This window comes from Bacillus sp. P4_E1 (genome assembly GCF_056401715.1).
In genome coordinates this window covers 345,683-402,480 of the sequence record NZ_JBFUIV010000004.1, presented here as the reverse complement: position 1 = coordinate 402,480, position 56,798 = coordinate 345,683, and the positions used below count along the sequence as shown (strand labels likewise).

The 56,798-nt window shown below is 34.6% G+C and carries 66 protein-coding genes and 2 pseudogenes (2 of these 68 running past the window's edge); 48 read left to right on the top strand and 20 right to left on the bottom strand.

Translation table 11 applies throughout. The annotated features are described in order from the left end of the window. From AC1DS7_RS08390 to AC1DS7_RS08310, 17 genes are all read left to right on the top strand, one after another. Positions 1-409 carry the 3' portion of a lytic transglycosylase domain-containing protein gene (locus AC1DS7_RS08390; RefSeq protein ID WP_476998913.1) on the top strand. 377 nt of this gene lie to the left of the window's left edge, so 409 of the gene's 786 nt are visible here — the last part of the coding sequence; the start codon falls outside the window, past its left edge; its stop codon occupies positions 407-409. 65 nt (positions 410-474) lie between these two features. After that, the gene (locus tag AC1DS7_RS08385; protein ID WP_000775712.1) at positions 475-699 is read left to right on the top strand and encodes a flagellar motor switch protein FliN; all 225 of its coding nucleotides are present in this window, start codon (positions 475-477) and stop codon (positions 697-699) included. 14 nt (positions 700-713) lie between these two features. Next, the gene (gene fliM, locus AC1DS7_RS08380; protein ID WP_002011997.1) at positions 714-1,700 is read left to right on the top strand and encodes a flagellar motor switch protein FliM; all 987 of its coding nucleotides are present in this window, start codon (positions 714-716) and stop codon (positions 1,698-1,700) included. A 10-nt stretch (positions 1,701-1,710) separates the two neighbouring features. After that, positions 1,711-2,070, top strand: coding sequence for a flagellar motor switch protein FliN (fliN, locus tag AC1DS7_RS08375; protein ID WP_002011996.1), 360 nt, complete (start codon positions 1,711-1,713; stop codon positions 2,068-2,070). A gap of 12 nt (positions 2,071-2,082) precedes the next feature. After that, positions 2,083-2,403 (top strand): hypothetical protein, encoded by a 321-nt coding sequence (locus tag AC1DS7_RS08370; protein ID WP_000121176.1) that lies wholly within the window; start codon positions 2,083-2,085, stop codon positions 2,401-2,403. Next, complete coding sequence (locus AC1DS7_RS08365; RefSeq protein ID WP_002126633.1) at positions 2,400-3,158, top strand: flagellar type III secretion system pore protein FliP; 759 nt, start codon at positions 2,400-2,402, stop codon at positions 3,156-3,158. The genes AC1DS7_RS08370 and AC1DS7_RS08365 overlap by 4 nt, the downstream gene beginning before the upstream one ends. 33 nt (positions 3,159-3,191) lie before the next feature. Next, positions 3,192-3,467, top strand: a complete 276-nt coding sequence (locus AC1DS7_RS08360; protein WP_002011993.1) for a flagellar biosynthetic protein FliQ — start codon at positions 3,192-3,194, stop codon at positions 3,465-3,467. Between the two features lie 15 nt (positions 3,468-3,482). Beyond that, positions 3,483-4,244 (top strand): flagellar biosynthetic protein FliR, encoded by a 762-nt coding sequence (locus AC1DS7_RS08355; RefSeq protein WP_001055697.1) that lies wholly within the window; start codon positions 3,483-3,485, stop codon positions 4,242-4,244. Between the two features lie 10 nt (positions 4,245-4,254). After that, complete coding sequence (gene flhB, locus AC1DS7_RS08350; RefSeq protein WP_476998912.1) at positions 4,255-5,301, top strand: flagellar type III secretion system protein FlhB; 1,047 nt, start codon at positions 4,255-4,257, stop codon at positions 5,299-5,301. Between the two features lie 23 nt (positions 5,302-5,324). Then, positions 5,325-7,391, top strand: a complete 2,067-nt coding sequence (flhA, locus tag AC1DS7_RS08345) for a flagellar biosynthesis protein FlhA (protein ID WP_215588907.1) — start codon at positions 5,325-5,327, stop codon at positions 7,389-7,391. Between the two features lie 14 nt (positions 7,392-7,405). Continuing rightward, complete coding sequence (flhF, locus tag AC1DS7_RS08340; RefSeq protein WP_016103082.1) at positions 7,406-8,716, top strand: flagellar biosynthesis GTPase FlhF; 1,311 nt, start codon at positions 7,406-7,408, stop codon at positions 8,714-8,716. Between the two features lie 43 nt (positions 8,717-8,759). Then, positions 8,760-9,533, top strand: coding sequence for a flagellar basal-body rod protein FlgG (locus AC1DS7_RS08335; RefSeq protein WP_215588908.1), 774 nt, complete (start codon positions 8,760-8,762; stop codon positions 9,531-9,533). A gap of 166 nt (positions 9,534-9,699) precedes the next feature. Next, entirely contained in the window at positions 9,700-10,998 is a 1,299-nt protein-coding gene (locus tag AC1DS7_RS08330; RefSeq protein WP_476998911.1) for an NtaA/DmoA family FMN-dependent monooxygenase, read from the top strand. Between the two features lie 177 nt (positions 10,999-11,175). After that, on the top strand, positions 11,176-12,012 hold the full coding sequence (locus tag AC1DS7_RS08325; protein ID WP_016103087.1) for a TrmB family transcriptional regulator: 837 nt from the start codon (positions 11,176-11,178) through the stop codon (positions 12,010-12,012). Further along, positions 12,002-12,730 carry an AzlC family ABC transporter permease gene (locus AC1DS7_RS08320; protein ID WP_002126646.1) on the top strand — a complete coding sequence of 243 codons (729 nt, stop codon included), beginning with the start codon at positions 12,002-12,004 and terminating at the stop codon, positions 12,728-12,730. The genes AC1DS7_RS08325 and AC1DS7_RS08320 overlap by 11 nt, the downstream gene beginning before the upstream one ends. After that, positions 12,721-13,032, top strand: a complete 312-nt coding sequence (locus AC1DS7_RS08315) for an AzlD domain-containing protein (protein ID WP_002086437.1) — start codon at positions 12,721-12,723, stop codon at positions 13,030-13,032. The genes AC1DS7_RS08320 and AC1DS7_RS08315 overlap by 10 nt, the downstream gene beginning before the upstream one ends. 62 nt (positions 13,033-13,094) lie before the next feature. Next, positions 13,095-13,265, top strand: coding sequence for a DUF3951 domain-containing protein (locus AC1DS7_RS08310; protein ID WP_002011981.1), 171 nt, complete (start codon positions 13,095-13,097; stop codon positions 13,263-13,265). Between the two features lie 82 nt (positions 13,266-13,347). Here the strand turns inward: AC1DS7_RS08310 and AC1DS7_RS08305 are convergent, their stop codons facing one another. From AC1DS7_RS08305 to AC1DS7_RS08275, 7 genes and pseudogenes are all read right to left on the bottom strand, one after another. Continuing rightward, positions 13,348-13,935 carry a VanZ family protein gene (locus AC1DS7_RS08305; RefSeq protein ID WP_002189089.1) on the bottom strand — a complete coding sequence of 196 codons (588 nt, stop codon included), beginning with the start codon at positions 13,933-13,935 and terminating at the stop codon, positions 13,348-13,350. 74 nt (positions 13,936-14,009) lie between these two features. Beyond that, positions 14,010-14,420 (bottom strand): hypothetical protein, encoded by a 411-nt coding sequence (locus AC1DS7_RS08300; protein ID WP_002011979.1) that lies wholly within the window; start codon positions 14,418-14,420, stop codon positions 14,010-14,012. 638 nt (positions 14,421-15,058) lie between these two features. Further along, a pseudogene (locus AC1DS7_RS08295) lies at positions 15,059-15,382 on the bottom strand (hypothetical protein). Positions 15,383-15,396: 14 nt separating this feature from the next. Further along, complete coding sequence (locus tag AC1DS7_RS08290) at positions 15,397-15,987, bottom strand: dienelactone hydrolase family protein (RefSeq protein ID WP_002086433.1); 591 nt, start codon at positions 15,985-15,987, stop codon at positions 15,397-15,399. Between the two features lie 2 nt (positions 15,988-15,989). Further along, positions 15,990-16,325, bottom strand: coding sequence for an antibiotic biosynthesis monooxygenase family protein (locus tag AC1DS7_RS08285; RefSeq protein WP_215588911.1), 336 nt, complete (start codon positions 16,323-16,325; stop codon positions 15,990-15,992). Positions 16,326-16,505: 180 nt separating this feature from the next. After that, on the bottom strand, positions 16,506-16,685 hold the full coding sequence (locus tag AC1DS7_RS08280; protein ID WP_001025736.1) for an H-type small acid-soluble spore protein: 180 nt from the start codon (positions 16,683-16,685) through the stop codon (positions 16,506-16,508). Positions 16,686-16,751: 66 nt separating this feature from the next. Next, positions 16,752-17,966: a helix-turn-helix domain-containing protein gene (locus AC1DS7_RS08275; protein WP_016092904.1), complete on the bottom strand. Its 1,215-nt coding sequence runs from the start codon at positions 17,964-17,966 to the stop codon at positions 16,752-16,754. Positions 17,967-18,083: 117 nt separating this feature from the next. Between AC1DS7_RS08275 and AC1DS7_RS08270 the strand changes: the two genes are divergently transcribed. Next, positions 18,084-19,352: an MFS transporter gene (locus AC1DS7_RS08270; protein WP_002031019.1), complete on the top strand. Its 1,269-nt coding sequence runs from the start codon at positions 18,084-18,086 to the stop codon at positions 19,350-19,352. 109 nt (positions 19,353-19,461) lie between these two features. Next, positions 19,462-19,986, top strand: coding sequence for an outer membrane protein assembly factor BamD (locus AC1DS7_RS08265; RefSeq protein WP_002086429.1), 525 nt, complete (start codon positions 19,462-19,464; stop codon positions 19,984-19,986). A 40-nt stretch (positions 19,987-20,026) separates the two neighbouring features. On the opposite strand, the gene AC1DS7_RS08260 is transcribed toward AC1DS7_RS08265, so the two are convergent. Then, positions 20,027-20,920: a LysR family transcriptional regulator gene (locus AC1DS7_RS08260; RefSeq protein WP_016092902.1), complete on the bottom strand. Its 894-nt coding sequence runs from the start codon at positions 20,918-20,920 to the stop codon at positions 20,027-20,029. 161 nt (positions 20,921-21,081) lie between these two features. Between AC1DS7_RS08260 and AC1DS7_RS08255 the strand changes: the two genes are divergently transcribed. The 5 genes from AC1DS7_RS08255 to AC1DS7_RS08235 are packed head-to-tail and all read left to right on the top strand — an operon-like array spanning position 21,082 to position 26,873. Further along, positions 21,082-22,074, top strand: a complete 993-nt coding sequence (locus AC1DS7_RS08255) for an ABC transporter ATP-binding protein (protein ID WP_002011954.1) — start codon at positions 21,082-21,084, stop codon at positions 22,072-22,074. Then, positions 22,052-23,077, top strand: a complete 1,026-nt coding sequence (locus tag AC1DS7_RS08250) for an ABC transporter substrate-binding protein (protein ID WP_002086426.1) — start codon at positions 22,052-22,054, stop codon at positions 23,075-23,077. Before AC1DS7_RS08255 ends, AC1DS7_RS08250 begins: the two co-directional genes overlap by 23 nt. A gap of 12 nt (positions 23,078-23,089) precedes the next feature. Further along, positions 23,090-24,760, top strand: coding sequence for an ABC transporter permease (locus AC1DS7_RS08245; protein ID WP_002031009.1), 1,671 nt, complete (start codon positions 23,090-23,092; stop codon positions 24,758-24,760). Beyond that, positions 24,757-26,019, top strand: coding sequence for an MBL fold metallo-hydrolase (locus tag AC1DS7_RS08240; protein ID WP_476998910.1), 1,263 nt, complete (start codon positions 24,757-24,759; stop codon positions 26,017-26,019). The genes AC1DS7_RS08245 and AC1DS7_RS08240 overlap by 4 nt, the downstream gene beginning before the upstream one ends. Positions 26,020-26,039: 20 nt before the next feature. Next, entirely contained in the window at positions 26,040-26,873 is an 834-nt protein-coding gene (locus AC1DS7_RS08235; protein WP_063217875.1) for a hypothetical protein, read from the top strand. A 53-nt stretch (positions 26,874-26,926) separates the two neighbouring features. On the opposite strand, the gene AC1DS7_RS08230 is transcribed toward AC1DS7_RS08235, so the two are convergent. Further along, positions 26,927-27,349, bottom strand: coding sequence for a YfmQ family protein (locus AC1DS7_RS08230; protein ID WP_044441519.1), 423 nt, complete (start codon positions 27,347-27,349; stop codon positions 26,927-26,929). A 131-nt stretch (positions 27,350-27,480) separates the two neighbouring features. On the opposite strand from AC1DS7_RS08230, the gene AC1DS7_RS08225 reads away from it, so the two are divergent. The 6 genes from AC1DS7_RS08225 to AC1DS7_RS08200 all read left to right on the top strand — a co-directional run bounded on the left by AC1DS7_RS08225 (position 27,481) and on the right by AC1DS7_RS08200 (position 30,972). Continuing rightward, positions 27,481-27,597, top strand: coding sequence for a hypothetical protein (locus AC1DS7_RS08225; protein ID WP_002031004.1), 117 nt, complete (start codon positions 27,481-27,483; stop codon positions 27,595-27,597). A 65-nt stretch (positions 27,598-27,662) separates the two neighbouring features. Then, positions 27,663-27,824, top strand: a complete 162-nt coding sequence (locus AC1DS7_RS08220) for a hypothetical protein (protein ID WP_000109008.1) — start codon at positions 27,663-27,665, stop codon at positions 27,822-27,824. Positions 27,825-27,985: 161 nt separating this feature from the next. Beyond that, on the top strand, positions 27,986-28,621 hold the full coding sequence (locus AC1DS7_RS08215) for a cupin domain-containing protein (RefSeq protein ID WP_061675762.1): 636 nt from the start codon (positions 27,986-27,988) through the stop codon (positions 28,619-28,621). Between the two features lie 99 nt (positions 28,622-28,720). After that, complete coding sequence (locus AC1DS7_RS08210; protein ID WP_476998909.1) at positions 28,721-29,812, top strand: serine hydrolase; 1,092 nt, start codon at positions 28,721-28,723, stop codon at positions 29,810-29,812. Between the two features lie 123 nt (positions 29,813-29,935). After that, entirely contained in the window at positions 29,936-30,511 is a 576-nt protein-coding gene (locus tag AC1DS7_RS08205; RefSeq protein WP_476998908.1) for a histidine phosphatase family protein, read from the top strand. A gap of 89 nt (positions 30,512-30,600) precedes the next feature. Continuing rightward, positions 30,601-30,972 carry a hypothetical protein gene (locus AC1DS7_RS08200; RefSeq protein ID WP_000461762.1) on the top strand — a complete coding sequence of 124 codons (372 nt, stop codon included), beginning with the start codon at positions 30,601-30,603 and terminating at the stop codon, positions 30,970-30,972. A 39-nt stretch (positions 30,973-31,011) separates the two neighbouring features. On the opposite strand, the gene AC1DS7_RS08195 is transcribed toward AC1DS7_RS08200, so the two are convergent. Genes AC1DS7_RS08195 through AC1DS7_RS08185 form a run of 3 tightly spaced genes read right to left on the bottom strand, consistent with a single transcriptional unit; the run spans position 31,012 to position 32,607 of the window. After that, positions 31,012-31,932 carry an alpha/beta fold hydrolase gene (locus AC1DS7_RS08195; RefSeq protein ID WP_016103092.1) on the bottom strand — a complete coding sequence of 307 codons (921 nt, stop codon included), beginning with the start codon at positions 31,930-31,932 and terminating at the stop codon, positions 31,012-31,014. Continuing rightward, entirely contained in the window at positions 31,884-32,213 is a 330-nt protein-coding gene (locus AC1DS7_RS08190) for a DUF3147 family protein (RefSeq protein ID WP_002086410.1), read from the bottom strand. The genes AC1DS7_RS08195 and AC1DS7_RS08190 overlap by 49 nt, the downstream gene beginning before the upstream one ends. Continuing rightward, on the bottom strand, positions 32,197-32,607 hold the full coding sequence (locus AC1DS7_RS08185; protein ID WP_002030991.1) for a MarR family winged helix-turn-helix transcriptional regulator: 411 nt from the start codon (positions 32,605-32,607) through the stop codon (positions 32,197-32,199). The genes AC1DS7_RS08190 and AC1DS7_RS08185 overlap by 17 nt, the downstream gene beginning before the upstream one ends. A 124-nt stretch (positions 32,608-32,731) precedes the next feature. Between AC1DS7_RS08185 and AC1DS7_RS08180 the strand changes: the two genes are divergently transcribed. After that, positions 32,732-33,559, top strand: a complete 828-nt coding sequence (locus tag AC1DS7_RS08180) for a PP2C family serine/threonine-protein phosphatase (protein WP_002012083.1) — start codon at positions 32,732-32,734, stop codon at positions 33,557-33,559. A gap of 46 nt (positions 33,560-33,605) precedes the next feature. On the opposite strand, the gene asnB is transcribed toward AC1DS7_RS08180, so the two are convergent. After that, positions 33,606-35,429: an asparagine synthase (glutamine-hydrolyzing) gene (gene asnB, locus AC1DS7_RS08175; protein WP_476998907.1), complete on the bottom strand. Its 1,824-nt coding sequence runs from the start codon at positions 35,427-35,429 to the stop codon at positions 33,606-33,608. Positions 35,430-35,697: 268 nt separating this feature from the next. On the opposite strand from asnB, the gene AC1DS7_RS08170 reads away from it, so the two are divergent. Beyond that, positions 35,698-36,264 carry a sigma-70 family RNA polymerase sigma factor gene (locus tag AC1DS7_RS08170; RefSeq protein WP_149190329.1) on the top strand — a complete coding sequence of 189 codons (567 nt, stop codon included), beginning with the start codon at positions 35,698-35,700 and terminating at the stop codon, positions 36,262-36,264. After that, positions 36,261-37,358 carry a DUF4179 domain-containing protein gene (locus AC1DS7_RS08165; RefSeq protein WP_476998906.1) on the top strand — a complete coding sequence of 366 codons (1,098 nt, stop codon included), beginning with the start codon at positions 36,261-36,263 and terminating at the stop codon, positions 37,356-37,358. Before AC1DS7_RS08170 ends, AC1DS7_RS08165 begins: the two co-directional genes overlap by 4 nt. A 38-nt stretch (positions 37,359-37,396) precedes the next feature. Here AC1DS7_RS08165 and AC1DS7_RS08160 read toward each other — a convergent pair whose 3' ends face one another. Then, positions 37,397-38,470 (bottom strand): WD40/YVTN/BNR-like repeat-containing protein, encoded by a 1,074-nt coding sequence (locus AC1DS7_RS08160; RefSeq protein ID WP_012260700.1) that lies wholly within the window; start codon positions 38,468-38,470, stop codon positions 37,397-37,399. A gap of 268 nt (positions 38,471-38,738) precedes the next feature. Here AC1DS7_RS08160 and AC1DS7_RS08155 point away from each other — a divergent pair, with 268 nt between their 5' ends. Next, positions 38,739-39,638 carry a cation diffusion facilitator family transporter gene (locus AC1DS7_RS08155; protein WP_002186194.1) on the top strand — a complete coding sequence of 300 codons (900 nt, stop codon included), beginning with the start codon at positions 38,739-38,741 and terminating at the stop codon, positions 39,636-39,638. 193 nt (positions 39,639-39,831) lie between these two features. Beyond that, positions 39,832-40,002 carry a Fur-regulated basic protein FbpA gene (gene fbpA, locus AC1DS7_RS08150; protein ID WP_002012091.1) on the top strand — a complete coding sequence of 57 codons (171 nt, stop codon included), beginning with the start codon at positions 39,832-39,834 and terminating at the stop codon, positions 40,000-40,002. A gap of 52 nt (positions 40,003-40,054) precedes the next feature. Here the strand turns inward: fbpA and AC1DS7_RS08145 are convergent, their stop codons facing one another. Then, a complete protein-coding gene (locus AC1DS7_RS08145) occupies positions 40,055-40,726 on the bottom strand; it encodes a GntR family transcriptional regulator (RefSeq protein ID WP_002030983.1) in 672 nt (223 codons plus the stop codon). A gap of 16 nt (positions 40,727-40,742) precedes the next feature. Then, on the bottom strand, positions 40,743-41,708 hold the full coding sequence (locus tag AC1DS7_RS08140; RefSeq protein ID WP_016103098.1) for a DMT family transporter: 966 nt from the start codon (positions 41,706-41,708) through the stop codon (positions 40,743-40,745). A gap of 164 nt (positions 41,709-41,872) precedes the next feature. On the opposite strand from AC1DS7_RS08140, the gene AC1DS7_RS08135 reads away from it, so the two are divergent. Then, a complete protein-coding gene (locus AC1DS7_RS08135) occupies positions 41,873-42,184 on the top strand; it encodes a DUF3784 domain-containing protein (protein ID WP_002064702.1) in 312 nt (103 codons plus the stop codon). Between the two features lie 75 nt (positions 42,185-42,259). Here AC1DS7_RS08135 and AC1DS7_RS08130 read toward each other — a convergent pair. Further along, positions 42,260-42,377, bottom strand: a pseudogene (locus tag AC1DS7_RS08130) (cobalamin biosynthesis protein); the annotation flags it as partial. A gap of 205 nt (positions 42,378-42,582) precedes the next feature. Between AC1DS7_RS08130 and AC1DS7_RS08125 the strand changes: the two are divergent. The 3 genes from AC1DS7_RS08125 to fumC all read left to right on the top strand — a co-directional run bounded on the left by AC1DS7_RS08125 (position 42,583) and on the right by fumC (position 46,556). Further along, the gene (locus AC1DS7_RS08125) at positions 42,583-43,242 is read left to right on the top strand and encodes a class I SAM-dependent methyltransferase (RefSeq protein ID WP_002030981.1); all 660 of its coding nucleotides are present in this window, start codon (positions 42,583-42,585) and stop codon (positions 43,240-43,242) included. A gap of 395 nt (positions 43,243-43,637) precedes the next feature. Beyond that, the gene (gene nhaC / locus AC1DS7_RS08120; protein WP_002126686.1) at positions 43,638-45,041 is read left to right on the top strand and encodes a Na+/H+ antiporter NhaC; all 1,404 of its coding nucleotides are present in this window, start codon (positions 43,638-43,640) and stop codon (positions 45,039-45,041) included. Positions 45,042-45,167: 126 nt separating this feature from the next. After that, a complete protein-coding gene (fumC, locus tag AC1DS7_RS08115) occupies positions 45,168-46,556 on the top strand; it encodes a class II fumarate hydratase (RefSeq protein WP_476998905.1) in 1,389 nt (462 codons plus the stop codon). Positions 46,557-46,761: 205 nt separating this feature from the next. Here the strand turns inward: fumC and AC1DS7_RS08110 are convergent, their stop codons facing one another. Both AC1DS7_RS08110 and AC1DS7_RS08105 read right to left on the bottom strand, forming a co-directional pair. Then, positions 46,762-48,111: an FAD-binding oxidoreductase gene (locus tag AC1DS7_RS08110; RefSeq protein WP_199626640.1), complete on the bottom strand. Its 1,350-nt coding sequence runs from the start codon at positions 48,109-48,111 to the stop codon at positions 46,762-46,764. Between the two features lie 230 nt (positions 48,112-48,341). After that, complete coding sequence (locus AC1DS7_RS08105) at positions 48,342-48,764, bottom strand: PH domain-containing protein (protein ID WP_088291342.1); 423 nt, start codon at positions 48,762-48,764, stop codon at positions 48,342-48,344. Positions 48,765-48,896: 132 nt separating this feature from the next. Here AC1DS7_RS08105 and AC1DS7_RS08100 point away from each other — a divergent pair, with 132 nt between their 5' ends. From AC1DS7_RS08100 to AC1DS7_RS08090, 3 genes are all read left to right on the top strand, one after another. Then, positions 48,897-49,085, top strand: coding sequence for a hypothetical protein (locus tag AC1DS7_RS08100; RefSeq protein ID WP_012260704.1), 189 nt, complete (start codon positions 48,897-48,899; stop codon positions 49,083-49,085). Between the two features lie 343 nt (positions 49,086-49,428). Then, the gene (locus tag AC1DS7_RS08095) at positions 49,429-50,193 is read left to right on the top strand and encodes a DUF2087 domain-containing protein (protein ID WP_002126691.1); all 765 of its coding nucleotides are present in this window, start codon (positions 49,429-49,431) and stop codon (positions 50,191-50,193) included. Positions 50,194-50,421: 228 nt separating this feature from the next. Continuing rightward, positions 50,422-51,831, top strand: coding sequence for an MATE family efflux transporter (locus tag AC1DS7_RS08090; protein ID WP_002086395.1), 1,410 nt, complete (start codon positions 50,422-50,424; stop codon positions 51,829-51,831). Between the two features lie 53 nt (positions 51,832-51,884). On the opposite strand, the gene AC1DS7_RS08085 is transcribed toward AC1DS7_RS08090, so the two are convergent. Further along, positions 51,885-52,583, bottom strand: coding sequence for a peptidase E (locus AC1DS7_RS08085; RefSeq protein WP_002031081.1), 699 nt, complete (start codon positions 52,581-52,583; stop codon positions 51,885-51,887). A 532-nt stretch (positions 52,584-53,115) separates the two neighbouring features. On the opposite strand from AC1DS7_RS08085, the gene AC1DS7_RS08080 reads away from it, so the two are divergent. The 6 genes from AC1DS7_RS08080 to AC1DS7_RS08055 all read left to right on the top strand — a co-directional run. Next, positions 53,116-53,514 carry a DUF3942 family protein gene (locus tag AC1DS7_RS08080; RefSeq protein ID WP_002031084.1) on the top strand — a complete coding sequence of 133 codons (399 nt, stop codon included), beginning with the start codon at positions 53,116-53,118 and terminating at the stop codon, positions 53,512-53,514. Positions 53,515-53,639: 125 nt separating this feature from the next. Next, entirely contained in the window at positions 53,640-54,056 is a 417-nt protein-coding gene (locus AC1DS7_RS08075) for a BlaI/MecI/CopY family transcriptional regulator (protein ID WP_476998904.1), read from the top strand. Position 54,057: 1 nt separating this feature from the next. Then, positions 54,058-54,870, top strand: a complete 813-nt coding sequence (locus AC1DS7_RS08070) for a M56 family metallopeptidase (protein WP_113769396.1) — start codon at positions 54,058-54,060, stop codon at positions 54,868-54,870. A 55-nt stretch (positions 54,871-54,925) separates the two neighbouring features. Next, positions 54,926-55,639, top strand: a complete 714-nt coding sequence (ccdA, locus tag AC1DS7_RS08065) for a cytochrome c-type biogenesis protein CcdA (RefSeq protein ID WP_002031088.1) — start codon at positions 54,926-54,928, stop codon at positions 55,637-55,639. Positions 55,640-55,657: 18 nt separating this feature from the next. Next, a complete protein-coding gene (locus AC1DS7_RS08060) occupies positions 55,658-56,212 on the top strand; it encodes a TlpA family protein disulfide reductase (protein WP_002031090.1) in 555 nt (184 codons plus the stop codon). A 17-nt stretch (positions 56,213-56,229) separates the two neighbouring features. Next, positions 56,230-56,798: the 5' portion of a prolipoprotein diacylglyceryl transferase family protein gene (locus tag AC1DS7_RS08055; RefSeq protein WP_476998903.1), read on the top strand. The gene runs 112 nt beyond the window's last position; 569 of the gene's 681 nt are visible here — the first part of the coding sequence; it begins with the start codon at positions 56,230-56,232; the stop codon falls past the right edge of the window.

Below are 56,798 nucleotides of genomic sequence, written 5' to 3'. Positions count from 1 at the left end.
TAATATTCAGAAAATACGTTCTTCAAATGAAGGTAAGTATGAGGATATTATTGATCGCGTAAGTAGTACATATGGAATTCCGAAAACGTTAATTCAAAAAATGATTGAAGTAGAGTCTAATTTTAATCCGAAAACGGTGTCACATGCAGGGGCGATGGGGCTGATGCAGCTTATGCCAGCGAATGTGAAAGAGATGGGTATAAAAAATCCATTTTCACCAGCTGAAAGTATTGAGGGCGGTGTGAAAGAGTTAAGCGGTTATTTAAAGAAAAATAACGGTGACTTAGTATTGGCGCTTGCTTCTTATAATGCTGGTCCTGGTAATGTGAGAAAGTACGGAGGCGTACCACCATTTAAAGAAACGCAAGGATATATTAAAAAAATATTAAATATCGACGTTTCGAAATAGAAAATTTCATTATATAAATAGAGAACATGAAATTTTTGTGAACATGATATGGGAGTTGGCTAGATTTGAAATTACAAGATGATATTCCGTTAACAATTTATTTTGAAATCGGAAATACGAAAAAGAAAATTGAAGATCTGCTTCATATTACGAAAGGTACATTGTATCGTCTTGAAAATTCAACGAAAAATACGGTGCGTCTTATGCTTGAGAATGAAGAGATTGGAACCGGAAAGATTTTGACGAAGAATGGGAAAATGTACGTTGAAATCGTTGAATTGAAAAGGTAGGGAAGGGGATTGTCATGAGTGGCGAAAAATTAAGCCAAGAGCAAATTGATGCCCTGCTGAAGGCGGTAAATGAAGGCGAGGAAATGCCAGCTTTCGCACAAGAAGCAGGGAAGCAAGATAAATTTCAAGAGTATGATTTTAATAGACCGGAGAAGTTTGGTGTTGAGCATTTACGTAGTTTGCAGGCAATTGCGTCTACGTTTGGAAAGCAGACGTCGCAGACGTTGTCAGCGCGTATGCGTATTCCGATTGAACTAGAGCCCTCGACTGTTGAGCAAGTTCCATTTACGAGTGAGTATGTAGAGAAAATGCCGAAAGATTATTATTTATATTGCGTTATTGATCTCGGTTTACCAGAGCTTGGAGAAATTGTTATTGAGATTGATTTAGCGTTCGTCATTTATATTCATGAATGCTGGCTTGGCGGAGATAGTAAGCGTAACTTTACGATGCGCAGACCGCTAACGGCGTTTGAGTTTTTAACGCTTGATAATATATTCTTGCTTCTTTGTAAAAATTTAGAGCAATCATTTGAAAGCGTTGTTGCGATTGAACCGAAGTTTGTAACGACGGAGACAGATCCGAATGCGCTGAAGATTACGACGGCGAGCGATATTATTTCATTATTGAACGTAAATATGAAAACAGAGTTTTGGAATACGACAGTTCGTATTGGTATTCCGTTCTTATCTGTTGAAGAAATTATGGATAAGTTAACGTCTGAAAATATTGTCGAACATTCTTCGGATAAGCGTAAAAAGTATACGTCTGAAGTAGAAGTGAAAGTAAATCAAGTGTACAAGCCTGTTCACGTTGCGGTTGGTGAGCAGAAGATGACAATGGGCGAGATTGAGCAAATTGAAGAAGGCGATATTATTCCGCTTCATACAAAGGTTTCAGACCAACTACGTGGTTATGTAGATGGAAAGCATAAATTTAATTGTTTTATCGGGAAAGATGGAACGCGTAAGGCGCTTCTATTTAAAAGTTTTATAGAGTAGGAGGATCCATATGAAGCATGAAGTATCTCCTGTGTCATTAATGGGATTAGAAGAATTTGCAGGGAAGCGAAATGAAGCGGGGAAGGCACATATTGATACCGTTTCAGACATTTCGATTGAACTTGGAGTAAAGCTTGGGAAGTCATCTATTACGCTTGGTGATGTGAAGCAGTTAAAAGTTGGCGATGTTCTTGAAGTAGAGAAAAATTTAGGACATAAAGTAGATGTATATTTAAGTGATATGAAAGTCGGTATTGGTGAGGCAATCGTAATGGACGAGAAGTTTGGCATTATTATTTCTGAAATTGAAGCTGATAAGAAACATGCAGCGCTTATGAAGGCACAAAATCAAATGCAGGATAAAGAGTAGAGGAGGAGTCATATGTCGTATATGACGACCTTATTTCAAGTCGTTTTACTGTTTGGTGCGCTCGGCTATGGTGCATATTATATGACGAAAAAGACGCGCAAACAGCAGTTTTTTAAGCAAGGTGAAAATGGCCATATTCAAGTGAAAGACGGTGTGTATTTAAATCATCAAACGAGCGCCTTTTTATTTGAAGTGGACGGAAAGCAAGTGTTCACTGTTATTAGTAATAACGGTGTACAATCTGTGCAGTTAACAGGAACAGGAAATCAGTTTCAACAAGCGTTAGAAGACGCGGTGAAGAGTGAAACGAAAAAAGTAGAGGATCCATCATGAGAATAAAGAAACAGTTATCGTTATTTGCCGTTATTTTCGCATTTTCTATTATTTTTTCATTTGTTTTTGTAAATCCAGCGTATGCAGCCCCGAACGGCTTTATTAATTTCGAAAATGGAAAAGAGTTTACGAGTAATTCAAGTGTACAACTATTCGCGCTCGTTACCCTTCTATCATTATCTTCTTCTATCGTTCTTTTATTTACGCATTTTACTTATTTTATGATTGTTCTTGGGATTACTCGTCAAGGGCTTGGGGTTATGAATTTACCACCGAACCAAGTGCTTGTTGGACTCGCATTATTTTTATCGCTGTTTACAATGCAGCCAGTGCTTGGTCAATTAAAGAGTGATGTGTGGGACCCGATGACGAAAGAAAAAATAACAGTAAGTCAAGCTGCGGAGACGACAGCTCCGATTATGAAAGATTATATGTCGAAGCATACGTATAAGCATGATTTGAAAATGATGCTGAAAGTGCGTGGAGAAGAGTTGCCGAAAGATTTAAAGGATCTTTCATTGTTTACGCTTGTGCCATCCTTTACGTTAACGCAAATTCAAAAAGGGTTACTTACAGGGATGTTCATTTATTTAGCGTTTGTCTTTATTGATTTAATTATTAGTACACTTTTAATGTACCTTGGGATGATGATGGTACCGCCGATGATTTTAAGTTTACCATTTAAAATACTCGTTTTCGTATATTTAGGTGGATATACAAAAATCGTCGATATTATGTTTAAGACGGTCGCCTGAAGCGTTTGATGCTATGTGATAGGAGTCATATAAATGAATACGTCACCAATTATAGATATTTTCCAAACCTTTTTTTATAAAGGGGTTATGATTTTAATGCCGATTGCCGTTGTAAGTATGATTGTCGTTATTATTATCGCGGTTATTATGGCGATGATGCAAATTCAAGAGCAAACGCTGACGTTTTTACCGAAAATGGCGAGTATTGTGCTCGTTATTATCATTTTAGGTCCGTGGATGTTTCAAGAGTTAACGATGCTTATTTTAGATTTATTTGATAAAATCCCATCGCTATTGCGTTCGTACTAAGATAGGTGAACTGAAATGAATATGGAATTATGGGCGGCGACGTTTTTTGCGTTTTGTCGCATTACTTCATTTTTATATTTTCTACCGTTTTTCTCAGGCCGATCAATTCCGGCGATGGCAAAGGTTACATTTGGACTCGCTCTTTCGATTACAGTGGCAGATCAAGTGGATGTCTCTCACATAAAGACAGTTTGGGATGTAGCAGCTTATGCAGGAACGCAAATTGTAATTGGATTATCACTTTCAAAAATTGTAGAGATGCTGTGGAACATTCCGAAAATGGCAGGGCATATTTTAGACTTTGATATCGGTTTATCACAGGCGAGTTTATTTGATGTAAATGCAGGGTCACAGTCCACTTTGCTATCAACAATTTTTGATATATTTTTTCTTATTATTTTTATTTCACTGGGCGGCATTAACTATTTCGTTGCCACGATTTTAAAGTCGTTTCAATATACAGAGGCGATTTCAAAATTGTTGACGACTAGTTTTTTAGATAGTCTACTCGCAACGTTATTATTTGCAATTACATCAGCGGTTGAAATTGCTTTGCCACTTATGGGCAGTCTATTCATTATTAATTTCGTCCTTATTTTAATCGCAAAAAATGCACCGCAATTAAACGTTTTTATGAATGCGTACGTAATTAAAATAACGTGTGGTATTTTGTTTATTGCGATGAGTGTACCGATGCTCGGTTATGTGTTTAAAAATATGACAGACGTATTACTGGAAGAGTATACGAAACTATTTAACTTTTTCTTAACGAAGTAGGGGGACGCGCATGGCAAAGGATAATAAAACAGAAAAGGCCACCCCGCAGAAGCGTAAAAAATCGCGTGAAGAAGGGAATATCGCCCGGAGTAAAGATTTAAATAATTTATTTTCCATTCTTGTATTAGCGGTTGTCGTTTATTTTTTCGGAGATTGGCTCGGCTATGAGATTGCACATTCCGTAGCGGTACTGTTTGATCAAATTGGAAAAAATACAGATTCGACCGAGTATTTTTATTTAATGGGTATATTACTTCTGAAAGTATCGGCTCCTATATTAATACTTGTATATGCTTTTCATTTGTTCAATTATATGATTCAAGTTGGTTTCTTATTTTCTTCTAAAGTACTTAAGCCGAAAGCATCACGTATTAATCCGAAAAACTATTTTACGAGATTGTTTAGTCGTAAAAGTTTAGTAGATATTTTGAAATCACTATTTTATATGGGATTAATCGGTTACGTTTCGTACGTTCTCTTTAAAAAGAATTTAGAGAAAATCGTTAGTATGATTGGATTTAACTGGACAGCGTCACTTATTGAAATTATTAGCCAAATTAAATTTATCTTTCTAGCCATTTTAATTATTTTAATCATTCTTTCTATTATTGATTTCATTTATCAAAAATGGGAGTACGAACAAGATATTAAGATGAAAAAAGAAGAAGTGAAAAGGGAGCATAAAGATAATGAAGGGGACCCGCAAGTAAAGGGGAAACGAAAAAACTTTATGCATGCCATCTTGCAAGGGACAATTGCGAAGAAGATGGATGGTGCAACGTTTATTGTGAACAACCCGACGCACATTTCAGTTGTGCTTCGTTACAATAAACAAGTTGATGCAGCGCCTATTGTCGTTGCAAAAGGGGAAGATGAGCTCGCATTATATATACGAACGCTTGCCCGTGAACAAGAAATACCAATGGTAGAGAACCGTCCGCTCGCTCGTTCTTTATATTATCAAGTCGAGGAAGATGAGACGATTCCAGAAGATTTATATGTAGCTGTAATTGAAGTTATGCGCTATTTAATTCAAACGAAAGAACTTGAAGTATAATAGCGCGTTTGGAGGGGATCTCTTTGTTTAAGATGGATTCTGCAAGAACCTATTTTTCTATCTTTTTAGCAGCGTCATTCGTTGTGGCGCTCTTAATTCCACTTCCACCATTTATACTTGATATCGTTATCGTTTTTCTACTAAGTATGTCAGTGCTTATTTATATGCGAGCTACAAGTATTAACGAGTGGGATGAATTAAAGTCATTTCCGACGATGTTGTTATTAATCGGGATTTTCCGCGTATCGATTAACGTTTCGACGACGCGAGCGATTTTAACAGACGGAAATGCGGGTCATGTTATTGAAGAGTTCGGCCAGTTCGTAATTGGCGGAAACTTATTAATTGGTATCGTTATTTTTATAGTATTAATCATATTCCAGTTTATCGTTGCAAACGGTGCGTCTCGTACAGCTGAAGTAGCAGCTCGTTTTACACTTGATTCTTTACCAGGGAAACAAATGTCTATCGATGCTGACTTGAATCAGCGTCTTATTACAGAAAAAGATGCACAGGCGAAACGAAAAAAATTAAATATGGAAACAGAGTTTTACGGAGCGATGGATGGTGCCGGAAAGTTCATTAAAGGGGACGTTATTTTCGGGATTGTCATTTTATTCGTAAACATTATTTTCGGCTTAATTGTTGGTATGATGCAGCAAGGAATGAGCTTTGCAGATGCGGCTATTCACTATACACAGTTAACTGTTGGTGACGGAATTGTAAACCAAATCGGTTCGTTAATGCTTGCGATTTCAACAGGTATTATCGTAACGCGTGTATTTGACGGTTCAGCAGATACAGTAACTGAAGGAATCTTTAAAGAGTTATTAGCGCATGAAGTTGTTGTATATGCACTCGGTGGTTTATTTATCGCAATGGGTGTTTTTACACCGCTACCATTTTTACCATTTGCTCTCGTTGGAGGCACGATTATTTTCTTAGGAGTTCGTAATAAAAAGCGAATAAAGAAAGAAAAAGAAGACGAGCTTCAAAAAGAATTAGAAATGATTCAAGGCGATGAAGAGCAACTGCAACAAGTGGAAGATTCATTCGGAGTCTTTACAGATAAATATCCAATTATTGTAGAGCTCGGTTTAGATTTAGCGGCACTTGTAAAGCAGAAAATTAACGGGGAAACAGCTCGTGATAAAGTTGTTCTAATGAGGAAATCAATTATTACCGACCTTGGTATTAACGTTCCTGGAATTAACTTTAAAGATAATACGAGTTTTAGACCGCGCGGACGTTACATTATTCGTATTAAAGGTGCGAAAGCTGCTGAAGGTGTTTTAAAATCAGGTTATTTACTAGCACTGAAAACACCGAACGTAATGGCTGATTTAGATGCAGAACCAGCGAAAGATCCAATTTTTGGTGAAGATGGATATTGGATTTTGGAGCATATGGTACAAGATGCACAAATGAAAGGGTATCAAGTGTTAGAGCCGCTTAGCATATTAATTACGCATTTAGATGTAGTCGTTAGACGTAACCTTCATGAGTTAATTCAGCGTCAACATGTGAAAGACTTGATTAACTCGCTTGAAAATGATAATGGCGTTTTATTAGAAGAGATTAAGAAGAAAGAAATTGATTTATCACTCGTTCAAAATGTTATTAAACAACTGCTGAAAGAAGGAATTTCAATCCGTGATTTACCAACGATTATTGAAGGTATTATTGACGGGAAAGAAATTTATCAAAACCATGTTGATGGTGTCACTGCATTTGTACGTGAATGTATTTCAAAAGTTATTTGTGAGAGTGCGAAAAATCCTGATGGGAAAATTTATGCAGCACTTTTCGCTGATTCAATCGAGTTAGATGCAGATGTTGTTAATAATTCATACCAAGGTTATTTATTAAACTGGGATTTAGATTTAGAAACGCGTGTAGTAGAACAAGTACAGCGCGTTTTCAAACAAGCTCGTTTAATGGGGCGAGAGCCAGTATTATTAACGCGTAGAAAAGATTTCAGGTTTGCGATTGTGAGACTTCTTGAACGTTATCAAATAGAAGCTAAAGTATTATGTATTAGTGAATTGGCACCAGAAATTGTTGTAGATCAAATTGCTTATATTGAATAGTAGGAGGTGAAGTAATGGAAAGTACAGAAAAAAAAGAAGCGTTAATGCGAATAAAAGCAGCTTCGAAAAATGAATTGTATCGAAAATTATTTGACCAATATGGTACAGATTATTACTACGTTGTCGATGAAAGTGTAAAACGAAATATCCCGTTTTTTTGGAAAAAGAATTATGAAATGTTAGTCGCTTTTCCTGAAGGTAAACAGGATGAAAATAGCGAAGGAACAACTCAATTTCATGAACAATTAATGGATGTTGTAGGTGAATCTTCAGAAGAAATCGTGAAGGTGAATGGAATTCAATCGGTACTGCACAATTTAGAAAACGTAACGACTTCTATGTCATACGCAGCGATGCAAACAGGCAATAGTGAAGAATGGGCAAGAAAAAAAGAGAAACTATTACAACTGTTTGAAAAAGGTATTGTCGTTGTGAAACGTACGGAGGAGACGAAAGTAGCTAAAAAACAGCCTGTTGTGAAACAAGCTATTCCTGTAAAGAAAGAAGAAGTAGTTATAAAAAAAGAAAAACAGGAATCTGTACCATTTATTATTCAAAAAGTAATTCGGATGTTAGAACAAAACGATGTGGAACAATATTTCATTCATGCATATGCTGAAAAATTAAAAGTGAAGTTTGAGAATGCAACGATGATTACAGAAGAAGAAGTCATCGGATACATATTGGAAGATATGAGATCTCATTTCAATACTGAAAACGTATTTGAAAAAGAGGTACAAACAATTGCATTAATCGGTCCAACTGGTGTTGGAAAAACGACGACACTTGCGAAAATGGCGTGGCAGTTTCACGGTAAGAAAAAAACGGTTGGTTTTATTACAACAGACCACTCTCGCATCGGAACGGTACAGCAACTGCAAGATTACGTGAAAACAATTGGATCAGAAGTTATCGCTGTGCGGGATGAAGCCGCAATGGCACGGGCGCTTACTTATTTTAAAGAAGAAGCGCGCGTCGATTATATTTTAATAGATACAGCCGGAAAAAATTATCGTACGTCAGAAACGGTTGAAGAAATGATTGAGACGATGGGGCAAGTAGAGCCAGATTATATTTGTTTAACGTTATCAGCTTCTATGAAAAGTAAAGACATGATTGAAATCATTACGAACTTTAAAGATATTCATATTGATGGTATCGTGTTTACGAAATTTGATGAAACAGCAAGTAGTGGTGAATTGTTGAAAATTCCAGCAGTATCATCAGCTCCAATTGTATTAATGACAGACGGACAAGACGTGAAGCAACATATACATATCGCTACAGCTGAACATTTAGCAAAACAAATGTTACAAACATCGTAAGAAAAGAGGTGAAGAATAAGGCGCTTGCCTTATTCAAATGAGTATGAACGGTCTTTATATAGGTTCTATGGGTATGATGAATTACATGCAGCATATTAATGTTCATTCAAATAACGTTGCAAATGCCCAAACAACAGGATTTAAAGCAGAAAACATGACTTCTAAAGTATTTGATGTGCAAGACACATATCGCCGCGGTGACGGTGCGATGACAAATATCGGTTCGGTTGATTACGCTGTCGTACCAGCTGCAACACATGTGAACTTAGTACAGGGAAATGTACAAATTACAAATAGTGCTACAGATTTCTTTTTAGACGACGGTGCGGCTGGCACATCATCATTTTTCGTTACATCTAAAAATGATGAAACATTTTTAACGAGAGACGGTAGTTTTACATTAAATAGTGATCGTTATTTACAAACAGCATCTGGTGCTTTCGTAATGGGTGAGAATAATGAACGTATTCGTATTCCAGAAGGAGCAAAGGTAGCTGTACAAGCAGACGGTACATTATACGATGAAGCAACACAAAATAATATTGCCCGTCTGCAAACGAAAACAGTAGACGTAGAAACGAACGCTCGCCTCGTGCAACGTGAAAATAAAAGTTTTACACTAGCAGAAGGAAACGTTGCTAATTTACCGAATGGAACAGGGGCAGTACGTAATCATATGCTAGAAAATTCAAATGTGGATATGACGAAAGAAATGGCTGACCTTATGACGAATCAAAAAATGATTCAAGCATCGCAGCGCATCATGACTTCGTTTGATAAAATTTATGAAAAAGAAGCGAATGAAATATTGAGATAAGAGACTTCCCATAGCGGAAGTCTTTTTTATTATTGCTTTTATTACAGTTACATCATAAAATGATAATGATTATCAATATCATTTTATCCTTTTTCATAAGAATGGAATTTCAAAATGATAGCAACATTGCTTAACTAGGTAAATTAAAAATAAGGGGATGGTGTGTATGTCTACAAAGAAACAACTTTGCATTGGATTATGTTTGATTTCTAGAAAGAAAGAACAAGAGAGTATGTTTAATTCAGGGATAGATGAACAAGTAGAGTTAGCAAAACAAGCAGAAAAATCGAAGTTAGATTTTGTTTTTAAAGCGGACTATTTAGTAGCGCATCCCGATTTAATTGCTCGTAATAAGGGGAATGTAATTTTAGATCCGACATTATTGTTTACTGCTATTGCGTATGCAACAGAAAAGATTGGAGTCGTTACGACCGCTTCAACATCATTTTATCCACCATATATACTAGCGAGGCAACTACAATCTTTAAATTGGATTAGTAACGGCCGAGTAGGATGGAACATTGTCACATCAATTGATGGTGCTGAAAACTTTGGTGAGGCAGGGATGCCACCATCTGAGGAACGATACGCGAAAGCGGCAGAATGTACAGAGTTAGTAAGAAAACTTTGGAGGAGTCATCCTTATGAAGTTTTGAAAGAAGACAACGCAGATGTAATTAGAGAGATGGTACAGCCAATTGAGCATCGTGGTGAGTATTTTGAGGTGAAAGGTCCACTTAATATCCCGCAACATATTTCTGGGGAAATGCCTTTATTTCAAGCGGGTGCTTCAGAGTCTGGCCGGAATTTCGCTGCTTCTGTTGCGGATGCGATTTTTGCCGCGATGCCAGATGTAGAATCAGGAATCGAACTTCGCCAAGATTTAAGAAGAAGAGCAGAAAAGCATGGCCGAAAGCAAGATGATATACGTGTATTGCCAGGTTTATATTTCTTTATTGGTGATTCATATGAAGAAGCACTAGAAATGCACAGGCAAGCTCATCAACATCTTACAAAAGAGAAGAGGTACGCTTTACTTGAAATGGTTCTCGGGTTAGACGTTAGAGGGATACCATTAGAAAGTAAGGTTACTGAACATATGCTACCAAGTAGAAATCAAGCTGTACGTAGTAAAACACATGCCGAATTATTACGGAATTTCATCATAAAACATGAACCAACTGTTGAGCAAATACTAGAACGACCAGAAGTTGTTGGTTCTGCTCATTGGGTCGCTATTGGCACACCACAAGATGTTTGTAAGCAAATTATGGAAAGATTTGAAGCCGGGGCATTAGATGGATTTATTGCAATTCCAGGTGGACCTCCTAAATCATTGGATTTATTCTTTAGTGAAGTCATTCCTTTATTCGTGAGAGCAGGTGTATTTCGAGAAGAGTATACAGGTTCAACCTTACGTGAGCATTTGGAGGGTAATATATTAAATGCTCTACAGTTGAAATAATTCATTATGTACAAAAAGCCTTTCAAAAGAAGGCTTTTTATTTCGAATAAAAATTCGGAATTGTCAGTTGACTTATAGAGGCTTCTTTTTTATATTAGTAGGTATAGTAATAACTACTAATGGAAAGTGAAATCGTAGTTTTGAAATTAGAGCTATATAAATTGTGAGGGGTTACCGATGGATGAAATAATAAAGGAGTTACAAAAGTTAGGTTTTTCCCAGTACGAATGTAAAGCGTATATTGGACTATTAAAACATTATCCAGTAACAGGTTATGAAGTGAGTAAACAAACAGGCGTACCTCGTTCGATGATTTATGAAGTACTTGGCAAGTTGATGGATAAAGGAGCGGTGCATATCGTTCCTTCTGAACCAGTGAAATATGTACCAGTGCCAGCTACGGAATTAATGGATCGAATGCGAAAAGATTTTGAAAAGTCCTTTGAATTTCTAGACCGAAAATTAAATTGTTTAGAACAAGAGCGACAAATTGATGTAATTTCGCATATTCGCTCAAATGATCGTGTTTTGAAAGAAATATGCAATATAATTAATAGAGCAAAAGAAGAGTTATGGATTTCTGTATGGGAGGATCAAGTGCACGAGATTGAGCCATTCATTCATCAAAAGGAAGCGGAAGGCGTACATATTTTTTCGATTTTATTTGGTGCTCCAGAAACAAAAATAGGAGCGACATTTCACCATAATTATATGACACCTCACGTCGTTGAAAAGAGAATGGGTGGTCATTTAACTGTTATCGCGCGTGATGGGGAAGAAGTATTAATTGCTAATTTTTCAAATGATAGCACTTCATGGGCTGTTACAACGTACGATCCAGCTTTAGTTCTCGTCGCTACAGAATATGTTCGGCACGACATTATGGTGGAGGAGATTACGAAGGAGTTTGGAGCTGATAAATTAGATACATTATGGCGTGAAAACATAGATTTAGTTCATGTCGTAACAGGAAAACGTACTATGGAAGAAATGGGGGGAGATAATGGTGAATAAAGCTCAAGCACATATGACACTGCAGAGCGATGATTCATTTCAGCAAGGTGTAAAGGATTGTTTACCAACTGTATTTGGATATTTGAGCATCGGTATAGCGGCTGGTGTTATTGCGAAAACAGCAGGTTTCTCGATCATAGAAATTGCTTTTATGTCCACATTAATTTACGCAGGTTCTGCTCAGTTTATATTAGCGGGTATGTATGCAGCGGGTGCCCCAGCCTCGGCAATTATTTTTACTGTGTTCTTTGTTAATTTACGTCACTTATTAATGAGTGCTGCACTCGCACCGTACTTCACTAAGATACCTCTTTTTAAAAATTTAATAATTGGTTCGCAAATTACAGATGAAACTTTCGGCGTTGCAGTGCAACAAGCAGCACAAAAAGGCCATTTAGGCGAGAAATGGATGATGGGACTTAATGTAACAGCATATTTAAATTGGATTTTAGCTACAGTTCTCGGAGGGCTTTTTGGAGAGTGGATACCAGATCCTCATACGTACGGAATGGATTATGCGTTACCAGCGATGTTTATCGGATTATTTGTACTTCAGCTAATAAGTAGTAAACCGAAACTAGCCATTCATCTAAGTGTTGCAATTGTAGCGATTATTATCGCATACGTTTCACACTTATTTATGCCAGATAGTATAGCAGTTATTATCGCAACACTTTTAGCTGCGACAATCGGGGTGGTGATTGAAAAATGGAAGTAAGATTGGACGTATTATTTCTTTTACTAGCAGCCGGAGCTGTCACACTCGTACCACGTATTTTACCTCTTCTCGTATTTAGTAAACTACAAATTCCAGACTGGGGTTTAAAATGGTTAAATTACATACCAATTGCGATATTAGCAGCACTTTTAGCACAAGTATTATTTATGCATGAGACAGTGCAGTGGGATTATATCATTGCGGCAATCCCGACATTCTTCGTAGCGATATATACTCGTAGTTTATTAGGAACAGTATTAACAGGAGTCATTGTAATTATTTTGTTACGTTTATTTTTCTAAAAAGGATTCAGCTCATATAATAGCGAAAGGTGTAATAACATGAAATATATAGGGGTGGTGTTATGATACTTTTAACGATAGGCGCTATTTTATTAACGTTATTTATTTTCTTTATTATCGGCTTCATTACGTTTATGATGTTTGTTGATAAGGCGACACCTCAAATTTATTACACACCTTGTGAAACTATGACAATAAAATCTAAAGGTAAAAATAGAAGGAAGAAAAGTTGAATGAAGGCTTTTCTTTCTTCTATTTTTCTTGCTTTATAATGTTCTATAAAACGTTATAGAACATGCTAATGTAAAAGGGAAGTCATGTTGAGGAATTGTTCGTTTCATAAATATATCTTAAAAAGGAATTCAATTTAATATCAAGTTTGTGTATAAATGTTCTATACACAAGGGTAAAGCCTTTTGATATACCATACCCTAAAATGACACCCATACAATTAAAAATTACATCGTTTATATCGACATATCGAAAAGTGAATCCGGCATAAAGTGCTGATAAAAGTTGTAGAATTTCTAACAAGAATCCTAAGACAATTCCTGATAAAACAACTTGTTTGAAATTCGTCTTTTTTATGTAAGGAAAACCAAAGCCAAAAGGAATTGTTAGTAGTATATTAAGTAATGATGTTGTTATAGCGAAATGCTCCGTGTTGAATGGTATAAAATTAGCATCTCTCCAAACATTTTGTCCAATTTCTTTTTTCATATTTTCATCTATAATAATTGGGAATTGGGTATAATTAAGTACTACACAAAGGTACAAATAAAATATTGAAAAAAATAGTAAGTACATGTTCCTCTTTTTTAGGTGTAACTTAAAAAAGAGGAGTAAAAATAACCATATAATAAATGCTCCAATAAGAATAAAACCATCAAAGTCAATTAGCATGTTTAAAATCCCTCATATTTTCATATTTAAACTATGATGTCTATTATTAGACATCATAGTTTAGTAGCAATATTTTAATTAGATATTTTTCCGTTCCCTTTTACATTCTGTCCATCGTCATTTGTTTTCCAAATAAATAAGTAGTATTCATTTGAATTTGTATCAACATTGTATGCACCAGAGAAAGATTTATTTATGCCACCATTAACTGTTCCATAACTAGGGTCCGAACCCCATGCAGATCTGTACAGAGTATATTTTACATCGTAAGGTCCCATCGCTCCTCCATCAGTAGAATATACATATGCGCTCCCATTGATATATACACTTCCTTTAGACAGTGTGTGGAACTGTTTGTTTTTACTACCATCCACCACTCGATAGTCCATTTTAAAACTGTAACTACTAGATGCTGCTAATGTTGGTATAGCGAAACATGTCATTAAAGTTAAAGCTGTAATAATAGAAAAAATTTTTGTTTTCATGTTTTTCTCCCTGTTATTTTATTATTGAGAGGCCTTCTCAATAAAGATGATAATCTATTTAACTGTACATGTGAATAATAATATATAAAGATTTATAATTTTTACAATGGTTTTACAATCATTAAGAAAATGCCATATAGTTTCAATTTGTTTAAGATAAGATAGTTCAATTGTTAAAAAGTGATTAATGAATTCATTAAAATTGGTATGATTATATGGGGATCATGAATATACGACTTCAAAAGTATATTGAGGAGAATGAAGCAGCTGAACAATTCCTTGATACTATGAATTTCTAAGTTTAAAAGACTGTGGAATGATTTCAAGAAGAGAGTGTAAAATAGATGAGATATAATAATTACATAAAAATTAAGGAGAAATTAATAGACCCAAACTTGGTATTATACCAAGTTCAGGTCAAAGCTGTTAATGAAATAAAGTGATTAGGTTTTTACTACCATTTCACAGTCACATTCCCGAAAGAACTAACAAAAATAACCCAAATAGAAAACTAATAATCAGTGGGGGGTATCCCCCACTGATTATTAGCCTTCACCAATCGGGCGTTTACGGGCAGTTAATCTCTCACCTAACTTCTTTGCTTCAGCCGAATTTTGAGGTGGGAGTCTTACTGCCCGTTAATGCGGGATAGAAGAAAGGAAACCGATAGATATGGAAAAAATACGATTGTTCTTCCATTCGCGTACGAAAACGATAAAGCCTAAAACGCAAAGGAAAAATCAAATGGGTAGGAATATAAATCGACTAACTTTCTCAGGTAGTAATGAATAAAAATTTGTTAAATATAATATCCAATTCGTAAAAAATAGAGCACATACGATGAATGATTGTAAGTATGGTCGGTTTAGAAAATTTCCTTTTTTAACCGTCATAAAAATGAGAGCTAATGCTGAAATGAAGGGAATTATTAGGAATATGCGTAAAAGTAATGTAAGTGACATATAAAACTCCTTTATCATATTGTTTGCGTAAGAAACGAATCTATTAGGTTGTATGCTTGCTTTGTAGAGTGCTCGTTATATTTTTCAGTGTACGGATTTAAAAATCCATGTTCACCGTGTAGTTGATTTATTTCTAATAAAGGATTATTTTGTTGCTGCAATGTTTGGATTAAAGAGGATACTGAAAAACTAGCTTCTTGTTCAGGGAAAATAAGTAATGTAGCACATGTAGGTTTAATGTGAACATAGTCACGTATACGGGAACCATAACATCCAATGATAAAATCTATTCTAGGATTGTTATTACATAGCCATGAGATGGTAGCTCCAACGCTAAAGCCAATAAGTCCAATATGTGTGTAACTATTGGAAAGGCAAGTAATGAATTCTTCAATTTGCTCTTTTCCATTATCAAATCCAATATGGTTCATAAAATGTTGATATGCTTTTTCTTCATCACTATAATGAAATGCACTTTGTAATTGTAGAAGGTTAGGACAGAATACATCTATATGAGATGTAGTGAAGTGGTCTATAACACGATGCATATGATCATTCACACCGTATATTTCATGAACAACAACGAGAGCTAGTTTTTTCTTCATAGTTACAATGTGCCTCTATGAAACTTATATTCTTTCTCAACAAGGCAGATGCGCAGGTGGAAATTTTCATACCATTGCTCACGGCCTCTTTTTTTCGCTTCTTTATGTAAGGCGTTCTTTTTCCAATTTTCAATTGCTTCAAGTGACTCCCAATAAGAAATTGTAATTCCGAGTCCGGAATTATCACGTGCACTTTCGACACCTAAAAATCCAGGTTGCTGTTTCGCAAGGTCTTCCATTTTTTCAGCAACGGTACTATAGTCTGTTGTATCATTTGATAGGTTAGAAGTGAATATAACTGCATAATAGGGCTTGTTTTTTTCTAAATCATATTTCATTATTTTCCCCCCTTAATGTATAGTGCGAATAATTAATTCATAGTTTGTATTTTAGCAGGTTAAAAAAAGAAGTAGAAGATTCTTATTTTTTTTAGGTGTTGTAAAACAGAGGATAGAAGGGATTTATATTAAGTAATCTAAAGTAAGAAAAATGCCACTTCAAAATCGAAGTGGCATTTTTTATATTTCCTCTAAGCTATTAACTGGAACCGTTAATTCGCGTTTTGGATTTGTTACTTCATATATGCGGGCGGTTTCGTTGCTTTCATCGACGTGTTGAATCATAACAGGCATGCCTTGAAAACTGACATTGGCTTCTTCAGATGACTCGGAAAGCTCTTTTGCGCGTTGTATATTCATTTATATTCCTCCCATCATTATTATCTTTGCAAGAAAGGAGGAATAATATACCATTTCGAGACATTTTTAAAGTTTTTGTATTATTTGTAATGTTTCTTTAATAAAAGAAGAAAAGATGGAATCCGGGTAGGATTGTATCTTTTGAGCGGCTTCTGTAGCTTCCTCCAGAGCCCTTTTTTTATCGTTAAGTTTTACATAACAAAGGGCACGATATGCACCTGCTGTTGTAAGCCACGCTTGATCAAGTGGATGGTTCATATAATCCGGCATGATATCACGTTGCAATGCTTGTAAAGCTTCCTCGTAACGTTTCAATCCGTATAAAGCTTTTCCTTTTTCAAGATAATACAATCCGTCGTCTTGAAAAAGTGGCTCATCTTTTAGTTTCTCTCGAAATTGTTCTAGATGTTTTAATGCGATTGTATATTCATTAGTAATCGTGTTGTAGTAGTAAGCTTTTAAAATATCAATAATCGCAATGGATAGAGTATCTTCTGTAAAAATGGCAAATTGCTCAGATTTTTTTATGTAATATAAATATTGTTCTTTATCAGCTGTAATGACTTTTTGGTAAGATAAAATCCGATAAAATTCGTCTGTTTTAAAATATACTTGATGCTTTTTTGAAAACTCGAGTGCCTCTAATATTGTTTTTTCACATGTTTCATAATCGCCGCATGCTAGTAAAATGATGGCTTCATATAAACATAACTCGATATGTATAATGAGATCCATTTCTAAATGTTTCTCTTCATAATCATTTCTAATACTAGCTATAAGTTGTAAACATTCACCATACTTTTTACGTGTGAATATCGTAAAGGATAATTTTAATTTTGTTTCCGTACTGTCCCGGTATAACGTATATTTTTCAAAAATAGAAGTAGCCTTTTCAACGTAATATTCAATGTTGTAATCTTTCATAATCGCCGCAGCTGTTACAAATTGTTTATATAAACGAGCGGTATTTAAAGTAGAAGGTAGCTCTTTTTGAACGATAGGTAGTAAAGTCTCATATACTTCATCACATTTATTTGCCTTTATTAGTTGTTCCATTTGTTGAATGATTTCTACAATTTCTACATCATCTTCTTCTAGTAAAAAACTCGTTTCGCATCCAAGTTTTTCAGCGATGTATTGTAATGTTTTCATGGAAGGTGTAGCTTTTCCATTTTCAATTTGACTTAACATACTTTTTGTCAGTTCTGAACCTGCTAATTCAGTTTGAGTAAGCTTTTTTTCTTTTCGTAACGTTTTAATTTTCTCGCCGAGAGTAGCCATCATATGCTCCTTTATAATCAAAAAGTTAAATATAATTAAACTTTTCGTTGTAAAAATTGGAAAGTTTTATATATAATAAGTTTAACACAATTTAACTTTTAAAGGGAGAGTGTCATAATGGGGGATGTAAGTATAGGTCAAAATGATTGGAAAATGAAGATTGCAACGAGAAATATTATTTTAATGATGATTGGAAAAATGACGTCCTTGTTAGGGGCGGGTATTTATACGTTTGCAATGGGATTATACGTATTAAAGACAACTGGTTCAGGAATGGGGTTTGCAACTACTCTTATTTGCGGATCAATACCAAGAATGATCTGTGGCCCAATTGCAGGTGCTGTAGCTGACCGTGTGAACCGAAGATGGCTTGTAATTGGCACTGATTTATTAAGTAGCTTAACAATGCTTATCATGTTTATTCTTGCTACTATATTTGGACCATCACTTCTGTTTATTTATGTATCAGCGGCATTATTATCAATTTGTGCAAGTTTTTATTCTGTTTCATTAACTTCGTCTATTCCTAATTTAGTAGATGAGGAGCGTATTCAAAAAGCGAGTGCTTTAAATCAGACGGCATCATCTTTATCGAATATTTTAGCGCCGATTATTGGAGGAGTTGTATTTGGTTTCTTTTCAATCAAAACATTTTTCCTGTTAAATAGTATTACATTCTTTTTAGCAGTTATTGTACAATTATTCATCGTATTTGATTTATATAAAAAAGAATTGGCCGAAAGTAAAGAGCATTTCTTGACGAGTATAAAAGAAGGTTTTTCATATGTGAAACGACAGCATGAAATATATGGTTTAATGAAAATTGCAGTAGGGGTAAACTTTTTTGCGAGTGCACTTTTCGTTTCGCTTCCATATATTATTATTAAAAATTTGCATTTATCCTCGAAGCAACTCGGTGTTGTAGAGGGAATGTTAGCAGTCGGGATGCTAATTGGTGCAATTGTTTTATCAGTACGTAAAGAAGTGAATAATCCGTTTCGCTCTGTTTATATTGGACTGTTTTTATTTGCGGGCTTGAGTTTATGCACAGTCTTTCCGTTGTTAGTTATCATTCCGAAAGTAGCAAGTTTTATTTACTATATCACTTTTATGATTTTAACCGGTATATCAATGATGGTTGTAAATATCCCGATGCAAGTACATATGCAAAAGACGACAGATCCAAACTATTTAGGACGTGTATTCGGTCTACTTGAAACAATTTCTACTGCAATCGCACCGCTTGGAATGATTGTATATGGATTATTATTAGATATGTTACCGACTAGCATTGTTATGATGACATTAGGTGGAGGATTATTGTTAGTTGTATTAGTTGGAGTAAAGCAGCATATGGCGAAAAAACAAGTGGATGTATCGGTTTAAAAGAAAATTTTAACAATATAAAAATGACCATATTAGTATTTTAGTTTTTGAAACTCCTTTTCATGTATGTTACAGTAAAGTGAGCAGGCAAAGAAAAGGAGAAAACATCATGAGAAAATTAAGTTTTGTAATGCTTTTTCTGTTAGTCGTAATGACTGGATGTAGTAATTATGACACGTATATTGAAACAGGTATGCAATCATTGAAAAATGAAAAATATAGTGATGCGATTATGTGGTTTGAAAAAGCGGAAAAAGAGAAATCAGGAAATGAAGCGAAGGCATATAAAGAAGTCGCTCAGTTACTAGATCGTGGTGCGACAGCATTAAAAGACGGTAAGTATTTAGAAACGAAAGATATTGCAAATGAAGTGTTACAAAAGAAAAAAGATGATGCACTTGAAAAAGCTGTGACATCAAATGCAGAGAATATGCTTCAAAAAGCAAAAGATGTGGAAGAGAAAGTAAATGAAAGAGTAGCGAAACGAAAAAAGGTAAATGAAGAAGGAATCGATAAATTAATTAAAGCTGTTGATAGTATAGATGATGTAAAAGAAAAAGAGAAAAAAGTTTCAGAAGCATTAGATAAGGCTGAAGAGGCACAAGCAAAAATTGAGGATAAGAAAAACAAATAGAGTTATAGTTTAAAAGGCTGTCGTGTATAACGACAGCCTTTTAATTTTTTTCTGCAAAAGAAGTAATGCTGTGTAGTAAAAAAGAAATTATTTTAGAATTCCATCTGTCCTCATGATGAATGGTATAAATATTACGCTGAAATTCAAAATCAGGGATCGGTATATAGCATAGCTCATTTCGTTGTACTTCTTGCTCAATAGCAAGTTTTGAAATAAAGGCAACCCCATTACCATATTTTAAAATTTGTTTCATCGTTTCTAATGAATCTAGTTCAATTTCTGATTGGAATGTAATGTTATGTGCTAACGTCCATTGTGTAAGTAAATCTCTCGTTGTAGATGGGTTACGATGCAATAATATACGTTCTTTTTCGATATCTTGTAATGATACATTTGTTCTTTTAGAAAGGTGATGTTCTTTGGAAAAGGCAAGAACAAGTGTATCAGGCATTACATTCATTTGTTTTAGAAGTGGTTCGTCAAACGGTGCCGCAGAAATTATCCCAAGATCAATTTCATGATTTTGTAGCATCGTTCGAATTTCAGGAGCTGTTTTTACTATGAGTGTTATTTTTATATTTGGAAATTCGCATTGAAATTGGTGAACAACTTCTGGTAAAAGATAAGTCGCGGGTACATAACTAGCACCAATTGTTATAGCGCCTTTATTAAAATCTTTAAACTCTTGTGTGACCCGCCTAGCTTCTTTCATAAGTGCATCTATTTTACAAGCATAATGATGCAACGCTTCACCAGCTTCTGTTAAGAAATACCTTCCGGAACGTAATTCAAATAAAGGCACACCAAGTTCCTCTTCTAAGCTTTTTATATGAAACGTAATAGTAGGTTGTTTAACGCCAAGTTTTTCTGCAACAATAGTAAGCTTTTTGTATTTCTTAATAAGCACTACAATTTCTAATTTTAAGAGATTCATGATAAGTTGGCCCCTTTTTCTTCTAACTATAGAAAAAATCTATAGAAATAAATAGTTTATTAGAGATTTTTTAATTTAATCTTTACAGTACATTAACATTCAGTATAAAACTTCCAGATAGAATGAAAGCAGGTTAAGAATGAGGGGAGAGAGGTGAAACGATGGATATTAAAATTCATGGATTAGAAAAGGCATTTGGGAAAACACAGGCGTTAAAGCCGTTACAGATTGTAATGAAAAAAGGGGAATTCACCACACTTTTAGGACCTTCAGGATGCGGGAAAACGACTTTACTTAGAATGATTGCAGGGCTTGAGGAACCGGATAAAGGTGAAATATATTTTGGAGATAAGTGCATGTATTCTTCTGCTAAAAAGATAAAAACATCTCCTCATGAACGGAATATCGGCATGGTATTTCAAGATTTTGCTTTATGGCCGCATATGACTGTATTTGAAAATGTTGCATTTGGTTTAAGGGCTACAAAGCAAACGAATCAATTAAGAGAAAAGGTAGAAGATGCGATAAAGCGAGTTCGTTTGCAAGGTATGGAGAAAAGATATCCGCATGAACTCTCAGGTGGACAGCAGCAACGTGTCGCATTTGCTAGAGCAATTGTAACGAAACCTCATTTTATTTTGTTCGATGAACCGTTAAGTGCACTCGATGCAATTTTGCGAGAAGAAATGCGATTAGAACTTATGGACATCGTTCATTCAATTGGTTTAACGGCATTGTATGTAACACATGATCAAACAGAAGCTATGTCAATGTCAGACCAAATTATTGTCATGAAGCAGGGTGAAGTATTACAAAAAGGAACACCAGAAGACATTTATGTGAAACCGTCTCATGAATTTGTTGCAAAATTTGTTGGTAAGGCAAATTGGCTTGTAGAGGGGAAAAAAATGATTCGTCCAGAGCATGTGAGCTGGACAAAAAATGACTTATGCGAAATGTATACAGGTGAAGTTCAGCACGTTACATATGTAGGAGAACGTTATGAAGTGAAAGTAAACATGGGGACACTCGGTGTATGGACAGCTTATCACAATAGTAAGCTAAGCGTTGGTAAACCGGTATCGTTATATGTACCAAAAAAATGTATTCATCATATAGGGGGAGAATCGTATGAAGAAATTCAGTTCGCTTAAGTCTTTATTTGTATGTACTTTACTATTTTCTGCTGTAGTAACAGGTTGTAGCTCAAAGACAGGCAGTGTAGATGCAAAAAATAAAAACGCTAATGAAAAGAAAATCGTTGTATATAGTGCAGGACCAAAAGGATTAGCAGAAAAAATTCAAAAGGACTTTGAAAAGAAAACAGGGATAAAAGTAGAAATGTTTCAAGGAACAACAGGTAAGATTTTAGCAAGAATGGAGGCTGAAAAGAAAAATCCAGTCGTTGACGTTGTCGTACTTGCTTCTTTACCAGCGATGGAAGGATTAAAAAAAGATGGGCAAACGTTAGCTTATAAAGAAGCAAAACAAGCTGATAAGCTTCGTTCTGAATGGTCGGATGATAAAGGACATTATTTTGGATATAGTGCTTCAGCATTAGGAATTGTGTATAACACAAAAAATGTGAAGACAGCACCTGAAGATTGGAGCGATATAACGAAAGGAGAATGGAAAGGGAAAGTGAATCTTCCAGATCCAGCACTTTCAGGTTCAGCTTTAGACTTTGTAACAGGATATGTGAAAAAGAATGGACAAGATGGATGGAATTTATTTGAACAGCTTAAGAAAAATGAAGTTACAGTAGCTGGGGCAAACCAAGAAGCGTTAGACCCAGTTGTAACAGGTGCGAAAGATATGGTAATTGCGGGTGTTGACTATATGACGTACAGTGCAAAAGCAAAGGGTGAACCGGTTGATATCGTATATCCAAAAAGCGGAACAGTCATTAGTCCACGTGCAGCAGGCATTATGAAGGATAGTAAAAATGTAGAAGGTGCAAAAGAGTTTATTGATTATTTATTATCAGATGATGTGCAAAAACAAGTTTCTAAAGCGTATTTGTTGCCCGGTAGAAAAGATATAAAAGCTGAAAATAGACCGAATGTAGAAGAGATTCCAGTATTAAATATTGATTGGAAAACAGTTGAGAAAGAACAAGATGAAATAGCAAAACAATTTAAGAAAGTATTTCAATAAGATGGTGATTACATGGTAAATCGATTCGTATCAGTAAGACAAGTTGGAATGACAGTAGCGTTGTTACTTGTGGCGATGTTAATCGTCATTCCGCTTTTTCTCATTTTATTTTCTAGTGTATATGAAAATAGCAGTTGGAATTTTTTAAAGCCTTTTGAAGTCATGCAGAGTGGTGGATTAGCTGGGATTTTTCTAAATTCGATGCTTCTAGGTGTACTCGTTGTAATAGGAGCTACAATATTTGCGTTTCCATTGGCGTTCATTATGAGCAAAACAGATGTAGGAAAGTATAGTAAGTTAGATATTGTTTTTATGATCCCATTTATGACCCCGCCCTATATCGGATCGATGGGATGGATTTTGTTCATGCAACCTAACGGTTATTTTGAACAATTTTTTCCGGCTTTAAAGCCGATTTCATCATCGTTTTTTAGTTTAGGCGGTATGGTTTTAATTATGAGTCTGCATTTATTCCCATTCCTTTACTTCATGTTGAAAAACACGTTACTTCAGATTGGGAGTAGTAAAGAAGAAGCGGCAGCAGTTCATGGTGGAAGTTTTTTCTATCGTTTAAGAAAAATAATACTACCGTTATTGTTATCAAGTTATGTAATGGGTGCTTTACTCATTTTCGTAAAGACGATTGCTGAATTTGGAACACCAGCTACATTCGGACGTAGAATAGGATTCCATGTGTTAACATCTGAGATTCATAAATTTATCTCTAGTTGGCCGATTGATTTTGGCAGTGCCACAGCACTATCTTCTTTATTACTTAGTGCGTGTATGCTCATTTGGTATATGCAAAATGTATTGAATCGAAAGTATACATATGCAATGGTTAGTGGAAAAGGTGTGAAATCTAAAAGGTATACTTTGTCTATATTTGCGCGCGTTATAGCATGGGTTTATGTAATTGGCTTACTAATAGTAGCAATTGGAATCCCATACTTTTCTATACTTATTGCTTCTTTGTCGAAGTTAAGAGGCGGTGGCTTACATTTTAATAACTTTACAACAAGCCATTATGAAGCATTATTTACAATTGGTTCTCCGGGATTAGAAGCTTTATGGAACAGTTTTCTTTTTTCACTCGTAACGGCGATTGTTGCTGTAATTATTGGCGTATTTTTGGCGCTTATGATTCGAAAGGGGAAAAAGTCCTCTGAAAAATGGCTTGATATGTGCGGCATGTTACCGAATATGGTACCAGGAATAGTGATGGTTGTAGGGCTTATTTTATTTTGGAATTCACCCTATATGCCTATGTCAATTTACAATACACCAGTCATGGTTATCGTAACGTATGTTGTTCTCTTTTTACCTTATACGGTGCAGTATGTAAAAGCATCGCTCGGACAAATTGATGATTCTCTTGTACAGGCAGGAAGTATTTTTTCCGGGAATTACATTTATATTTTTAGAAAAATAATATTGCCGCTTATTATTCCAGGAATTCTTGCTGGATGGGCGATGACATTTACGATTTCGATAAGAGAGTTAGTAGCATCGCTTCTCGTACTACCTCCATCAGTAGAAACGTCAGCAACGTTTATTTTTGCTCAATTTGAACAAGGAGAAGTATCTATAGGAATGGCAATGGCTGTTGTTTCTGTTGGGCTTACAACAATGTGCTTATTACTTCTGCAACATATGGAGCAAAAACGAAAAGGGGTAGCATGATGAGGATGGAAGTATGGGGAGGAGCGGGAGAATACGGTCGTTCCTGCTATTTTGTAAAAAATAAAGAGACAAAAATAGTATTTGATTGTGGTATTAATCGATCATATGAGGATAGTTATCCTAAAATAGAAAGAGAAGTTGTTCCATTTTTGGATGCAGTATTTTTATCACATATTCATGAAGACCATACGATGGGTTTACCTTTATTGACGAAGTATGGATATAAGAAAAAAATTTGGACGACTCGTTATACGAAGGAGCAACTTCCAGCTTATTTTGAAAAATGGGGAAACTACAATCTTTCAAAAGGGTGGAATTTACCTTATAACGATCAAAATATTAAAGATCTAAATTATGTATGTATTGATGAGATTAGTAATCCAAATGAATGGATACAGATTACACCAACGTTGCGGTTTCAATGGGGGTATAGTGGGCATGTATTAGGAGCTGTTTGGTTTTTAGTGGATATGTGTAATACATACGTATTTTATTCTGGTGATTATTCAGCAGAATCTAATATACTACGAGCTAATTTACCTGAAGATTTGCGAAGCGATATAAAAATTGCTATTGTAGATGCCGCTTATCACACTGATGATGTTTCACAAAAGGAACGAGTAGACGAATTATGTGCAGAAATTGAACGAGTTGCTCAAAATAAAGGAACAGTATTACTACCACTGCCCTCACTTGGTAGGGCGCAAGATATAGTATTGTATTTATATGAACGATATAAAGAACTTCCAATTATAGTAGATAAAGAAATTTTGGTTGGTTTTGAAGAGATGTTCGTATATAAAGATTGGTTAAAAAATAATGAAAAACTTGAACGGGTTGTGGAGAGTTTAAAAAGAAACATAATAGTTATGGATAATGACATTTGTATGCAAAATAGTTACGGAATAGTTGTAATGAGTGATGCGAATATGCAAATGAAACGAGCACAGTTATATTATGAACAACTGCGATATGAAGAACGAAATTCCATTATCTTTACTGGACATATTGCTAAAGGAAGTTTTGCAGAAAAAGTTTTGAAGGAACGTGTAGGTAAAGAATGTAGGGTGAAGCGAGTTCCATATAAAGTTCATCAAAGTATAAGTGACGTTAAGGAAATGTTAAATACACTATTACCAGAACATACGGTGTTAGTACATGCTTTGAAAGAGGATACGGATCGATTACAACAAAAGCTAAGCACAGCAGGATATGAAAATGTGTATTCGCTTACTCTGGAACGTATAGAAGTAATTTAAAATGTAAGGGAGATCGGTATATGAAAAAGGTATTTGTATTCGTAAGTATTTTCTTTTGTTGTTTCCTTTATAACGTTAAGGAAGGGTTTGCTGCTAGTCCAATGAAACCTAGTTTTGAAGTGAAGTTATTATTAAAGCCAGAACAAGTATTAGGTTATAACAAAGAGATGAAGCAAGAGGTACTAGAACATTTCCAGGCTGGTACAAATTATGAAAGAATACAAGTGCAATTTTTAGATACGGCGAATAAAAGTTTAAGTAATGAAGGTTGGTTTGCGAGGATCCGAAAGAAAGAATTTAGTAAAGATTTTGAGCTAACATATAAAAAGAGATACCCGATTCAAAATGGTATGATTCCAGATGCATTAGAAGTAGCTAAGAAGGATGGATTTGATAGTAAAACTGATAACTATGAGGCAGAAATAGATTGGGGATTTGAGAAGAAAACATTAAGTATTTCAAATAAGAAAAGTTATAGTGCTAAAGGGTATGGAGTACTTGATTTACCAAACGAACGAGCTGCTCAAAACATGTTAATAGAAAAGTTGCCAGGGAAAATGAACAAATGGTTGTATACGAATTGGGGAGAAGAGATGCTGAAGGATTCTCACATTTATGGTCCTGTATTAATGAAACGGTATACAGGTGAATTTGAAAATATAAAAATGAATATTGAAATTTGGCCATTAAGTAATACCGGGAAGATAGAAGATGACTTCGTAATAGAAGTGTCGTTTAAAACAAATGAGGAAAGTATCGCGACAAAACAAAGAGAATTATTAATGGCGAGTATAGAGAAAAAAGGATGGTTGTTACCGAAAGATAGTTTGAAGACAGAGCTTATTTTTCAGTAAATAGGAAAGAAGGAATCTATGTGCCATGGATTCCTTCTTCTAATATATGAGCATTAAGCTAAATCAGCTGACACGAACCTATCATTATTTTGAAGGTTTTTAGAGCGTAAACTATAAGCAACTACCTTCTTTTTATGTTGTTTTACTACATCAACATGCTCTTCATGACTATAAATATAAAATGTAAAATCTTTTTTGCCACGTTTTGCATTGATAATTAAAGGAGTGCCTTCATTGTGTGGTGGTGCATAATAGCGATCTAAAAATAATCCTTCGTTAAAATCATGAATAATTTTGGATTTCTTTTCGCCTTCTAAGTTATTTCCATTGATTGTAACAGTCACATTCTCTTCTTCAAGTTGTGGATGTGTTTCGTACTTGCTAATAATGGATTCAATAGCAGAGTTAGGAAGGCTAGAAACAATAATTTTAAATGCTCCAAATACAACTAACATTACAATAAACCAAGTCGTCATAGTATTTCATCCCCTTTATCCCACAGTAACGGTCCGTAAAATCCTGGTTGGTGCGGGCTAATAATCAGTGTGGGATAGATACCCCGTACTGACTAAAATTTCACTTTATCCTATTTAACAATATAACTCATGTGGCAATAGTACATATGGTGAAGTTTTGTATAATTTGTGAAAAATATTCCATTTTTATGAACGAAATATTAGAAAAATCAATTTTGTTACAAAAAGTTGAAATCGAAGTATTTTAAAAGAAAAAGGTTTATAATAAAAATATAACTAATAACAACATTACTAATTATAAGGAAGTGTAACTATGAGTACTGTAACAATCGTATATGGTATTATTCTTTCTACAATTATTGTTTTATTTATTGTCGGGGTATCGCGTTATATTCATAAGTGGAAAGAAGGAGTTGCGAAATTAAATCACATTGAAGAAGAACTTAGTGATTTAATGTTACATCATGGTAAGTAAAAAGTTTATTTTTTAACTAAATAATGTGAAAAAAATCACAAAACATGCTCTCATCATGAAGGCATGTTTTTTTGTTATGTTGTTAATAGGCACATTTATAAAATTTCCCCATACGATACAGTGTAAAATCAGAAATGTTCGGAGCGGGAAAGAGGGATTGAATGAGTAGTTCAGGTTATGTTACAGATAATAAAAATTTAAAGAAAAGCTCAGGAACGCCAAATCTTTTCTTTGATTCGAGAAAAAATGTCTTTTTTAAAAGAGATGAGAAAAACGTTGCATATGAAGTTACCTCAACGCAGTTACCTGCGATGATAGGAGGGGCGTTTGTTGATTTATTTATGACGAAAGGGCATATGCGGGAACCACATTGGCATCCGAATGCATGGGAATTAGATGTTGTTGTATCAGGAGAAGCAGTTACATCCATTTTAAATCCCGAAACGAATCAATTGCAAAATTATCATGTGAAAGCGGGGCAAACTGTCTTTATTCCAATGGGATGGTGGCATTGGATTACAGCGGTAACAGAAGAAGTACAATTACATTTGTTCTTTAATAACGATCAGTTTGAAACAGCAGAGGGATCAGACATACTTAGATTAACACCGCCAGAAGTATTTCAAGCTGCATACGGTGTAAGTGCAGAAAAATTAGGAAAGGACCTTTCGCCAATTAAGGAGTCAGTTGTAATTGGTCCTCCTAACTCAAATCGACTAAATAGAGTTAAAGAAAGTGACGACTCAAATATAGTTGTTACGTTAAATGGACAAATAACATCATGTGAAATAGAGTAACTCTTCCTTTTTTGGGAAAAGTTACTCTATTTTGTATAATTTTGTATTTTTATTCGTTATAATTATTATATAGAAGGGAATTTATAGAGGGGGCATATTGTGAACATATTAAAGATTATAGGAATTGTTGCAGGAGTCATTATAGTAGCCGTTATAGCTTTCTTTTTTATTATGAAGTACTATTTGTCAAAAGAAGATCCTGATTACGTATTAAAGTACATAAAAGAACATAAAGGTGATGAAACATGTTCATTACTTATTAGAAAAAACGGTGAAGTAGTAACATCTGTAAATGAAAATAAAAAATTACCATTAGCAAGTACGGCAAAAATCGTAATAGCAGTTGAATTTGCTAAGCAAGTGTCAGAAGGAAAAATAAGTCGAGATGAACAAATTTCATTGCAGGATTTAGAAAAATATTATGTTAAAAACACTGATGGTGGAGCGCATCCTGACTGGTTAGAAGATTCAAAAGTGAGAGAGTTAGTGCAAAATGGACAGATTGCTTTAGAAGAAGTGGCTAAAGGGATGATTCATTATAGTTCTAATGCGAATACAACATATTTGTTAGATAAGCTTGGAATAGAAAGAATAAATGATAGTTTAAAAGAGTTAGAACTTACTAGTCATGACAAGTTCTCTTCGTATACTGCTTCACTATATATGAGAGGGTATGTAGAAAAAGAGCTTAATGAGCCAGAAAATCAATCGTTAGAAATGATACGTAACATGTCTAATGATGAATATAATAAACACGTGTTACAAATACATGAATGGATGAAAGATGAAAGTGAATGGAAGAAACGTGATATACCATTAAAAATAGATATGGAATTCCAGCGTATTTGGTCAGATCGATTAGTGAGTGCAAATGCTAAAGATTATCTGAGTTTAATGGAAAAGATAAATAGTAGAAATTATTTTCCAAAATCAATGCAAGATGAAATTGATAATGTTTTTAAAGGAACAGTTGAAAATAGTAAGTTGGAATATGCTGGTCAAAAAGGTGGTTCTACCGCATTCGTATTGACAAAAAGTTTGTATACTACAGATAAGAAAGGGAATAAGGTAGAAGTTGTAATTATGTTTAACGATATAGAAGATCAAGTTGCATATCAAAAGCTGAGAAATAATATAGATTATTTTATTCAAGATGCTATAACAGATGAAGAATTCAGAAGAAAGTTATAATGGAATAATTTTATTATGTAAACAAAAGAGCGCTTTTTAAAAGGCGCTCTTTTCTATTCATGATACAGGATTTCCTATTTACTGCATGGAATATAGATTGAAACTAAGAAAGGAAGCTGAATAATGACTACAGTATATTTCGTTCGCCACGCTCACTCTACATATACAAAGGAAGAAAGGGAACGTCCCTTATCTGAAGAAGGAGAGATTGATGCAGGTAATGTAACAAGTTTGTTAAAGGATAAAAACATTGATGTTGTTATTTCTAGCCCGTATAAAAGGGCGATTCAAACCGTGCAAGGAATTGCGAATACATATAATTTATCAATACAACTGGAAGAAGATTTACGGGAAAGGTTATTAAGTAAAGAGCCAGTAACAGATTTTAACGATGCTATTCAGAAGGTATGGGAAGACTGGACTTTTGCATACGAAGGCGGAGAATCAAATGATGTAGTGCAAAGACGCGCTGTAATATGTATGCAAAGTATATTAAAAAAATATAAAGGTAAGAATATTGTAATAGGTACTCATGGGAATATTATGGTATTACTAATGAATTATTTTGATTCGAAATATGGTTTTCAGTTTTGGAAAACCCTTCATATGCCTGATGTGTATAAATTAACTTTTGATAATAATTGTTTCAGTTCTGCTGAAAGAATACAGTCTACAGATTATCAGATAAATAATTTGTAAAAGTTTATCAAAAAAAGAGGAAAGGGAGAAGGTATTGTAGAAGTATGACTTTGTAACATAAAAAATATTGGTTAAAGGAGGCTGTTTACATGTTTGAGAAAGAGAAAGAAGGGCTTATTGAAGTTCACAACGTATATGAAATCGCACCAGCAGATGGAGCAATTATAGGTATGGCAACGGAAGAAGAAATGGAGATTGCTGCTGAACTAGAGTTACAGTACTATGCCCATTCTCGTTTATTAGAAGCAAATATTCAGTTAGACGGTTCCTCCTATAAAGAGTTACTTCAGGAGTTCCAGGAGTACGAAAGAAAATCAATGAACTTTTGGAGAGCAATACATAAACGTTTAGCTGTGCCATGGGCATGGGTACTACGTATTGATGTTGCGAACGGTCCTATATATGTAAGCAATGGGAGTTCGTATTATGAAGAAGTCGATGATGAAGAAGACTATGAATAGATAAGTAAGGAAGCAGCTTTAGTTGCTTCCTTTTTTTATTTACAATAAGTGAATGGCTTCAATGATAGCATCTGGACGATCGTTTTCTATCCCGTGACTAGCATGTTCAGCCAAAATGTATTGGCTGTTTATTGAGAGATTTAATTGTTCACGAATAAGTTCTTGCCACATATCTTCAAGTTGTGTAGCTTCTTCTTTTGGCATACCGCCCTCAATCAATTGAGCAATAGAATATTGAGGATCTCTACTGATAACAATTAATGGTATTTCTAATGTTTTATGTTGTTTTTTTATTGAGCGAGCACAATTTTTCCACTCGGACAGTTCAGAAGCTGTCGCTTTATATAATGAAGGAGAGGTAGAAAATTTGATATGCTGTTTTGTTGTATTGACGAGCATAGATTTTAGTTCATTATAAAGTGCGTCTGCATCCATGTTGGAGTAAGTATAATATTTTTGTAGCCACATATCATCAGAATCAGTTTGATCAGAAACTGGTAAATGAAGCTCATCTAATCGGTGTAAGTTCATGGAAGTAGAATCAACTAAAAGAAGTGCTTGCAGCCTATCTTCATGTAACATTGCAAAATGTTGTGCACATAACCCTCCATAGGAATGGCCGATTAGAATGATTGGCTCGTGAATATGGAGTTTGTTTAGTAACATATGTAGTTCCTTTGTAACTTGCCTTGCTGTACGTGGAGTATTTCCTAGCTCACTTTTTCCGTAACCTGGGCGATGGTATGACACAACTGTAAAGTGTTGTGAAAGCTCTTCTATAATAGGGAGCCAATCATAAAATGAGCAACTCATTCCTGTTTGAATGACTACAGTTTGTTTACTGTTACCTCTTATATATACTTCTACAGTTTGTCCAAATATCTCTATTGATCTATTAATAGTAATTCCCCCTAAGCTTGAAATACTTTTTGGCAAGTAAAGACGATACACCAGGCACATATGCCGAAGAGTATAGATGTACTAAGTGAAAAGGAGTTCTTTAAACCGATATAAACAATAAATAATAGTAGTGCGGATGCAGGAAATCCATATAATACGCCTAAAGCGAATTGACTTAATTCTTGTTTACTCCCACCTTCGAAAGAAATCCAAAATAGGCTTAGTAAACTAACGAGTGGAAGGGCAGCGATAAAGCCGCCTATCGTACTATAATGTTTAGCGACTTCAGTAATAACGCCGATAATAAGTGCCGAAACGATTACTTTAACGAGGAAATGCATATTTTGCCTCCTTCGCTAATAACGAAAAGGCTTTTTCTATTAGTTGTTGTTCTTCTTTTGATAACTGTGATTCTAATATTTTTATCTTTTCTTTATCTAGTAAAGTATGCTTTTCTAATACTTCAATGCCTTCTTTCGTTAAAGTAAGGTTTACAACCCTTTCATCGTGTTTGTTTCTTTCTTTTATAATAAATCCTTTTTGAATAAGGCGCTTTACGTGTTCAGATGCTGTGTTATGAGAGAGACTAAGCTCAGTAGCAACTTTTCCAATTGTTATATCTTTCTCACGAGAAACGATTTGTAAAATACGAATAGCTTGGTGAGAAAGGTTGTCTTCATATTCATATCGTAAGTGATAATAAATACTTTCCCAATGTTGATTAATGTCTTTCATAATGATAAATCCTCCTATTTTTATATCGTATAGTAAGATATATTCGTTGAATCAGAAGTAAAATCCTTTTATTTTCATTAAAAATGTTGAAAAAGTTTATTTTTATTGAAATATAAGGTAATCTATGTGTAAAGGTATACATTTAGCAAGAGAGAGGATGATAGCTGTGAATACATTTAAATGGATTAGTCATGAAAAGATGTATGTAGATCAAATACATGTTGAAAAATGTGGTCCTCTTTCAGTCGGCGTATATGGAGGAAATCAAGAGAGTGATGCATATGAAAGAGGAGATGCAGTGCTAGCTTGGTGGGATCCGAAATTAGAATTTGAATTTGTTATGATTTTTGATACACATCATAAAACGAAAAATATACATTATATAATAGAAGCGATTTCAGAAAGAGAAGAAAAACTAAAAGAGTTATTTTCATACCCAATCCATTTAGCTTTTCATCATACACATATGTATTTATTAGCGTTATTTACAGATGAGCTCTTTATCGAGAAATGTGACCAAGATGATGAGGAACTTGCATGTTTAATTTGTTTACGAAAAGGCGAGTTCTTATATTGGCTATCAGTTGGTGATTGCTTCGCGTATTTATTCCATTCAGAGCAAACGAAAAATGGAAAAGGTAGGCTAAATAAGCGTAAGAACTATGAGTATATAGGAAGAAAAAATGTTTTTGCAGCGAATACACCTTGTTTTACATCAGGGGTAAGGGGATTAGAAAAAGGTCAGAATCACATTGTAATGGCAACGGATGGTATTTTAGAGTGTGATAAACTAAAGTTTGATGATGATCAATCTTTAGTAGAAATATTACACGACGGATCTTGTTTACAGATTGAGCCTGTATTAACAAATGTACTTCAGTGGAAAGGTAGAGATTGTGCCACTATTATTGGATGGTCCATCGATACTGAAAATAGACAATGTGCCAATTAATAAATGAAAGAGAGTTCAAGGGTTTTTGTCCTTGAACTCTTTTTTGTTAAGCAATATGAATATGATACGTTTTTAACCATTCATTTACTTGTAGCATATACTCCATAGCACTTCTTGCTTCAAAATTGGTAATCTTTTTGTTACTTTGATCAGCAATTGCAAGTAATATGGAATGGTTAATGAGTGAGAAAACAGGATTGTTTTTATTGCTGCACATATCAAGCGTTAAATTGCGGATTGTTTGTAAATAGTGTGGATCCTGTGAAGTAGGGTAAGCGCTTTTTCTTCTATTTCGCACATCATCAGGTAAAGCCGGTTTCAGCGCTCTACGTAAAATTCCCTTTTCAATATTATCAATACTTTTTATGTTGAAAGGAACATTCCATAAATATTCAACTAGTCTATAATCGCAAAACGGTACACGAACTTCAAATCCTACAGCCATACTCATACGGTCTTTACGGTCGAGTAAGAACGGAAGGAATCGTGTTAAAAATAAATAAAACATTTGACGTTGTTTCGCGGATTTTTTACTTTCACCTTCAAGAGTAGGTACTTCAAGAGCAGCTTCATGGAATCGTTTATTAATATACTGCTCAGGATTACATTGAGTTGTTACGTCGTTTAATAATAGAGAAGATGTGTTTTTCCAGTTTGTTAACCACGGAAACTTATCTACATATAATAGTTCTTCTTGATGAAACCAAGGATATCCCCCGAATACTTCATCAGCAGATTCTCCAGATAAAGCTACGGTTGCATCTTTTTTCATTTCGCAAAATAGTAAATAAAGTGAAGTTTCCATTTCGCCAGCACTGGGTAAATCTTTCGCGTGAAGGGGAACGAATAAGTGATTTGCTAACTCTTCAGCATTCACAATAATGTCATGATGCGATGTCCCTACATGTTCAGAAACATGTTTTACCCAAGGAGCGTCTAAACCAGTTCGAGCAAATGTCAGTTCGAAATCTTTCGCGCTATTTAAAAAATCGATTGAATATGTGTGAAGTGTTTTGTGTTCCTCTCTAAATTCTTTACCCGCAAGTGCAGTAATACCGCTAGAGTCTAATCCGCCTGATAACATACAGACGAGAGGAACATCGGCAATTAATTGTCTTTTTACTGTATCTTGTAAAATAGATAAAATATGTGATGATGTATCATCAGTAGAATCTGTATGAATCTTACTTTCTAAATTCCAATACTTTTGAACTACTTTTTTATCACGTGTGAATGTTATAGAATGTCCAGCACGAACTTCTTGGATATGTTTAAAGACGCCACATCCTGGAGTTCGAAATAAGCCTAATCCAAATATTTCATTTATGCCGTCCGCATCAATTTCAGCAGGAACAGATGGATGAGCTAATAATGCCTTTATTTCAGATCCGAAAATAATACTGTCATTTCTTTCTGTATAAAAGAGTGGCTTTACGCCTAAATGATCACGTGCTAAAAACAGTTGTTGCTTCTGATCATCCCATAAGGCGAAAGCGAAAATTCCGTTTAAATGTTGTACGCAGTCTTCTTTCCATTCTAAATAAGCATGTAGTAACACTTCTGTATCTGAATGCGTTTCAAATGCATGCCCACATTTTTGAAGCTGTTCTCTCAGCTCACGAAAATTATAAATTTCTCCATTATAAGTAAGAGCATACGTATAATCACCGGCACGGAATGTTTTTGGCTGCGTCCCGCCTTCTGGGTCAATAACAATTAAACGTCGGTGTGCAAAAGCCGCATGAGGTGAAAACCAAAATCCTTCAGCATCAGGACCGCGATGCTGAATACTATTCGCCATCTTTTCTAAAATAACATGTTCATTTGAAAGATCTTTCTTCCAATCTACCCAACCTGTAATTCCACACATACAAATCTCATCTCCTAATTTAAAATTATAAAAATAGATTAATTAAATGAAATGTACATCAGGTTAAAGAATGTCTGCATAAATAGTGTACTACACTAATTGAATTACAGACTTGAGAAAATTTTCTTCAAGCTTATATTTATATGAGACAATGGCTAAGGAAAAGTATTCCATTACATACAAAAAATAAAAAAGATGAGAGAAAATATTTTTTTAGACGTTATATAGGGTGTAAAAGCTTTTACAAAAAAATAAGGGGAATCGCTACATGAAATCAAATGAGAAAAATTTTATAAAAAGATTACAGCGGCAGAAGGAAGATGCGCTAGAATTTGTTGTCGATACATACTTACCGCTCATAAAGGGGATAACGCACAAAGTTCTTCTTCCGGTTCAAAATGATGGACTCATAGAGGAATGTGTAAACGATATATTTCTTTCCATTTGGAATAATGCAAATAAATTTCATGGAGAGCCGAATGATTTTAAAAAATGGATTGCAGCGATTGCAAAGTTTAAGGCGATTGATTATTACCGGAAAGCGACTAGAACAGTAGAAATTATTTCAGATGAGTTTCATATTAGTACAGAAAAATCGGCAGAAGATGAATTAATCGTTATGGAAGATAGGGAAGAGTTATTGAAGCTTATTAATCAATTAGAACCGTTAGATCAAAAGGTGTTCGTTATGAAATATCTCCTCGGCATGAAGACAGAGGAAATCGGTGACAAGTTAGGATTAACCAGGGCAGCGATCGATAATCGTGTGTACCGGGGAAAAAAGAAACTACAACAAAATGCTACGAATATTAGTTTTGGAGGTAGTGCAATATGAAAGACATTTATGAACTATTAAATGATATTGATATAGATGAAAAAGAACTTGAGACTTCTGAAATTGAAAAAGAAAAAGTGAAACGTAATTTAAAACGATCTATACGTACGAAGAAAAAGATGAAAACTTGGAAAAAAGGTGTCGCTGCTGCATCCATTTTAGTAGGATTATCAGTTGTAACACTCGGTATCGGATTTCCTACATATGCTGGAGGATTGCCAATTGTAGGTGACATATTCCGCTTTTTAGATAACGGTAGAACAGGATTATATGAAAATTATAAAGAGTTTTCGACTGAATTGAATATGACGAAAGAGAGTAATGGGGTTAAAGTTACAATTAATGATGCTGTGTTCGATGGTAGAACTGTAACGATAACGTATTCTATAGAAAGTGATAAAGATTTAGGAGAGCATCCGAGCATATTTGGTTCCCCACAGGTAAGCATGTCTAATGGTGCGGCAGGAAGTTCTAAAACTACGAAAGTAGGAGATAAAAAATATGTAGGTATGACTACAACAAGTGATCTTGGTAGTAAAAGAATGGACGTTGCAAATGTTAGATGGAATATGGAATCAATTAATATGTACGAAGAAAAAAAATCAATTAAAGGGAACTGGAATTTCGCACTTAGTTTAAAAGCAATGGATAGTAAGGAAGTAAAGCTCAATAGGGTTTCTGAAAATGAATTAATAAAAGTAAATATAGACAAAATGGAAGTAACCCCGATGTCCTTTATCGTTTTTTACAATCAAGAAGAATCTAAGGCATTACGAAGTATATGGGATAGCGCGGATGTGGAATTAGAAATAAAAGATGATTTAGGAAATAAATATGCAGGTGAAGGAAATGGAGGAACTGGTACAGTAGCAGAACCACATAAAAGTAGTTGGAGTGCTACATTCCAAAAGTTAAACGAAAATGCTACAAAGCTTATTGTCACACCTCACGTGCACTTGCGAGTTCATACACCTGAAAATCATGGTGGAGTGGAGTATGTGAATGGGAAAGAGAAGAAAATAGAAGTACCGAAAAAAGAAGCGAAGAGTAAAGATATAGTGTTAGATGATATTGTCATTGATTTAAAGAAATAAATAGAGAGCCTGCCTTAAATGAAGGCAGGCTCTTTTTGTTAAGAACTAGTAACGAGCAATGCATGCGGATGCTGCGTTTTATATTCCTCTTTCCATGTAATGTTTAGTTGTTCCCACGTTTCACCGCTATCAGTGGATTGAAAGATGCCATTGTTATTTAAAGTGTAAAACGTATGTGGTTCGGCTGGATTTGTAGCAAACATCGAAATGACTGTACCAATTGCAGATGGTAGACCTTGCTGTACTTGCTGGAACGGAGTCTCTTTCGTTTTACGATAAATATAAGATTCATAAGGAATACGGTGATGAGCTAAATCAGCACTCGGTGCGGCAGAAACGAGAATTGTATCGCAATCAGCTGGATCGATAGCCATACTGTATAAATAATGATGCTCAAGTCCGTCACTACATGAGATCCAGCTGTTTCCACTGTTATAACTTTCAAGATATGCGCGATCAGGTCCGCCCATAAATCCGTCACCACATGATGCATAAAGGCGATTTGGGGCTTCAGGGTGCATGAGTAATTGATGAGCATCGATAGGAGCACCGAATTTTTTATCAATCCATGTATGCCCTTTATCATTACTTTGAATAACAGCACCAGCTTCGATTGAAACATGGAGTGTATTTGGATTGTTTGGATCAACTGTAATCCAGCGTACGTGATGGGTAAAAGGTCTAGGCGGAAAAGCCCACGTATAGGAAGATAATAATGATTTCATATTTTTAAGTTCAGTCCACGTTTCACCACCATTTTCTGAACGGAATAAAGCACTCGGTTCTGTGCCGACATAAACGACGCCGTAGCCGTTAACTTGTTCATTTGAGCTTATCGTTATAGAAGTAATAGAAGAGTGTAAAATACCATCCTCTTTAGGGAAATCAAAGTAACGATATGAATCTCCAATTGGTCTCCATGAATCCCCGCCATCGTCACTTAGCCATAAACCTCGTCCAAATGTGCCGCAATATACACGATTTGTTTGGAATGGATCAACCACAATACAGGTAGGTTGCATATTTTGTAAATGATATGTGGTTTCATAGTTACCATATTGTTCTTTTACTACAACAAGTTCACGCTCCATGCAGAGAAATAGTCGTTTCAAGTTTGTAACCCCCTTAAAAATTCTTTCATTAGTAAACAATATGAAAATAAAAAAGAAGTAGTCTTGTTTTTAGTTGAGAAAAAGGACTTGTTTGAAAAGTAGCGAAGTTTGTATACAGAGGAAGCGGGATAAAGTGAAACTTTAATCAGTGGGGTATTGTTCATCTTCTACGGATTAGTAGCATTCACTATCGGGCGTTAATGGGGGATAAAGATAGGGAATGTGTTTCATACTAACATACAGATATTGCACTTAAAGGAGTATTTGTATGGGACACTCACATGATCACGGTCATTCAAAAAATAAAAAAGCGTTATTAATTGCCTTCTTATTAACAACAAGTTTTATGATTGCTGAAGTTATTGGCGGATTTGTAACAAATAGCTTAGCACTATTGTCTGACGCAGGGCATATGTTAAGTGATGCAGTATCCTTAGCTTTAAGTTTACTTGCGTTCAAGCTTGGGGAAAAAACGGCAACGGCCGCGAAAACATATGGGTATAAGCGAGTCGAAATGTTAGCGGCATTATGTAATGGTGTCGTTCTTATTGTCATTTCAGTATATATTTTTATTGAAGCAATTCGTCGTTTTAAGGAACCAGTTGAAATCGCTAGTAATGGAATGCTCATTATTGCTGTACTTGGTCTGCTTATTAATATTGTATCAGCTTGGATATTAATGAGAGGCGGAGATGTGAAAGGTAATTTAAATTTAAGAAGTGCGTTCTTACATGTACTAGGCGATTTATTAGGTTCAGTTGGAGCGATTATTGCTGCGTTACTTATTAAATTTTTTGGATGGACTGCTGCAGATGCGGTTGCTAGTATTCTTGTGTCTATTTTAGTCATTATAAGTGGATGGCGTGTAACACGTGATACAGTTCATATATTAATGGAAGGTGCACCGCAGCACATAGATGCTGAAGAGGTGAAAAATACATTATTAAATATTACTATTATAAAAGAAGTTCATGATTTACATATATGGTCTGTAACATCAGATTTTCAAGTATTAACTTGCCATCTTATTATCGAAGGTAATGAAACGCAAAGCGTATTGAAAGAAGCAACGGATGTATTAAAGGGGAAATTTCATGTAGAACATGTCACCATTCAAGTTGAAATAGAAGGTGAATTTAACCATAATGAGACAACTTGCAAAGTATGAAAGAAAAAGGGTATGAAAAAGTGTCATAACATTTTTCGCGTGGCATACATATATATAATGTGGCCACAAATACTTTGTAAGGTAAATATTTCATAAGATTACTTTACTTATTAAGAATCATCTTTTATAATCAAAAGTGGTAATTGATAAAGATTATCATTTTCAATGATCGTAGAAAGGAGTTTTTTAAAAGATGAGTAGTCAACTCCGTTTTGCTGTTGAAAATCGTAAGAGACATTTAATTGATGAGTTAATTGGGGCAGGGGTGTTTAAGATTCGCGACCGACAATTATACGAGCTGTCTTTAGAGGAATTGGAAAAAGAGTACGAGCATATTGAAGATTACGCAAATATTCAGGCATAGCATATAGATTATTAAAGAAGGAGCTGGTTACACTTTTGTGTAACCAGCTTTATTATTTCATAGAAATTATTTTTTGTATTTCTTTCATTGGACGGAGCCAGTTTTGAGACATCATTTGTTCCATTCGTTTTTCATCCTGTTTTTGTAGTGCTTGAATTATAGAGTGATGTTCTTTAATAGATTGACTTGCAGGCACGAAGTTTTGGAAAAATAAATATTCAAGGCGTAAAATGTGAAGTTGCATATTTTCTAGAAAAGGTTCAATATATCGGTTTTTAGCAATAGAAGTAATTGTATTGTGAAATCGTATATCTAGTTCTAAAGCTTTTTTTGAATCTTTTTCATGTATAGATTGTTGAAAAGCATCATTTATCTCGGAAAGTAGTTTAATATCAGCGTCTGTAACTTTTTGAAGTGCTTGCTTTCCTATAATTGAGTGAAGACCAGCTATCGTCTCATAAATGATAGATACGTCGTCTAACTTAATAGGCGCGATTTTCGTTTTTTGCCCAGGTACCATTTCAACTAATCCAGAAAGCTCTAAAATTTGTAAAGCTTCTCTAACAGGTGTTCTGCTTACTCCTAGTGCTTCTGCCAATTCCCCATCATTTATTTTTTCATCAGGTCGTAAAACACCTTCTATAATCCAATCTTGCAGTTGATTTAAAACGAGTGACTTTGCTGAAACTCTTCCTGGTTTTTTATAATTTTGAGGGACAGGCATAGTGAATTCAATCCTTTCATTGTATATATTTCTTTTTCGTATTAACAAGCTTTAATTTTGGTTTTCCTTTATCCGGTTTTTGGCTTAATATGAGCACCATTACAATTACACAAAAAGCACCTAATAACTGAAAAGATTGAAACGGTACGTGCAAAATAAGCACAGAAGAAATAATAGCTGCGAGTGGTTCTGTACAGCCAAATAATGTTGTTTCTTTAGGCGTAAGGTATCTTATGCTATCTAAGTATAAATAAAATGCGATGAGTGTCCCGAAAATGACGACAAATGTAATGAGCGGGAGGGTACTTAGTTTTACATATTTCATAGTTGATAATAAAATGAATTCGTTTGTGGAAATAAAGTGTAAAATCGTTACGCCAATCCCTCCAATGATCATCCCCCATCCAACGATAACGGATGAAGACCACTTTTCTAACAATTCTTTTGAATACAAACTATAAAATGCAAGAGATAGTCCAGATAAAACGCCCCAAATGATAGCAGGTGTAGATACAGCTAAGTTATGAACAGAACCGTTTGTTAATAGGAGAAAAGTCCCTACTAATGAGAGGGTAATTGAAATATAATCAATTTTTGATGGGCGAACGCTCCATTTGAAAAGTAAGTATACAGTGATAAATATAGGGGCTAAATATTGTAACAAAGTTGCAACAGCAGCGTTTCCTTCTTTAATAGAAGCGAAGTACGTGTACTGTACAGCAAGCATGCCTAAAAGACCGAACAAAATTATCTTATTTGCATCAGACTTTTGTTTCCAAATTCCAAATATTTCTTTTTTGTTCGCTCCGAATGATGACATAATGAGCAAAATAGCACCGGATATAAGCAAACGGATTGTAACTAACCATTCAGTAGAAACGTTTTCATACTGAAAAAGTTGTTGCGCAGCTGTTCCGGATAAGCCCCATAAACAAGCACCGATTACAACCATAATAATTCCTTTTAAACGATTTGAATCCATAAAATATATAAGTCCTCCTTTCAAAAAAATATATATTAGATACAATATGCAATATATCACGAAATGGAGTATTAATAAACTGAAATTTCTAATTAAAAATAAAATTGTTTAGTAAGAACGATCATCTTTTTTGTGTATAGTAAAATATCGTAGGGGAGAGTTATATGCTAGCAGGATTTTTGGTTTGTTTATTTGTTGGATTACTTATCATTTTTTTAGGCTATCAAATACATGTGAAAAAGAGATTGTTTTTGTTGGCAGGCTATCAGGAAGAAACGTTTGTTGGAGATAAAAATAAATTAGCGAAGCTTTCAGGTGTGTTTTCCTATATAGTCGGAGTTGCTACTATACTATTACCGTTTGGCTTAGAAAAAATAGGTGATGTAGTTGGTATCGTATATGCTATCTTAATTGTTTTAGGTACAATTGTGTTTCTTATTAAAGCAAATATGTTAAATAAGAGTACTACAAAGTGAAAAAGGCTCCATGCTACGGAAGCCTTTTTATTATGAAGTGAAAGTAAAAGCGGGAATAGGATCAACAAATGTATTTCAATCTTGTTTCATTTCTTTTTCTGTTAATAGAACGATTCATATCGATGCCGATAAATACAAGTTCAGTTATTTGATCTCCATATCGTTCATCCAAGTTTTTCAATGCTTCTGGTTCTAAGGAATGCTATTTCCACTTGTGAAAATAAGTAAAGTAGAGAAGATTAAGAAGCCAGCAAATCCATATGTATATGAAGAATTACCCCAATAAGAATGGGGTAATTCTTCATCTTTTTATGAAATATAATCATAATCGCGGCGCCAAAAAAATAAAGATAAGAGTAATTTGGTTTGTTAAAAATATGTGTATAAGGAGATACGTGATGAACTGGGTTACTCATAAACCATCGTTTGAATTTGAAAATTTTAGTCCTATTATTCGGTCACAATCTGCGTGGAGTGGGCATTTAGATTTCGCATATGATTTAGTAAGATTTGAAGAACCAGCAACTTTAGTTGAGTTAGGTACGCATTTAGGTGCTTCCTTTTTTAGTTTTTGCCAGGGGGTAAAAGATGGTGGGTTAGCCACAAAATGTTTTGCTGTAGATACTTGGGCTGGAGATGGGCATACAGGTCCATATGGAGAAGGGGTTTTTCAAATAGTAGAAAAAGTGGTGAGGGATAACTACCTGAATATAGGGAATTTAATTCGGTCTACTTTTGATGATGCTCTGGATGAGTTTCAAGATGAAACGATAAATCTTTTGCATATTGATGGCTATCATACGTATGAAGCTGTTTCTCATGATTATAAAACATGGTTACCTAAAGTTGCGAAAAACGGTATTGTATTATTTCATGATATTGAAGTTAAAAACGGTGATTTCGGTGTGTATAAGTTTTGGGATGAGGTCAAGGTGAAATACCCTCATTTTCAGTTTGGGCATTCATATGGACTCGGAGTTTTATTTCCGAAAGGTTGTAGCGATAAGTTTTCGGAAATACTTAAAAATAAAGAAGAGATACAAAATATGTATAAATAAAAGAGGCGCATGCATCGATTAAATGATGTGTGCTCTTTTTTTATGTGGAAATATATTATTACATATGAGGTGAAAGCGGTAGTAAAAAGTTTTGTTGAGGCAAATATTAAAAAGGTTATTATGGGTTAATAATTAGTGGGGATGGATAAAACCCTCATTGATTAAAGTTTTATTTCATTAGGTGTTTTTATCTAAATAAATAAAAATACAACATTTTTTATATTTTTCATTGCGAAAAGCGCAATCTACTTTTACAATAGAAAGGGTTGTGAATATATTATACTGAAAAAATAAATCGAAATAATATGAAAATTTTGTTTTGTCTTCGCTAATTGTATACTACATACACGTAAGACTACATACATCATGTTATCGACTTGTAAGGAGAGAAAAAAATGAAAAGTGTAAGATTACCATCGATGCTAGAAATTATTATTCTTTTATGCCTATTTCTTGCTGTCGTCTTTTCCTTCCAAACGATTTTTGATCTCCCAATTCAATTAGCGCTATTTATTTCATGGTTTTTAGTTATTGCGCTTGGATTAAGATTAGGATTTCGTTATCAAGAATTGCAAGATGCAATTACGAAAGGGATTTCTAATGGATTAGAAGCAATTCTTATTTTAGTTGCAGTTGGGGCTTTAATTGGAACGTGGATTGCTGGTGGGGTTGTACCTACATTAATTTATTATGGATTAGAGTTCATTCATCCTAGCATATTCTTATTGGCAACTTTAATTATTTGTTCAATCACTTCTATCGCGACAGGAACATCATGGGGAACAGTTGGAACTGCAGGTATTGCTATGATGGCGATAGGTGAAGGGCTTGGATTACCACTTCCGCTTGTTGCGGGTGCAGTCCTTTCAGGAGCTTATTTCGGAGACAAATTATCACCACTTTCTGATAGCACAGTTCTTGCAGCTTCTATGGCGAAAGTAGATGTTATCGCTCACGTTCGAGCTATGCTCGTATTAGACGTTCCAGCTTATATTATTACCAGCATTATGTTTACTGTTGCTGGATGGATGTATGGCGGGGATAATGTAGATTTAAATAGAGTTGAGTTTTTAAAAGAATCTTTATTAAAGCACTTTGATATTAAAATATGGATGCTTGTTCCAGCGGTAATTGTTATTGTGCTATTGGCGATGAAGAAACCATCTATGCCAACAATTGCTATGGGAGCTTTAATTGGTGCAATTTGGGCAACACTTTTCCAAGGAATGAACTTTGGAGAGGCAATTGGAACAGCATATAACGGATTCTCAATTCAATCTGGTGTCGAGTTTGTCGATAAGTTATTAAACCGTGGTGGAATTAATGGTATGCTTGGTTCAGTAGCTGTTATTATTTTCGGATTAGGTTTTGGTGGATTACTTGAAAAGTTAGGTGTTCTAAAGGTAATCGTATCGAAATTTGAGAAGAAATTAAATTCTGCAGGTAATGTAACATTGTCTACATTAATCGTTGCATTTTTAGCTAACATATTTGGTTGTGCGATGTACGTATCACTTATTTTAACACCAAAAATTATGGAAGATAGCTATGATAAATTAAAAATAGATCGCCGCGTATTAGCACGTAACTCAGAAGTAGGTGGAACTTTGACTTCTGGTATGGTTCCATGGTCTGATAATGGTATTTTTATGGCTGGTATTTTAGGTGTATCAACATTATCATACGTTCCATTTATGTGGCTAAGCTTCGTATCACTCATTTTAGCAGTTATTTATGGATATACAGGCAAGTTCATTTGGTATGTAGATGATGCGGATAAAGGAAAGCAAGCATCATAAAAAAATTACCTTCTGCGGTGGCGGAAGGTAATTTTTTTTATATGTATTAATGAGAATTCTTATCATTTGATAGAAAGTCTGTTAAAATAAAAGATGTAGGTATTTTATTTTCAAGGGGATGAAAAAATGGAGTACAGAATTGAAAGAGATACATTAGGAGAAATGAAAGTTCCAGCTGATAAATTATGGGCAGCACAAACGCAGCGTAGTAAGGAAAATTTTCCGATTGGAACAGAGCATATGCCGCTTGAAATTGTAAAAGCATTTGCGATTTTAAAGAAGAGTGCAGCGCTTAGTAATCAAAAATTAGGAAAGCTATCAGAAGAGAAGACGCAAGCAATTGTGGAAGCTGCTGATGAAGTTATCGCAGAAAAATGGAATGAACATTTTCCACTTGTCGTATGGCAAACGGGTAGTGGTACACAATCGAATATGAATGTAAATGAAGTAATTGCAAACCGCGGTAATCAAATTTTGAAAGAAAAGGGATCTGACGTACATATTCATCCGAATGATGACGTGAACATGTCTCAAAGTTCAAATGATACGTTCCCAACAGCACTTCATGTAGCGTGTGTAATTGCGGTAGAAAACCATGTATTGCCAGCTATTACGAAATTAAAAGAAACATTAGCAGAAAAAGTAACTGCATTTGAACATATTATTAAAATCGGTCGTACGCATTTACAAGATGCAACACCTTTAACGTTAGGACAAGAAATTAGCGGATGGCACCGTATGCTTGAAAAAACAGAGCGTATGATTGCAGATAGCAATACATATATGAAAGAATTAGCAATTGGTGGTACTGCGGTTGGAACTGGAATTAATGCGCACCCTAAATTTGGTGAGATGGTAGCAGAAGAAATTAGTCTGTTTACAGGTAAACAATTTGTTTCTGCACCAAATAAATTCCATGCGTTAACGAGCCATGATGAAGTTGTATTTGCACATGGAGCATTAAAAGCATTAGCTGCTGATTTAATGAAGATAGCTAACGATGTGCGCTGGCTTGCAAGTGGTCCACGAAGTGGTCTTGGGGAAATTATTATCCCTGCAAATGAACCAGGAAGCTCTATTATGCCAGGTAAAGTAAATCCAACGCAAAGTGAAGCATTAACAATGGTTGTAGCACAAGTTATGGGGAATGACACAACAATCGGATTTGCTGCGAGCCAAGGTAATTTTGAGCTAAACGTATTCAAACCAGTTATTGCTTACAACTTCCTGCAATCTGCTCACTTATTAGCTGATGCAACCGTTTCGTTTAATGATAAATGTGCAGTTGGTATTGAAGCAGATGAAGAAGTAATTAATGAAAATGTAAATCGTTCATTAATGCTTGTAACAGTGCTAAACCCACATATCGGGTATGAAAATGCCGCGAAAATTGCAAAGCATGCCCATAAAGAAGGGTTAACTTTAAAAGAAGCAGCATTGCAATCTGGACTACTAACAGAAGAGCAATTTGATGAGATTGTAGATCCGAAAAAAATGATTGCTCCGAAAGAATAATAGAAGAGGCCAAGATTCTTAATTTAGAATCTTGGCTTTTTTATCCCGCTATTTGCCGGGCAGTAAAACTCCTACCTCAAAATTCGGCTGAAGCAAAGAAGTTAGGTGGGAGCCCTGCTGCCCATAAACGCCCGATTGGTGAAGGCTAATAATCAGTGGGGGATGAACAAAACCTCCACTGATTAAAGTTTCACTTTATCACATATTAATTTTTAATTCCTTGCGGAAAAGTAAATACACATAAAGGGTCATATTTTTTACCGATTTTTCTTAATTTGTTCGCATGTGTCCCGTAATAAGCGTTCATATAATCTTTCAAATCGCTGTATGGGAAATTGATGAATGAGCCTTCTGTTATAGATTCTATATAGTCAAATCGGCTTTCTAACCATTGGGAATTATCCTTTTTAACAATCGGATCTTCCCATATAGTTTGGATTCCTAGAATATAATGTGCATCGCGGTAATAAAAAGCGCTCGCATCTTTACCTACATCTTGAATTTTTCCTCCAAGGGGGTAGAGACTTATAGCTGCAAAAATACTACCGGAAGCTCTATCTTCAATAAGACTAATAATTTTTTCGATTTCTTCCTCGTTATATTGTTTATGAACGAACCGGCCTATAGATTTAAATTGTTCAGACGAGGGATATGAAGATTCTACAATGGCCATTGCTTCAAGAAAACTGATATATTGTAAATTCATCTTCACCCCGTTTATATTGAGTAAATCTTGTAGAATGAACGCTGCATCTTCTGGGGTACCGTAATATAAACCTCGTCCATATATTGCAAGTCCTTCCACAGCAGAGTTGTATATGCTCGCACCGATTGTCATCTTACTATTTAAATTTACTAGCCAGCTTTGCCATGTGTGAAGAAATTCCTTTTGGATGTCTACTGAAGCGTTAGGCCAATATAGTTCAACGAAAGTAACTTTATCAACTATTGGAGGGAGCTTAAAAGTTAGCGAAACAACGATGCCAAAATTTCCGCCACCTGCCCCGCGACAAGCCCAAAATAAGTCTTTATGGCAAGTTTCATTAGCTGTAATTACTTTACCTTTATAGTCAATTAATTCTAACTCTATTAAATTGTCACAACCAAGGCCGAAATACCTACTAGAATAGCCCCAACCGCCACCTAAAGTGTATCCACTTACTCCAACAGTTGGACAAGTTCCTCCTGGAAATGGATAACCTTTTGAAGAGATAAAGTCATAGATTTGTTTATTTTGAGCACCACCTTGAATGACTAATGTATTTTTATGTTCATTAAGCTGCATACAGTTCATTTTACTTATATCAATTACGAGGACATTGTTTCCGACAGAATATCCTTCGTAATGGTGTCCACCAGAACGAATGCGAATAGCAATTTCATTTTTTCTCGCCCAAATAATCGCATTACTAACATCCCATTTCGTAAAACAATAAATGATAGCTAAAGGAAACTTTTGAATAGCCCGATTCCATTCTTGTCTAGCTTCTTCGTACTCACAATCATATCTTGTAATAATTTCACCTGTTAATCCTTCATAACTTAACTCATACATAATAAGCACCTTTCATTCATTTTGTGTAGTAGTTTGTTTTTCTAGAAATAGTGTATGTTCGTATCGTTTGTTTGTGATGAAGGCGTAGTATCTTTATGTAATAAAAAATAGACTAACTATTGGGGAGTTAGCCTGAGGGGAGAATAAATATGTAAACGGCGGTTTTACTTGGGGAGGATATTCAATTCTTATATAGTTATCCTAATAGCATTGAACTGTCTCAAACAAAATTATTCATTTGAGGTACTATTGATTATTTTCACATTTGGCCAGTTTTCTTTTAAGAGTGAAATGAATTTCTCCTCTTCTTGTGGTACGAAAGATGTTACTGAGTCGAATAAATTATAATGAATTTCTATTTGTTGTCTTGTCCAATTTTCTGAACGAAGCTTTTTACCAGAGTATTTAATGTGGCGTATATCTTCAAATGGAATTTCAGTACGGAGTATGAAACCATGTTTAACAATAAGGGCAGATTCCGTTATTTTGTAATGAGAAAAATAGAAAGAAGAGAGATTCACGATATTTAAGAGCATCATGAGAGTGAAAAAAATAGAATTCTCATTTTGAAAGAATAGAGAAATGAAAAAAACGACTAAAAACAATGAGATTAAAATGATATGAAATGGATTTTTTTTCGCTTTAAATTTCAAGTAAATCACCTCGGTATACCAGTCATTAAAATAATTAAATCACAATATTGTAATGAAACGTAAAAATATGCAACATTACATATTCTTACGTTTCATTATTCGTGTAAACTTTTTTTGATGGGGTAAATTTGAATGGAGTTTTCAAAAGTGGAGTTGCATAAAATGATTTGCAGAAAAAGTATTAAAGTAATAGTCATAATTAGTTGTATGATGATTAGTGGTTGTTCAAATAGATTCGTTGAGGATGGAAATCGAAAACATGTATTTGTAAAAGCAAGTAAAGTTTTAGTAGAGGTTGTTTATAAAATATATAAAAGGTAAAAGGTGTTTTCGTATATGGAAACACCTTTTTTGTAGTTAAAATTGAATGCTGAAGTTTTGGAATGTGTGAATGCCGGTTCCATGTTGAATTAGGTTTGTAGCACTTAAATATTGAACAGCATATTTCACATCTTAATAATAAGTGGTTTCTAAAAACACATTCGCTGTTTGTTGGGATAAGTCCTTTTTATAACGTATAAACAGATATTTTTATAAAAGTTTGTAAAATAGGTAAACGAAATATTGAATTGTTTGCTTTTTGTATGGTAAGATGATGGAGTGGTAATAAACGGTATCGTAATTTGTTTATGGTTTTAATAAACCCTTTGGAGGAATGTTTAGTATGAGTGATATTTCAGAGAAGTTTTGGGATGCGTCGATAGAGGAATTGAAGAAAGGGTATGTATTTGACGAGGAAGCAGAGGAGTATGTTTGTTTAGCTTGTGGAGAAACGTTTATTAAAGGGGTTATTTATCAAGAAAATCAAGTTTTGTATGAAGCAGAGAAGTTTGTACAGTTGCATATTCAAAATGAGCATACATCTATGTTTGAATATTTATTAAATCTTGATAAAAAGTTTACAGGCTTAACTGATTTGCAAAAGAAAATGGTTCAGTTTTTCCATATGGGACTTAACGATAAAGAGATTGTAAAAGAAATGGATGGCGGGAGCACATCGACGATTCGCAATCATCGATTTACATTGCGCGAGAAAATGAAGCAAGCGAAAGTATTTTTAGCGTTAATGGAATTGTCAGAAGAAAAATCAAAAGTTCAAACTAAATTTGTACCGATTCATAGAACAGCTACGATGGTGGATGATAGATACAATATTACAGAGGAAGAAAATGCTGAAGTTTTAACAGTGCATTTTACAGAAGGTTTGGATGGACCGCTTTCTAAATTTCCGAAAAAGCAAAAGCGTAAATTGATTATATTACGTCATTTAGTGAAGAAATTCGATAGTAATAAAAAGTATACTGAAAAAGAAGTGAATACAGTTTTAGAAAATATATATCCGGATTTTGTAACTTTGAGAAGATATTTAATCGAATATGGTTTTTTAGATAGAACAGCTGATGGAAGCCAATATTGGGTGAAGTTATAAGAATGAAGAGAAGAAAATGAATAGATGCACATAATAAAAATAACTATACAAAGAGATAGAGGATTACAGATACGAAAAATATGTTAAAGTTCTATGATGAATTTGAAAATAGTGAGTGGAAGAGGCAATTACTTTGACGAGCAAACAGTATAGAAATGGTTGGAGTAATTACAACTATTTGAGCACGGATTTAACTGTGCAGATTTTAAATAAAAGGAGAAATGAAATTTGAAACCACCTACAGATAACAATAAAGAAGGTGTAGAGTCACAGAAGTCAGAAACAGAACATAAGCCGATATGGAAATCGATGTCCATGTTTTTAGTGCCGTTACTTTTAAGTAATGTATTACAATCAGTTGGACAGTTATTTGGAATGGTAGTAGTAGGAAGATGGCTTGGCGTAAATGATCTAGCAGCTATATCGGCATTTTTCCCGTTATTTTTCCTACTCGTTTCATTTGTAATTGGAATTGGTTCTGGTAGTTCAATTTTAATTGGTCAGGCATTTGGTGCTAAAAATGAGGAGCGCTTAAAAGCTATCGTTGGTACGACGCTTACGTTTACTTTTATTATCGGAGTCGTGTTGGCGATAATAGGTAGTATTTTTGCGATGGATATTATGCGTCTTATGGGAACGCCAGAAAATATTATTGAAATAAGTGTGCATTACGCAAGAATTTTATTTATATCTATGCCAGTGTTATTCTTATATTTTGCATATACAACATTTATGAGAGGTACAGGAGATTCAAAAACGCCATTTTACTTTTTAATCGTAAGTACAGCGCTAAATATGATTTTATTACCAATTCTTATTTTTGGCTGGTTAGGAGCTCCGAAATTAGATGTTTACGGAGCAGCCTATGCTTCAGTTATATCTACAGTTATTACGTTTATTGTCATGCTAGTGTATTTAAAGAAGAAAAATCATCCACTACAATTAGACGGGACAGTAAGAAAATATCTTCGTATGGACTGGGAGTTATTAAAATTATTGTTACGCCTCGGTATTCCAGCGAGTATTAATATGATATTAGTTTCATTATCAGAGATCGCGGTAATCGCATTTGTAAATCGGTACGGTTCAGATGCAACAGCGGCGTATGGTGTTGTGAACCAAGTTGCAAGTTATGTACAAATGCCAGCGGTTAGCCTCGGCATTACCGTATCAATTTTTGCAGCGCAATCAATTGGTGCGAACCAATTTGATCGATTACAGAAAGTTGTTAAGGCCGGAATTATTATGAATTATATCATTGGTGGTGTATTAATATCTCTTATTTACTTGTTCTCAAGAGATATTTTAGCACTATTTTTAACAAGTCAAAATACAATTGACATTGCTCATAGTCTAATCATGATTACATTATGGAGCTACTTAATTTTCGGTCATGCACAAATTATTAGTGCGACAATGCGAGCAAGTGGTACTGTATTATGGCCAACTGTAATCAGTGTTGTATCAATTTGGCTTGTTGAAGTACCTGTGGCGTATTATCTTTCTTACCATACGAGCCTTGGAATAGAAGGGATATGGATTGGGTATCCAGCTGCATTCATCGTCAGCTTAATATTACAGTATGCATATTATAAGCTTTCATGGCAGAAGAAACGAATTACACGATTAGTGAGTTAAAAGATGAAAATGTCCCTAAGTCATTATACTTAGGGACATTTTTTTATGAATACTTATAAATAACTTTTTAAAGTTATGTCAAAATGTTGTCTAATGAGTTCTCCATTATTCATATAAAACTCCCAAGCTGTATCTGGCTCACCGATAATTTCAAATGAACCTTCTGTAATATATAAAGCGCAATTATCCTCTAATGCAATACCTTCTATATTACCTTGGTGAGTTTGTAAAAACGTATGGAAGGCATTCATTCTATTTAATTGATTGTAATGGGGGCAAAATCTTTTGTTAACAATACCCCAGCCACTACTTTCTATATAACCGGAACCTTCATAATCTGAACGAATGCTAGATGTGAACCAGCACATAGCACCGGCACTATATCCTGCAATAAGTGTTCCACGTTTTAAAGCAAATAGTAACTTTTCATCTAGTTTATGTTCTTTCCATTGTTCAAGCATGTGAACGTAATTTCCACCGCCAAGGTAAATTAAATCGGCAGAATGAATCATCTCATCTATTTCATATTTAGTAGGTGTTTCGGTTGAAATGCGTAAAATTTGAACTTCACAATGTAATTGCTTTTCAAATGTTGCTAAAAATAACTTTATATATCCTTCATCATCACGACTAGCTGTAGGAATGAATAATACTTTTGGGTATTGTTTATTCGTTAATTCTATAAGTCGTTCATTAATATGCAAGTGATTTGGATCTTGTAAATCACCGCCACCAATGACAGCTAATTTCATAGTAAAGCACCACCTAATAATATTTGTTATGTAAAAATTCGATAGTGGGGAGTTACATTCCTTCTGTGATTTAATGAATAAGGGGAAATAAAGTGAACAATATATTGAAATAGCATAAGGAGTCGATAGCTGTGGATAGAAAGGAATTAGAAGCAGTTTATCCCGCTATTTGCGGGCGCCTCAAAATTCGATTGGAGCAAAGCAGTTAGGTGGGAGCCCTGCTGCCCGTAAACGCCCGATTGGTGTGGGCTAATAATCAATGGGGGATGAACAAAATCCCCATTGATTAAAGTTTCACTTTATTGATATATAATACTGGAAAATATTGTTTCAAAATATGGGGACAATATGTTTAAATGAATATAACGACGTACTAATGAATGTTGAAAGAGTATTTATATTTAAAAAGTACAGGGAATACCAAAATTTTTACAAAAGTGTTTTTTACTTTTTATAGGAACTTATTTTATAATATAGTTAAATTATATTAATATATTTATTAGCGTAGACTAAAAAGAGGGAGCGTGAAAGAGTGGATTTTCGATTTGAGTTCGCAGCGAAGGTGAAAGAATATTTAGATGATGAAAAAGATGAAAAAATAATAAAAGATGGACACAGAGATATAATTTATAAATATTTATATCCGTTAGAGAGTGAAATTGGAATTTTTAAAAACCCTAACTTTACTTTTTTTGCATCAGGAAGACGTTCACATATAGTATTAGAAAATATTGAATTTAAAACAGAAGTAAACGTAGAAAGTAATATAATTGAAATTACAAAAATAGTGGATAATGTGGTGATTCCATTAGATACTATCGTAGCTAAAGATCGGGAATTATTTGCACTTGGGCGTAATGAGAAATTTAGTGTGCAAATATTAGAATATTATCTCTATGATACATTTGGAGAGAAGTTAGGTTTACAATGAATCGAACGTGGTACAGATAACTAATTAGTGGAGATTAGGATTCATTTAAGTATCAGTTAATATCATTTATGTTTGACCTTCTATATATTTTATACTACAATCTGTAGTGTGAAAGGGGCCATACGATGTTTACTCAAAACTACAAGTTAAATGAGCAAGGGTTAAATCACTTTTTCGGACCGCTTGAAGCGAAAATAATGGAAATTGTTTGGGCTACTGAGGGTATTACCATTAAAGATGTGCAACAGAGATTAAGTGAAGAATCCCCGGTGAATTTTAATACTGTAATGACAGTTATGAACAGATTAGTAGAGAAAGCACATTTAGAAAAGCATATTGTGAAAAGAAGTGGTATGTATCGTACTACACAAACGAAGGAAGAATTTTTATCTAATCAAACGAAGAAAATGACACAGGAATTAATGGGTGAATTTGGAGATCTTGTTGTGAACCATATGATAGATGAGTTAGAACAAGTTGATCCATCTTTAATAAAAAAATTAGAAGAGAAATTAAGTCGGCTAAAAAAAGAGGACCGATAAAATGAAGTGGCAAATGCGTAAAATCGTTTTGTTAGCAGTGACTATTAGTGTGCTTTTTTTAAGCATGTTAGTATACTACGTTACATACCCATTTCTTTTTCAAAATAAAGCATTTTTCCTTTCTCAATTTTGTTTATTTGAATTACAAAAACATATGAGGGAACTATCAATACTTCGTATAATGATAGCCGGATTACTGTTATTTACTGTAATCATTATGAGTAAAAGAATTTGGAAGCAATTTTTTTATAGTAAAAGATTGAAAAGAAATCTCGTGTCTATTACTAGAAAAGGAAAGCAAGTGTACGTATTATCAACGTTACAGATTACGGCATTTACAATTGGATTATTTCGACCGAAAATTGTCATTTCAGAAGGAATGTTTCAGGCATTTTCTGAGGAAGAAATTGATGCGATTGTATTACATGAGGAATATCATCAAAAAAATCGAGATCCATTAAAGTTATTTTTCTTTACATTGTTAGCTGAGGGAATGATGTATATTCCTATATTAAAAGGGATGTTGCAGCGTTATCATGTATATCAAGAGCTATCAGCAGATAAATATGCGATGCAAAAAATGAAATCTTCATTTGAGCTAGGTAGTGCATTATTAAAGTTAATTAAAATAAAGACGATGGAAAATCAATGTATTACAGCGTCGTTTGCGAAAACCGCAATTAATTTACGAATTGAGCAAGTGTTGAATGAGAAAGTTGTTAAGCTGAATATGCCAGTACATACAAATTCAGTATATGTAACGTTAGGGCTATTTTGTATGTCGATTGTACTTATTGTCGGAGAGTGCATATAGCCTCTTTTTTTTAATAATTAACACTACGCATTGTAGTGTGTTTAGGAGGGATAAAATGAATGCGGCGGATTTAACAATTTGGCTAGTAGTAGGGGCTGGGATACTTTCATTTATATCACCATGTTCTTTACCGCTATATCCATCTTATTTATCATATATTACAGGTGTGTCTATTCAAGATTTAAAAGAAAATCGTGGGATTATGCAAAAGTCAGCGATTATACATACAGTATTTTTTATGATCGGTTTCTCGGTTATATTTTATGCGTTAGGTTTATCGGTGAGTTGGATTGGGATTACTTTTTCATCTAATCAAAGATTGATTCAGCAAATTGGTGGGGTTTTTATTGTTTTGATGGGGTTATTTATGACTGGATTGTTTCAGCCTAAGTGGCTTATGGCAGAGAAAAAAGTGCAGTATAGAAGTAAATCGACAGGATATATTCGCTCAGTTTTGGTCGGCATGACATATGCAGCAGGATGGACACCGTGTGTTGGTCCGATATTTTCTGCAGTGCTTATGCTCGGGGCGACCAATCCTGAAAGTGCGCTTCTTTATATTACGGCATATACTCTTGGCTTTGCAGTTCCGTTTTTCGTGATGGCATTTTTTATTGGAAAGGTAAAATGGATTGTTACTTATGCCAATGTCATGATGAAAATCGGCGGTGGAATGATGATTTTAACAGGGGTTTTATTATATACAAATCAAATGACGAAAATTACAGCGTTCTTTATTCGTCTATTCGGCGGATTTACGGGATTTTAGAAATGAGGAGGAAGAAAAGTGAAGAAACTAATTGCTATTATACTAGCTGGGGCACTAATTTGGGCAGGAGTTAACTTTTATAATACTAAGAAAGAAGAAAAAGAAAGAAAAGCGAAACAAGCGGAGTTACAAGAGAAGGAAGTATTACCACAAGTGGGATTTAAAGCGCCGAACATAACATTAAAAGGATTGGACGGGAAGCTTTATTCGTTAAATGATGCAAAGGGAAAACCATATGTTATTAATTTTTGGGCATCATGGTGTGGTCCATGTGAAATGGAGGCTCCTGATCTAGTTCGTTTGTATGATAAATATAAGGAGGATGTTGAAATCTTTGCGGTAAATGCAACAATCGGGGATCCAGTACAAGAAGCGAGCGCATTTGCAGATCGTCACGGATTTAAATTTCCTGTTCTATTAGATATGGACGGAGTAGCTGGAATAGATTATAAAGTATTTTCTTTACCAACGACATTTTTTGTTAATAAAGATGGAATTATTGTAGATCATGCACGAGGTGTATTACCTCCAGATCAATTAGAAGAGAAGTTTAAGAAAATAATTGAGAATTAAGAGGGGATTTCATAGTGATGGAGTGGATGGTGAGGTTACAACCCGTTTCTCTTATAATAGGAAGTTTATTTGGATTTACTCTAATGAAACTAAGGATGAAAAAGCAAAATATTCAATATGAAAAAATGATGGATGCAGTAACGAATGGCTTTCTTATCATTGTATTAGAATGGAAATTCGCACCGGCAATTTTAAATCCGGTATGGGCCATTGGGGCGCCAATGCCAGCATTATTAGCTGTAGGAAGTATTCAGCATATTATAGTAGGGTGCGTAATTGCGAGTATATATATTGTTTGGAAAAGTAAAAAAGAGCAATTTTCTCTTCGGATTTTACTTGATACATTACCTTTTGGATTTTGCGTGAGTATAATCTTTTATTTTATATTCCATCAAGAAGTAGGTGCACAAACGACACTGCCGTGGGGGATGAAAATATATGAATCAAAATTTTTGTATCATCCTATTTTCATGTATGAGATTATACTCGCACTCGGTATAATTGGCTCGTTATGGATTAAAAATGAAAGATTAGGAAATGGAAAGAATATAAGCTTTTTTCTAATTTGCGAGGGAATTGCTCATAT

Coding starts and splice junctions, on each gene's coding strand:
- AC1DS7_RS08365 (WP_002126633.1), top strand. CDS start 2,400: ATGAGAATAAAGAAACAGTTATCGTTATTTGCCGTTATTTTCGCATTT.
- AC1DS7_RS08195 (WP_016103092.1), bottom strand. CDS start 31,932: ATGTGCCTGGTGTATCGTCTTTACTTGCCAAAAAGTATTTCAAGCTTA.
- flhB (WP_476998912.1), top strand. CDS start 4,255: ATGGCAAAGGATAATAAAACAGAAAAGGCCACCCCGCAGAAGCGTAAA.
- AC1DS7_RS08180 (WP_002012083.1), top strand. CDS start 32,732: ATGTGTAAAGGTATACATTTAGCAAGAGAGAGGATGATAGCTGTGAAT.
- AC1DS7_RS08220 (WP_000109008.1), top strand. CDS start 27,663: ATGAGTACTGTAACAATCGTATATGGTATTATTCTTTCTACAATTATT.
- nhaC (WP_002126686.1), top strand. CDS start 43,638: ATGAAAAGTGTAAGATTACCATCGATGCTAGAAATTATTATTCTTTTA.
- fliN (WP_002011996.1), top strand. CDS start 1,711: ATGAAGCATGAAGTATCTCCTGTGTCATTAATGGGATTAGAAGAATTT.
- AC1DS7_RS08085 (WP_002031081.1), bottom strand. CDS start 52,583: ATGAAATTAGCTGTCATTGGTGGCGGTGATTTACAAGATCCAAATCAC.
- AC1DS7_RS08165 (WP_476998906.1), top strand. CDS start 36,261: ATGAAAGACATTTATGAACTATTAAATGATATTGATATAGATGAAAAA.
- AC1DS7_RS08330 (WP_476998911.1), top strand. CDS start 9,700: ATGTCTACAAAGAAACAACTTTGCATTGGATTATGTTTGATTTCTAGA.
- AC1DS7_RS08285 (WP_215588911.1), bottom strand. CDS start 16,325: ATGAAATATGATTTAGAAAAAAACAAGCCCTATTATGCAGTTATATTC.
- fliM (WP_002011997.1), top strand. CDS start 714: ATGAGTGGCGAAAAATTAAGCCAAGAGCAAATTGATGCCCTGCTGAAG.
- AC1DS7_RS08095 (WP_002126691.1), top strand. CDS start 49,429: ATGAGTGATATTTCAGAGAAGTTTTGGGATGCGTCGATAGAGGAATTG.
- AC1DS7_RS08325 (WP_016103087.1), top strand. CDS start 11,176: ATGGATGAAATAATAAAGGAGTTACAAAAGTTAGGTTTTTCCCAGTAC.
- AC1DS7_RS08100 (WP_012260704.1), top strand. CDS start 48,897: ATGGAGTTTTCAAAAGTGGAGTTGCATAAAATGATTTGCAGAAAAAGT.
- AC1DS7_RS08300 (WP_002011979.1), bottom strand. CDS start 14,420: ATGAAAACAAAAATTTTTTCTATTATTACAGCTTTAACTTTAATGACA.
- AC1DS7_RS08230 (WP_044441519.1), bottom strand. CDS start 27,349: ATGACGACTTGGTTTATTGTAATGTTAGTTGTATTTGGAGCATTTAAA.
- AC1DS7_RS08320 (WP_002126646.1), top strand. CDS start 12,002: ATGGTGAATAAAGCTCAAGCACATATGACACTGCAGAGCGATGATTCA.
- AC1DS7_RS08170 (WP_149190329.1), top strand. CDS start 35,698: ATGAAATCAAATGAGAAAAATTTTATAAAAAGATTACAGCGGCAGAAG.
- AC1DS7_RS08215 (WP_061675762.1), top strand. CDS start 27,986: ATGAGTAGTTCAGGTTATGTTACAGATAATAAAAATTTAAAGAAAAGC.
- AC1DS7_RS08205 (WP_476998908.1), top strand. CDS start 29,936: ATGACTACAGTATATTTCGTTCGCCACGCTCACTCTACATATACAAAG.
- AC1DS7_RS08075 (WP_476998904.1), top strand. CDS start 53,640: ATGTTTACTCAAAACTACAAGTTAAATGAGCAAGGGTTAAATCACTTT.
- AC1DS7_RS08315 (WP_002086437.1), top strand. CDS start 12,721: ATGGAAGTAAGATTGGACGTATTATTTCTTTTACTAGCAGCCGGAGCT.
- fbpA (WP_002012091.1), top strand. CDS start 39,832: ATGAGTAGTCAACTCCGTTTTGCTGTTGAAAATCGTAAGAGACATTTA.
- AC1DS7_RS08260 (WP_016092902.1), bottom strand. CDS start 20,920: ATGAATCTCTTAAAATTAGAAATTGTAGTGCTTATTAAGAAATACAAA.
- AC1DS7_RS08070 (WP_113769396.1), top strand. CDS start 54,058: ATGAAGTGGCAAATGCGTAAAATCGTTTTGTTAGCAGTGACTATTAGT.
- AC1DS7_RS08275 (WP_016092904.1), bottom strand. CDS start 17,966: ATGGCTACTCTCGGCGAGAAAATTAAAACGTTACGAAAAGAAAAAAAG.
- AC1DS7_RS08250 (WP_002086426.1), top strand. CDS start 22,052: ATGAAGAAATTCAGTTCGCTTAAGTCTTTATTTGTATGTACTTTACTA.
- AC1DS7_RS08255 (WP_002011954.1), top strand. CDS start 21,082: ATGGATATTAAAATTCATGGATTAGAAAAGGCATTTGGGAAAACACAG.
- AC1DS7_RS08265 (WP_002086429.1), top strand. CDS start 19,462: ATGAGAAAATTAAGTTTTGTAATGCTTTTTCTGTTAGTCGTAATGACT.
- AC1DS7_RS08155 (WP_002186194.1), top strand. CDS start 38,739: ATGGGACACTCACATGATCACGGTCATTCAAAAAATAAAAAAGCGTTA.
- AC1DS7_RS08270 (WP_002031019.1), top strand. CDS start 18,084: ATGGGGGATGTAAGTATAGGTCAAAATGATTGGAAAATGAAGATTGCA.
- AC1DS7_RS08145 (WP_002030983.1), bottom strand. CDS start 40,726: ATGCCTGTCCCTCAAAATTATAAAAAACCAGGAAGAGTTTCAGCAAAG.
- AC1DS7_RS08335 (WP_215588908.1), top strand. CDS start 8,760: ATGAACGGTCTTTATATAGGTTCTATGGGTATGATGAATTACATGCAG.
- AC1DS7_RS08235 (WP_063217875.1), top strand. CDS start 26,040: ATGAAAAAGGTATTTGTATTCGTAAGTATTTTCTTTTGTTGTTTCCTT.
- AC1DS7_RS08355 (WP_001055697.1), top strand. CDS start 3,483: ATGAATATGGAATTATGGGCGGCGACGTTTTTTGCGTTTTGTCGCATT.
- AC1DS7_RS08370 (WP_000121176.1), top strand. CDS start 2,083: ATGTCGTATATGACGACCTTATTTCAAGTCGTTTTACTGTTTGGTGCG.
- AC1DS7_RS08290 (WP_002086433.1), bottom strand. CDS start 15,987: ATGAAGAAAAAACTAGCTCTCGTTGTTGTTCATGAAATATACGGTGTG.
- AC1DS7_RS08185 (WP_002030991.1), bottom strand. CDS start 32,607: ATGAAAGACATTAATCAACATTGGGAAAGTATTTATTATCACTTACGA.
- ccdA (WP_002031088.1), top strand. CDS start 54,926: ATGAATGCGGCGGATTTAACAATTTGGCTAGTAGTAGGGGCTGGGATA.
- AC1DS7_RS08110 (WP_199626640.1), bottom strand. CDS start 48,111: ATGTATGAGTTAAGTTATGAAGGATTAACAGGTGAAATTATTACAAGA.
- flhF (WP_016103082.1), top strand. CDS start 7,406: ATGGAAAGTACAGAAAAAAAAGAAGCGTTAATGCGAATAAAAGCAGCT.
- AC1DS7_RS08135 (WP_002064702.1), top strand. CDS start 41,873: ATGCTAGCAGGATTTTTGGTTTGTTTATTTGTTGGATTACTTATCATT.
- AC1DS7_RS08200 (WP_000461762.1), top strand. CDS start 30,601: ATGTTTGAGAAAGAGAAAGAAGGGCTTATTGAAGTTCACAACGTATAT.
- AC1DS7_RS08360 (WP_002011993.1), top strand. CDS start 3,192: ATGAATACGTCACCAATTATAGATATTTTCCAAACCTTTTTTTATAAA.
- AC1DS7_RS08310 (WP_002011981.1), top strand. CDS start 13,095: ATGATACTTTTAACGATAGGCGCTATTTTATTAACGTTATTTATTTTC.
- AC1DS7_RS08245 (WP_002031009.1), top strand. CDS start 23,090: ATGGTAAATCGATTCGTATCAGTAAGACAAGTTGGAATGACAGTAGCG.
- AC1DS7_RS08240 (WP_476998910.1), top strand. CDS start 24,757: ATGATGAGGATGGAAGTATGGGGAGGAGCGGGAGAATACGGTCGTTCC.
- AC1DS7_RS08190 (WP_002086410.1), bottom strand. CDS start 32,213: ATGCATTTCCTCGTTAAAGTAATCGTTTCGGCACTTATTATCGGCGTT.
- asnB (WP_476998907.1), bottom strand. CDS start 35,429: ATGTGTGGAATTACAGGTTGGGTAGATTGGAAGAAAGATCTTTCAAAT.
- AC1DS7_RS08140 (WP_016103098.1), bottom strand. CDS start 41,708: ATGGATTCAAATCGTTTAAAAGGAATTATTATGGTTGTAATCGGTGCT.
- AC1DS7_RS08305 (WP_002189089.1), bottom strand. CDS start 13,935: ATGCTAATTGACTTTGATGGTTTTATTCTTATTGGAGCATTTATTATA.
- fumC (WP_476998905.1), top strand. CDS start 45,168: ATGGAGTACAGAATTGAAAGAGATACATTAGGAGAAATGAAAGTTCCA.
- AC1DS7_RS08280 (WP_001025736.1), bottom strand. CDS start 16,685: ATGAATATACAACGCGCAAAAGAGCTTTCCGAGTCATCTGAAGAAGCC.
- AC1DS7_RS08125 (WP_002030981.1), top strand. CDS start 42,583: ATGAACTGGGTTACTCATAAACCATCGTTTGAATTTGAAAATTTTAGT.